This window comes from Thioclava sediminum, assembly GCF_002020355.1.
Lineage (GTDB): Bacteria > Pseudomonadota > Alphaproteobacteria > Rhodobacterales > Rhodobacteraceae > Thioclava > Thioclava sediminum.
The window spans coordinates 839,388-894,408 of record NZ_MPZV01000001.1 but is presented as its reverse complement, the minus strand read 5'-3'; the positions used below and the strand labels follow the sequence as shown (position 1 = coordinate 894,408).

Here is a 55,021-nt window from a genome sequence, read left to right as displayed (position 1 = left end):
CGGCGCTCTCCGTCGGGCATTTCGCAGGCCCCGCAGAGGGGCTCGCGGCGACGCAAGCCGGGGCCTATTTCACGGCCCCCGGCACGCAGCCCGGCTTCGATATCCTCTATGAGCATCGCAATACCGGCAGCGCCGAGGCGCGCGAGGTCTATCACGTTCCCCAGCCCGAAATCGCCTACAGCTGCGACCGGATCATGACCGAGGCCGAGCAGGACGAGTTCGAGGCGCGCAACGCCGCGGATGGTGCGGCGGCCTTCCTGTCTGCGCCGCTGAGTACTGGGTATATCGTGACCTATGAAGGTCTCTGGCACACGATGATCGCCAATTATCTTGCGGCGAGCGGCTTCGATGGGGTGCCCGATCATCGGCTGTTCATCGTGCGCGAGCCGCAAGCCTTCTGGTCTTTCGATGGGACGCTCGACTGGCCGCAGGGGCATTTCGAGCGCAACGCGGTGCATGCACGCGTGGCTGATCGTTGGGGGATCCCGTTGATCGATCTGTGGGGCGAGAGCGGCATCAACCTCGCGACGCGCGGCTGGTATCTCGCGGTCGAGGCGGGGGGCGATCTGCTCATCCATCTCAACGACCGTGGCGGACGCCTCTGCGCGAACCGGGTCGCGACGCGGATGGCGCAGTTTCCGCCGCTTGATCCGGCGGGGGCATCGGATGGCGCGGCTCTGGCGCTGCCCTTGGACGCGTCCGGGCTCGCGCCGTGGCAACCCGACAACACGGTCACGCCGGGCTGAACCCCGACCGATTTATCTCAAATCGCAAGAACTCTCTCGCGCGCGTTAACCCTGCCTTGGGAGACGCGCGCGATGATCGCCCCTGGGTGAAACCGTTTTGGGGCTGATCGGGCGATCGTGCGATGGCGAGTTACGTCTTTCATGGCTATTTCCGATCGGATTTCCTGATCGAGGGCGGCGGCTCGACCGTCGTCACCGGCAGCCGTCTCATGATCGACCCGAGTTGGGATGTCGATACCAGCGGACGTATCTTCACCTTCACCGACGACGGCTCGACTCTCTCCGGCGACACAATTCTCGACGAGATCGGCAACGACCTCACGCAATCCGTCTCGGTGACCGATGCATTTGGCGCGCCGATTGCGTCCGGTCAGGTCTATATCGAGAATGCGTTCACGCTGCTCGCCCCAGACGGCACGACGATCACAATCTATATCCTTGAGATCGGGGGAACGATCGTCGGCGAGGTCGCCGATCAACCGCTGCAGCCCGGCGTCACCTATGAGGTCACATCCGTCAGCGACGTCTCGACCGGTCCCGCCTATACCGAACTATTCAACGCAACCTACGACCCTCACGACGCCAACGCGATCCAGGGCGGCAGTCTGGATGACTCGCTTCAAGGGGGCGCGTTGAGCGATCTGATCGACGGCGGGGCCGGGACCGACACGATCGATGGTGGCGCGGGCGACGACACGATTTACTACGGTACCGGTGGCGGCACATTGGCCGAGGGCGATCTGGTCTATGGCGGCGATGGCGACGATCTGATCGATGATACTTCGGGCACTTTCTACGACTATGACGACACCATCTATGGCGGCGCCGGGAGTGATACGGTCTGGGCCGGGGGCGGCGCGGATTACGTTGAGGGCGGGGACGATGACGACGTCGTCCATGGCGAGACCGGGGATGACACGATCCTTGGTGGCGCGGGGAACGACTATCTCTATGGCGAAGACGGCAACGACTCGATTCTGGGCGAGGCGGGCTCGGATACCATCCTCGGCGGGACGGGGGACGACACGATCTCGGGCGGGGACGGGGCCGATCACCTCGCGGGGGAGGCCGGGAGCGATCTTCTCTACGGCGATGCCGATGCCGACACGTTTTACCTGAGCGACGCGTGGGGCAGCGATACGGTCTTTGGCGGCGAGACTGTCACCTCGGGCAGCGATTTCGACCAGCTCAACTTCACCTATTACACGGCGAGCGGCGTGGCCGTCACCTTCTCCGGATCGGAGAGCGGCACGGCCAGCGCAGGCGGCAACACAGCGAGTTTCAGCGAGATCGAAGGGGTCGTCGGGTCGCAGCAGGGCGACGTGATCGACGCCACAAGTGATGCCAGCGGCGTCTCGATAGACGGTGGCGGCGGCACCGACACCATCACCGGCGGAGCGGGCGCGGACACGCTTTCGGGCGGAGACGGCAACGACACAATCTGGGCGCTGGGCGGCGACGACCTGATCTCGGGCGGGGCGGGCGACGATACGCTACAGGGCGTGGCCGGTAGCGATACGCTGACCGGCGGGGCAGGGGCTGACGAGCTGCATGGCGGCGACGATGCCGACACTTTCCTGCTTTATGACGGGGACGGGGCCGAGACGATCTTCGGCGGCGAAGGCGGCACCGATTGGGACGTGATCGAGCTTGGTCCGGGTGAGGCCGTCGTCCTCTGGACGGGTTGGGAAACCGGCGCGATCAGTTATGACGGCGGCATTACCGTCACCTATTTCTGGGAGGTCGAGGAGGTTCGGGGCTCCGCCGACGCAGAGGCATTCGATGCCTCCGCCGCGGGGAATGCCGTCTCGATCGCAACAGGCGACGGGGCTGATACGCTGACTGGCTCGGCGCTGGGCGATACGCTCGATGCGGGCGCTGGCGATGACGTCATAGATGCCGGTGCAGGGGCCGATACGATCACCACCGGGTTTGGGGCCGATACGCTCAGCTTCAGCGATGGCGACGGGCAGGACATCGTCACCGATTTCGATCTGACGGATGACGGGACGGGCTTCATGCTCGATCAACTCGATGTCTCTGACCTGACCGATGGCACCGGCAATCCGGTCAATGCCTGGGATGTCGCGGTCAGCGACGATGGCGCGGGCAATGCGGTTCTCAGCTTTCCCAATGGTGAGAGCCTGACGCTGACCGGTATCGCGCCCGCGCAGGTGGCGGGGGCGCCGCAGCTCTACGCGATGGGCATCCCCTGTTTCACCGAAGGCACGCGGCTTGCGACGCCGCGCGGGTCGCGCCGGGTCGAAACCCTGAAACCGGGCGATCTGGTCACGACGCTGGATGATGCGCCGCAGCCGGTGCTGTGGCATGCGCGTCGCCGGTTTGGCGCGGCGGCGCTGGCCGCCGATCCGCGGCTTTGCCCGGTGCGACTGCGGCCCGGCGCCTTCGGCAATCGCGCGGCGCTGGTTCTCTCCGGGCAACATTGCATCTGGGTGCCGGAGGGGCAGGGCGCGCTCGCGCGCGCGCGCCACTTAGCGGCAACGGGATGGGGCGGGGCGCGGGTGATGCGGGGCTGCCGGGAGGTGACCTATCACCACCTGCTGCTGCCGCGTCACGCGTTGGTCAATGCCGAGGGCGCCTGGGTCGAAAGTTTCTGGCCCGGACCGCAGGCGCTGCGCGCGCTGACCCCCTCAGATCTGACCGATCTGCTGCGCGCCCACCCCGCCTTGGCGCAGGTCCATTTCCTCGGCGCGGCGCCGGAAGCGGTCTACGGTCCACGAGTTCGTCCACCGCTTACGTGGCGGAAGCTAGATCGTTCCAAATGCAAGTCGTGGTCGCTCCTTGCGCGACAAGCGACGCAAAACGGCAATTTTTCAGGCGAAACCGTGCTGTGATGCGTCGGTGACGTGGGTTTTTGATTTCCGGGTTGAAAAACGCAAATGCCCTTGCTTTAGTCACATGCACGGGAATTGACCAACGACAAAAAACAACGGGGAGCCCGCTTTGAACAACGCAGCTAGCGACGATGGATTCGTCGTATTTGACCGCGTGCAGAAGAGCTATGACGGCGAAACGCTCGTCGTGAAGGATCTCAATCTCTCGATCGGCAAGGGCGAGTTTCTGACGATGCTCGGACCGTCCGGTTCAGGGAAAACCACCTGCCTGATGATGCTTGCAGGTTTCGAAACCGCCACCAACGGCGAGATCCGCCTCGACGGCCAGAACATCAACATGGTGCCTCCGCACAAGCGCGGCATCGGGATGGTGTTCCAGAACTATGCACTCTTTCCACATATGACCGTGGGCGAGAACCTCGCCTTCCCGCTCGAAGTGCGGGGCATGGGCAAGGATGAACGCGAAACCAAGGTCAAGCGCGCACTGGACATGGTGCAGATGGGGAGCTTCATCCATCGCCGTCCGGCGCAGCTTTCGGGCGGTCAGCAACAGCGGATCGCACTGGCCCGCGCGCTGGTCTTCGACCCCGAGCTGGTCCTGATGGACGAACCGCTCGGCGCGCTCGACAAACAGCTTCGCGAACATATGCAGTTCGAGATCAAGCACCTGCACGAAAGCCTCGGGATCACCGTGGTCTACGTGACCCACGATCAGGGTGAGGCGCTGACCATGTCGGACCGCGTGGCGGTGTTCAACGACGGCCGCATTCAGCAACTCGCGCCGCCGGACGAACTGTACGAACGTCCGCAGAACAGCTTCGTCGCGCAGTTCATCGGCGAGAACAACAAGCTTCCGGGTCGGGTGGAGACGCTGAATGGCGACACCTGCACGGTGCGTCTGGAAACCGGCGAGATCATCGACGCGACGGCGGTGAACATCCGCGAGGCGGGGCAGGAGACGCTGGTCTCGATCCGTCCCGAGCGGGTCGAATTCAAGCCCGAGATGATGCCTTCGGGCGCCCATACGATCAATGCCGACGTGCTCGAAGTGATCTATATGGGGGACATCCTGCGCACCCGTATGAAGGTTGCCGGGTCGCCGGAATTCGTCATGAAATCGCGCAATACGCTCGATCAGGTGCGGTTGACGGAAGGCCAGACGGTCAAGATCGGCTGGCACCCGCAGGATGCGCGCGCGCTCGATCTCTAAAGAATGCGGAACGTGCGGTCCAAGCTCCGCACGCTCCGAACTGCCGCAAAAAGCGGCCAAGCGGCGAAAACGTCGCGAAACCACAAAAGCTCAACCAACTGGGAGTAAAACCAAGATGAAAAAAGCAATGATCCTGAGCACCGCGCTCGTCGGCCTCGTGGCCGGTGCGGCGCAGGCCGAGGAAGTCACTGTCCTTTCCTGGGGCGGCGCCTACGAGAAAAGCCAGGTCGAAGCCTATAACAAGCCCTTCGCGGAAGCGACCGGCATCGACGTGAACATGGAAGCCGCCGACAACCCGGCGACCCCGATCAAGGCGCAGGTCGAAGCGAACAACGTGTCGGTCGACGTGGCCGATGTTGAGAAATCTGACGCGATCCGCCTGTGCGACGAAGGTCTGCTCGAGCCGATCGACCCCGACACCGATCTGGCCGCGTCGCCCGACGGCACCCCGGCGAGCGAAGACTTCATCGATGGCTCCTTCACCGATTGCGGTGTGGCGAACATCGTGTGGTCGACCGTGATGTCCTACAACTCGGACAAAGTTGACGGTGAGCCGACCTCGATCGCCGACTTCTTCGACACCGCGAAGTACCCGGGCAAGCGCGGTCTGCGTAAGTCGGCCAAAGGCACGCTGGAATTCGCGCTGATGGGCGCAGGCGTTCCGGCTGCGGACGTCTACAAGGAACTCGGCACCCCCGAGGGCGTCGACAAGGCATTCGCCGAACTCGACAAGATCAAGGGCGACGTCGTCTGGTGGGATGCCGGTGCACAGCCGCCGCAGCTTCTCGCCGATGGGGAAGTCGTGATGTCGACCGCCTATAACGGTCGTATCTTCAACGCTGAAGTCGCCGAGGGTCAGCCCTTCAAGATCGTCTGGGACGGCCAGCTGATGGACTTCGACTTCTTCGTGATCCCGAAGGGCGCGCCCCATATGGAAGCCGCGAAGAAATATCTGAAGTTCGCGACCGAGACCCAGCAGCTCGCCAACCAGGCGAAGTGGATCTCCTACGGTCCGGCGCGTAAGTCCTCGGCTCCGATGGTCGGTATGTATCAGGACGGCAAAACCGAGATGGGCCCGCATATGCCCACCGCGGAAAACAACATGCAGAACGCCCTGGTCAACGACTCGGAGTTCTGGGCTGACCACGACACCGAACTGAGCGAGCGCTTCAACGCTTGGCTCGCTGGCTAAAGCCAATAGGGCCGCGCGGCATTTCCATGTCGCGCGGCTCGACCTGTTCGATGTCAGGAGCCCCGCGGATGTCAGCTTTCCGGTCGTCACTGGCCTGTTTGTGCATCGGTCTATGCCTGTCGTTGCCCGCTGCCTTGCACGCTCAGGCGCAAGACGATGCGGTTGTCGGCTACGAGACCAGCGACACGCAGATGAACGCGGCGATCGGTCAAGCCCGCGCGACCTATGAAAGCGTCTTCATTCCTGCGGTGCGCGCCCGGTCTGGCTCGCAATTCATGCTCAAGGCGGGGATCGACACGCCCGCCGATGGCCTCGAACATATCTGGATCGCGCCGATTTCGATCTCCGCGCAGAAAATCACCGGCACGTTGATGAACGAGCCCGTGCATTTCAAAGCGCATGCCGGAGACGAGATTACTTTCGCGCCGAACCAGATTTCCGACTGGAGCTTTCGCCGCGATGGCAAGCTTCACGGCAACTATACGACGCGGGTGATGCTGCCCGATATTCCCGCCGAGCAAGCCGCGAATTTGCGCGCGCAGCTCGCCCCGCTGCCCTAAGGGGCCAAGGAGACACGATGAGCGACGCAACGATGGATGCGAGCCTGAACGGCCCCGAACCAACACAGTTGAAGACCGCCGACGGGCTGCCGCTGAAGGCCGCCCTTGCGAAATCGCAACTCCGCGCAAAACGCCGCGCCTTCCTTCTGGTCGCGCCGCTGTTCCTCTTCGTTCTGATTACCTTCGTCGTTCCGATCGGGCAGATGCTGCTGCAATCGGTCTATAACGACGGGTTCTCGAAGAACGCGCCGGCGCTGGGGCAATGGTTCAACGAACACCCCCTAGGGTCGCCGATCGACGAGAGCGCCTATACCGCGCTTGCCTCGGACCTCAAGCAGATGAAGGAAAACCGCACGCAGGGCGAGGCGGGCACGCGCATCAACTATGACGTGGCGGGGACGCGCTCGCTGTTCACCTCGACCGCGCGCAAGATCGAACGTCTCGAGCCGCCGTGGAAAGAGTCGATCCTCGGCGTGAACGAGGGGTGGAGCGACCCGAACCTGTGGCGCGCGATGCGCTCCGCGTCGAGCCCCTACACGGTGGATTTCTACCTCGCCGCGACCGACCACACCCGTGACAAGGACAACAATATCGTGCCCGTCGATCCGCAACGCGCGATCTACGGCAAGCTGTTCATCCGCACCGCGATCCTGTCGCTGGTGATCACCGTGCTCTGCATGTTCCTCGCCTTCCCGATCGCGCATCTGCTGGCCTCGCTGCCACTGGCGAAATCGAACCTTCTGATGATCTTCGTGCTGCTGCCCTTCTGGACATCGCTGCTGGTGCGGACGACCTCGTGGATGGTGCTGTTGCAGCAGCAGGGCGTGATCAACGACCTGCTCGTCTGGTCGGGTCTGATCGGTAACGATAACCGGCTGGAGATGATGTATAACCAGACCGGCACGATCGTCGCGATGACACATATCCTGCTGCCCTTCATGGTGCTGCCGCTCTATTCGGTCATGCGGACCATCCCGCCGAGCTATGTCCGCGCGGCCCGCAGCCTTGGCGCGACCTCGTGGACCGCCTTCCGCCGCATCTACCTGCCGCAGACGCTGCCGGGGATCGGGGCAGGGGCGCTTCTCGTGTTCATCCTGTCGGTCGGCTACTACATCACCCCCGCCCTTGTCGGTGGTGCGGACGGTCAGCTGATCTCGAACATGATCGCCTTCCACATGCAGAAATCGCTCAACTGGTCGCTTGCGGCTGCACTCGCCTCGATGCTGCTGGGCGGCGTCATCATCCTCTACTGGCTCTATGACCGGCTGGTGGGCATCGACAACATGAAGCTGGGCTGAGGAGAAACACAGATGGCCGTTCCCGCATATGCAAGCCCGCTCGAGAGAACCTGGCACTACGCCTATCTCGTGATCTGTGGCCTGATCTTCTTCTTCCTGATCGCGCCGATCGTGGTGATCATTCCGCTGTCCTTCAACGCGGAGCCCTATTTCACCTTCACCGAGAAGATGCTCAGCTTCGACCCATCCGGCTATTCGATGCGCTGGTATGACCTGCTGCTGACCTTCGGGATGCAGGAGCCGCAGGTGGAGCGTGGCTGGTCGTGGTGGATGGATGCCTGGCAGCATTCGACCTGGATCGACGTGGCGAAGAACTCGGTGATCATCGGCTTCTTCTCGACGATCCTCGCGACGGTGCTGGGCACGCTGGCCGCTCTTGGCCTGTCGCGCCCCGAGATGCCGTTCCGCCGTGCCATCATGGCGGTGCTGATCTCGCCGATGATCGTGCCGATCATCATCACTGCGACGGGGCTGTTCTTCTTCTACTCGAAAACCGGGCTCGCGCATTCCTATCCGGGCATCATCATGGCCCACGCGACCTTGGGCATTCCCTTCGTGATCATCACCGTGACCGCGACGCTGGTGGGCTTCGATCACTCGCTGACCCGCGCGGCGCAGAACCTGGGCGCGGATCCGCGCACGACCTTCTTCAAGATCGTGATGCCGCTGATCCTGCCGGGCGTGGTCTCGGGCGCGCTGTTCGCTTTCGTCACCTCCTTCGACGAAGTCGTCGTCGTGCTCTTCGTGGCAGGCTATGACCAGCAGACGATCCCGCGCCAGATGTGGAACGGTATCCGCGAGCAGATCAGCCCCGCGATCCTTGCGGTGGCGACGATCCTCGTCTTCGTGTCGATCGCGCTTCTGACCACGGTCGAGCTGCTGCGCCGCCGCTCTGAGCGCCTGCGCGGGATGTCACCGGGCTAAAGCGTCAAGCGTCAGCGGGCAGCGCTCGCCCTCATAAAACGTCTCAAGGAGCCGGGTGAACACCGGCTCCTTTTCCTTTGCGGCGGCCTCGAACAGCGTCGCGCAGGAGCGCAGCTTCAGCGCATCGACCGGCCCCATGATGTCCTCGATGGGCGTGCCCGCATGGGCGAGCACCGCCTCGGAGGCCTCCGCCAACCGGGCCCGCAGCACCGGATCGGCGAGATAAGCCCGCGCCTCCGCCAGATCCGCGATCCCGTATTCCACCGCCCGGGGCGACCGCCCGAGCGAGGCCAGTTGCGGGAAGATCCACCAGATCCAATGGCTGGTCTTACGACCTTGGCGGAGTTCCCGCAGCGCGGTCGGATAGTCGCGGTCTTGGGGGGCGTGGAAGCGTTGGGTCATGGGATGAGCCTAACACGCTCTGGACATCGCGAGGAGGGCCGCGACCGATCCGAGGGTGGGCGCAATCGCGCCCGCCCTGGGGGCGGGTCGGGCGCGGCCCGGCCTAGGGGCCGGGCGGGGGGCGCTAAGGTCTAATTTGACGCGCTTTCATTGGAGCGCTCGCGTAAAAGCCAGCTTCTTAGTGCGACAAGCTCAAATAGAATAAGGTCTGCAGTGGCGATGGCTTCGTTAAGCATCTCTCCAGTGATTGGCTCCACGACCGCGAAGTGCTCACGCTCGCGCCGCGCTCCGCGTTGCAGAAAATGCTCAACCTCAAGGCTATCTAGGTCAGTTCGTTCACGTGAGAATGCTCCGTGAACGACCATGTGACGAAACTCTAGACCTTCCCGGATTTCTTTTGCGAGCCGAGTGATTTCCGAACCGATATGACCGGGAACTTCTTTGGCATTTTCTGCAAAGCGAGCGACGAGCTTCCATGTGCTCTGCTTTAGCTCGACGAAATCTTCCTTAGCCGCCGCCGTGTCGAGGTCTGTATTTTCCATGAGCGCGACGGCGTGAAGCAGTACAAGTTCAATATGTGCTGCCGTTTGAACGAAAGTGCCAATGCGCATGATGTCTTGAGGTTGGAGCATGCTTTCTACCATCGTCTTCATGCGCCATCCTCCTGGTCTGCGAGCGCCCTCGCTTGCGCTCGGGCGTTCGGCACTGAAAACGCTCCACTGGAGCGTTTTCGCCCCGGATTAAAATCCGGGGCCGCGCCTCACCCCCAAACCTCACAAAACTCCCGCCACTCGCCTTTGCTCATGCCCGAGGTCTCCTGCGTGATCTCCTCGCCTGCCAGACGGCGCTTCAGCAGCTCCACGGCCTTGCCCGACAGGTTCACCCCGCCCAGACGGTAATCCTCGAAGGCCGAATAGGCCGCAGGCACCCAATCCTTGACGATGTCGCACATGGTCTCGGCATAGACGCGGATCTCGTATTGCGCGTGGCTGTCGGCGCGCAGGCGCAGGAAGTGGAAGAGGTTGTGCAGGTCCACCTTCCAATACCATTGCGTGTAGATATTGGTGGGCAGGTTCATCCGTGCCAGTTCCCGGGCGAGGCCCTGTTTGCCTGCATCCTCGTCGGGCGTCAGCATGTCCTCGTAATGGTCATAGGCGCGCATCGCGTCGTCGCGCAGGATGTCGAGCACGCGGGCGGCCTCGGCGCCTTCGAGCACCTGACCGCGGCCCTGATGGTTCTGGCTCGATTGCGCGGCGAGCTGGCTGGCCTCGGGGATGTAGAATTCGCGGTCGAGGATCGAGTAGCGCGCGGAGTATTCGTTGACGTTCGCGGTGCGGTGGCGGATCCACTGGCGCGCGACGAAGACCGGAAGTTTGACGTGGAACTTGACCTCGCACATCTCGAACGGGGTCGAATGCCAGTGCCGCATCAGGTAGCGGATCAGGCCCGCGTCGCTGTTCACCGTCTTGGTGCCCCGGCCATAGGAGACCCGCGCCGCCTGCACGATCGCGGAGTCGTCGCCCATATAGTCGATGACCCGGACCACCCCGTGATCGAGCACTTCATGGGCGGTATAGAGGCGCTTCTCCATCCCCGGCGAGACCGCCCGTGCGGTCATTTGCGTCTCGGCGCGCTGTGCGTCGATCTCGGCTTGTTGTTCGGGGGTGAGCGCCATGATGTCCTCCGGATGTCTCGAATCGACCTCCACTATATATGCGATGGGCGGCTCTAGGAACCGCCATATCCTGTGGATAAGCCGGGGTGCTTGCCGCGGCTGCCTCAAGGGCTATCCTCCGGTTAACCGCAATCAGTTCCAAGGAAGCCTGTTCATGAAAATCGAATATCTGCACACGATGGTCCGCGTGCTCGACCTCGAGAAATCGAAAGCCTTCTACGAGCTTCTGGGCCTGAAGGAACGCCGCCGCATCGAAAACGACAAGGGCCGCTTCACGCTGGTCTTCATGTGCCCGCCCGAGCAGGACGACGGCACGGCGGATGTGGAGCTGACCTGGAACTGGGACGGCGATAGCGGGCTGCCCTCGGACAGCCGCCATTTCGGCCACCTCGCTTACCGCGTCGAGAACATCTACGAGATGTGCCAGCACCTGATGGACAATGGCGTAACGATCAACCGCCCGCCGCGCGACGGTCACATGGCCTTCGTGCGCTCGCCCGACAATATCTCGATCGAGCTGCTGCAGATGGGCGAGCCGCTGCCGATCCAGGAGCCGTGGTCGAGCATGGAGAACACCGGCAGCTGGTGATCACTTGCGGAAGTGATCCTTGAGCTTGTCGAAGGGGCTGCGGGTTTCCGTGGCCTCTTTCTTTTGCGGCGCGGGCTGCGGGGAGGCTTGCGGGGCAGGGGCGTCGGCTTTGGCCGGTGCCTTGGTCCCGGTCGAAGAGCGCGGCGGCGCGACCCGTAGGCTCACCGCATTGAGGAATTTCGAGCCGTCGCCCGCCGCCAGCGCAGGCGCCCCGTCCGAGATCCCGCGCAGCAGGTCGTCGAGCATCTCCTGCTCCGCCTTCGGGAAATCGTTGAGCACATAGCCCGCCACGCGGTCCTTGTGCCCCGGATGGCCGATGCCCAGCCGCACCCGCGCATAGTCGGGGCTCATATGCTGATGGATCGAGCGCAGCCCGTTATGCCCCGCATGACCGCCGCCCTGCTTGAGGCGGCACTTGCCGGGGGCGAGGTCCAGCTCGTCATGGAAGACGGTGATGTCGGAGACATCGACCTTGTAGAAATCGGCGGCCGCGCGCACGGATTGGCCGGATAGGTTCATGAAGGTTTCGGGTTTCAGCAGCACAACGCGGGTCGAGCCGAAACGGCCCTCACTCACCTGACCCTGAAACTTGCCGCGCCACGGGGCGAAGCCGTGATCCTCGGCGATCCGGTCGAGCGCCATGAAGCCGATATTGTGACGGTTGTTCGCGTATTTCGCGCCCGGATTGCCCAGGCCCACCCAAAGCTGCATGCGTCTCCCCTTTCGAACGCCGGTGTCGAGGCTCTGCTCACCGAGGGATATGTGAGCGGGCGCGCAGGGGAAAGGGGGCGTCGCGCTTAAGCCGCGCGGTATTCGACATAAGTCGGGCGTCCCGACTCGCCTACTATGATCGGGCGCTCTTGCGGCTCGGGCAGGGCGAACTCATCGAAGAGGCGCTCGCTGGTCTCGTCGATATTGCATTTCGCAATTTCTTCATACCCGTTGCGCGGGAGTCGTCTCGACGCGAAGCGGTAGAACGGGCGCAGGACCGGACGCAGCACGGCATAAACGGCGCGACCAATTGCGCTGAGCATTCTAGGCGGTAGCACCACGAATGCTGCAAGAACGAGTGCGATAAGCTCCAGCATGTGACTAGCCTTTAGGTTGTATTACCTTCGAAGCTATCGCGTTTTGGAAAAAAGGCGAGAAATTTTTTGTTCACATAAATGTGAGCGCGTTTGGCCGGAGGTTTGCCGCGCAGCCGGCAATTGCGGCTTTGGGCAAAGAAAAACGGGGCCCCGAAAGGCCCCGTCTCGAAAATCTCATCGGAAGAAGAATTACTCTTCGGTCGCTTCTTCGCTGGCTTCTTCGCCTTCGTCCTCGTCGGAGGAGCCACCACCGAAGCCTTTCGGCGGAGCGACGTTCGCGATCACGAAGTCACGCTCGATGGTCGGCTTGGCGCCTTTCGGCAGGTCCACGTCGGAGATGTGGATGGTGTCGCCGATCTGCTTGCCTTCGAGGTCGACCACGATCTGCTCGGGGATATCACCGGCGAGAACGTTGAGTTCGACTTCCGGACGCACTGCGACGAGGGTGCCGCCGCGCTTCAGGCCGGGCGCCTTCTCGTGGTTGATGAACTCGACATGCACGAAGAGCGAGATGCGCGAGTTGCGGTGGGTGCGCATGAAGTCGACGTGGGTCGGCAGGTCCTTGACGACGTCTTTCTGAACGCCGCGGCAGATCACGCGGACATCTTCCTGGCCGTCCATCTTCAGGTTGAAGAGGGTGGACATGAAGCGGCCTTTACGCAGGCGGGTGATCAGGCGGTTGTAGTCGAGGTTGATTGCAACCGGGTCCTTGCCGTCGCCGTAGACGATACCGGGCACGAGGCCCTCACGACGCGCTTGCCGAGCGGCCCCCTTGCCCGTCCCCGTACGCGCCACGGCTTCGATCGTTTCGATCTCTTTTGCCATAACTGGTCTCCAATTTGTCAAAGTGATGGGCCGCCTCCAAGGGTGTCGGGCCCATGAAGCCGCGCGGATACTCGGGATTGGCCGTGATGGCAAGGGGAAAGCGACGGCGTGGCGGAATACGGGTTGCTATAGAAGGATATCTGACTAATATCAGAAATAATCTCGGACGCAGGTCAGGTATTCCCATGGACGCACTCGCGCATATACGCCGGTTCAACCGGGCCGTCACCCGGCAGGTGGGCGCGCTGAACTCATCGTTTCTCGATCGTGGGCGGCCGTTGGGCTCTGCGCGGGTGCTCAATGCGATCGGGCGTGGGCAGGGCGATGTCGCCAAGCTGCGTCAGGCTCTGGCGCTCGATTCCGGGCTGATGAGCCGTCTGCTGCGCGGGCTGGAAAGCGAAGGGCTGATCGTCGTGGAGGACGATCCCGAAGACGGGCGGCGCCGCATCGCGCGTCTGACCGAGGCGGGGCAGGCGGAATTCGCGGAATACGAACGGCTCTCTGATGCGCAGGCGGCGGATATCCTCTCGCGCCATCCCGACCAGACCGCGCTCTTGGCGGCGATGGATCTGATCGCGACGGCACTGACCCGCGCCGAGATCGAAATCGTGCCCTGCGATCCGCTCGACCCGCGGGCGCGGGATTGCCTTCAGCACTATTACGCGGAACTTGCCGCCCGGTTTGAAGGTGGCTTCGATGTGAACCTGTCGAAAGATCCCGAGGCCGACGATATGCGCCCGCCCCGTGGCACCTTCCTGCTCGCATTGTCCGACGGAGTGCCGGTGGGCTGCGCGGCGCTGAAGGGCGGGGCGGATTATGCCGAGGTGAAGCGCGTCTGGATCGCGCCTGCCGCGCGTGGCCTCGGGCTGGCGCGGCAGTTGATGGAGGCGATCGAGGCGGCGGCGCGCGACTTGGGCCAGCTGCATCTGCGGCTGGATACAAATTCGGCGCTGCCCGAAGCGGTCGCGATGTATCACCGCTTCGGCTGGGACGAGATCGACCGATTCAACGACGATCCCTATCCCGATCGGTTCTTCGAGAAGCGCCTAAACCCTTAGGAGCCCGCCCTTAGGAATAGGTGTCGAAGAAGCCATTGGGGATCAGCAGATCGTCCCGGCCCAGATTCTCGATCCGACGCTCGCCGCACAGCGCCATCGAGGTGTCGAGCTCCTTCTGGATGACCTCCAGCGCCTTGGTCACGCCCGGCTCGCCCATCGCGCCCAGACCGTAGACATAGGCGCGCCCGATCATCACGCCCTTCGCGCCAAGCGCCAGCGCCTTGAGCACGTCCTGCCCCGAGCGGATGCCGCTATCGAGCCAGACCTCGGTCTTGTCGCCGACCGCATTGACGATCTTCGGCAGCATCCGGATCGAACTGAGCGCCCCGTCGAGCTGACGCCCGCCATGGTTCGAGACCACGATCGCATCGGCCCCGGTCGCGGCGGCCATCTCGGCGTCTTCCTCGCTGAGAATCCCCTTCAGGATCACCTTGCCGCCCCACATATCCATGAGCTGCTTGATCCGGTCCCAGTTCAGCGACTGATCGAACTTCTCCGCGGTCCACGACGACAGCGAGGCGGGATCGGCGGCGCTGTCTACATGGCCCACGATATTGCCGAAGAAGCGTCGCTTGGTCTGCAGCATCTCGATGCCCCAGCGCCATTTTGTCGCCAGATCGGCCAGCACGGCCGGGGTGAATTTCGGCGGCGCGGTCAGCCCGTTCTTCAGGTCTTTGTGGCGCTGGCCCAGCAGCTGCAGATCGACCGTGATCACCAGCGCCGAACAGCCCGCTGCCCGTGCCCGCTCCAGCACCCGCTTGTTATAGTCGTCATCGGTCAGCGTGTAGATCTGGAACCAGAAGGGCTCGCTGACATTCTCGGCCACGTCCTCGATCGAGCAGATCGACATCGTGGACAGCGTGTAGGGCACGCCGAATTTCTCCGCTGCCTTCGCCGCCTTGATCTCGCCATCGGCGCGCTGCATACCCGTCAGCCCCACGGGCGCGAGCGCCACCGGCATCGCGACCTCCTGACCCAGCATCGTCGATTTCGTCGTGCGCCCCGTCATGTCCCGCGCAATCCGCTGGTTGAGGCGGATCTGCGCGAAGTCCTCGGTATTCTCGCGGAAGGTCTGCTCGGTATAGGAGCCGCTCTCCGCGTAATCGTAGAACATCTTCGGCGTGCGGCGCTTATGCAGACGTTTCAGATCGGCGATGGAGGTGATGACGGGCATGGGGGTTCCTCTCTCCGTGGTTAAGTTTCCTTACCAATCCCTCGAAATTTGCGCAATCACCCATCGCAAGGCTTGCAATCATGCGCGATCCGTTCCCATCTCGCCGGGCGAACACGAAAAGGAGAGCGGCGTGAACGAGATTTGGCTCGGCCTTATGGGCGGCATGGTGGCGGGCGTCGCAACGGCTGCCGGGGCGATCCCGGCGCTGCTCGGGCGCTCCATGAGCCAGCGCACAGCCGATACGATGCTGGGCTTCGCGGCGGGCGTGATGCTCTCGGCCTCGTATTTCTCGCTGATCCTGCCGGGCATCGACGTGGCCGAGACCATGTTCGGCTCGGTCTGGGTCGCCGCCGCCATCGCCGCAATCGGCATCGCCATTGGCGCGGGCTTCGTGGCCTGGCTGAACGCGACCCTGCCGCATGAGCATTTCACATCAGGGCGCGAAGGGGCAGATGCGGCGCAACTGGCGCGGATCTGGCTTTTCGTGATCGCGATCACGATCCACAACTTCCCCGAAGGCCTGTCGATCGGCGTCGCTTTCGGCGCGGGCAACGAGAACGGCTTCTCGGTGATGACCGGCATCTCGCTGCAGGACATCCCCGAGGGGCTGGCTGTGGCCGTCGCGCTGATCGGGCAGGGCTATACCCGCCGCAAAGCCTTCTTCGTCACCGCGATGACCGGGGCGGTCGAGCCCGTGGGCGCGCTGGTCGGCGCGGCTGCCGTGTCAGTCTCCGGCGCGCTGCTGCCATGGGGGCTGACCTTCGCGGCGGGCGCCATGCTCTACATCATCAGCCACGAGATCCTGCCCGAAACCCACCGCAACGGGCATCAGAACCGCGCGACCGCGGGGCTGCTTTTCGGGTTGATCCTGATGATGTTCCTCGACGTGACGCTTGGCTAAACCCTCTTTACTTCCGCGCTGCCCCGGCGTAAGCGCAAACGCATGATCGCACGGACCGCATATATCGCCCGTCCCCGACGTCGCCGCTGAAGCGCCTGACGTCCGATCTGCCGTGGCATGCCGCCACACCCTATCCCAAATCGCTGACCTTAGGCCCCTGAATGTTGACAGCCCCCCGGGACTGTTGCACGAATTTGCCTTCTCTTACTGGAGTTTGACCCGATGATCCCCTCCGTTTTGCCGACCTATAATCGCGCACCGCTCGCCTTCGTGAAGGGCGAGGGTTCCTGGCTGGAGACGGCGGACGGGACCCGATATCTCGACATGGGCGCGGGGATCGCGGTGAATGCGCTGGGTCATGCCGCCCCCGAACTGGTCGAGGCGCTGACCGAGCAGGCGAGCAAGCTGTGGCATGTCTCGAACCTCTACCAGATCCCGCAGCAGCAGGCGCTGGCCGATGCGCTGGTCGAGAAGACCTTCGCCGATACGGTCTTCTTCACCAATTCCGGCACCGAGGCCGCTGAACTCGCGATCAAGATGGCGCGGAAATACTGGTCCTCGAAGGGCGAAGATCGAACCGAGATCATCACCTTCGATGGCGCGTTCCATGGCCGCTCCACCGGTGCGATTTCGGCCACGCCGAATTCGGAAAAGATGGTGAAGGGCTTCGGCCCGCTGCTGCCCGGTTTCACCCAGCTTCCCTGGGGCGATCACGAGGCGCTCAAGGCCGCCGTCTCCGACAAGACCGCGGCCATCCTGATCGAGCCGATCCAGGGCGAGGGCGGTATCCGCCCGGTGCCCGATCAGTGCCTGAAAGGACTGCGCGATCTCTGCGACGAGACGGGCGCGCTCCTGATCTTCGACGAGGTGCAATGCGGCGTGGGCCGTTCGGGACGGCTCTTCGCGCATGAATGGGCGGGCATCACCCCTGACATCATGATGGTCGCGAAAGGCATCGGCGGGGGCTTCCCGCTGGGCGCGGTGCTGGCGACTGAGGAGGCCGCCTCCGGCATGGTCGCGGGCACGCATGGCTCGACCTATGGCGGCAACCCGCTGGGCTGCGCGGTCGGCGCCAAGGTGATGGAGATCGTCTCCGAGCCAGCCTTCCTCGATCAGGTCAACGCGCGCGCTGGCTTCCTGCGCCAGAAGCTCGAAGGGTTGATCGCCGCGCATCCCGACACGTTCGAGAGCGTGCGCGGCACCGGTCTGATGCTCGGGCTCAAATGCAAGCGCGCGCCGACCGACTTGGTCGCCGCCGCCTATGATCAGCACCTGCTGACCGTGCCCGCTGCCGATAATGTGCTGCGCCTTCTGCCCGCGCTGAACATTTCCGAGGCCGATCTGGCCGAGGCGGTGACCCGTCTCGATGCCGCCGCGTCGCAACTCGAAAAGGCCGCCTGACTTCCTCTTGGCGTAAATATCCTCGGGGGCTGCGCGGGAGCGCAGCGGGGCGGACAGCCCCTCAGGCCCCTCCACGAAAGACAAACCGATGAACCATTTCCTCGATATCCACAAAACCGACCCCGCAGCGCTGCGGTCCATGATCGACCAAGGCATCGCGATGAAGCAGGCCCGCAACGGTCGCCCGAAAGGCGCGCCCGATGACGAGCAGCCGCTCGCCGGTCACATGGTTGCGCTGATCTTCGAGAAGCCCTCGACCCGGACCCGCGTCAGCTTCGATGTCGGCGTGCGCCAGATGGGCGGTCAGTCGATGGTGCTCTCGGGCGCGGATATGCAGCTGGGCCATGGCGAGACCATCGCTGACACCGCCCGCGTTCTGTCGCGCTATGTCGATCTGATCATGATCCGGACCTTCGAAGAGGAAACCCTGCTAGAGATGGCCGAATATGCCTCGGTGCCGGTGATCAACGGTCTCACCGACCGCACCCACCCGTGCCAGATCATGGCCGATGTGATGACCTATGAAGAGCAGCGCGGGCCGATCGCGGGCAAGAAGGTGGTCTGGTCGGGCGACGGCAACAACGTCTTCGCGAGCTTCGCCCATGCGGCGGCGCAGTTCGGCTTCGATCTGACCTTCACGGGTCCGGAAACGCTCGATCCCGAGCGCGCCTGGCTCGACGTGGCCGAGAAGGCCGGCCACCCGATCACCATCGAGCGGGATCCGGTCAAGGCCGTCGAGGGCGCCGATCTGATTGTCACCGATACCTGGGTGTCGATGCACGACCCGGAATCCGCGAAAGAGCGTCGCCACAACCAGCTGCGGCCCTATCAGGTCAACGAGGAGCTGATGAGCCACGCCAAGCCCGACGCGCTTTTCATGCATTGCCTGCCCGCGCACCGGAATGACGAAGCGACGAGCGGCGTCATGGACGGCCCGGCCTCGGTGATCTTCGACGAGGCCGAGAACCGTCTGCACGCGCAAAAGGCGGTGATGCGCTACTGCCTCGGTAAATAACGACAGCAGCCGGGCAGGGGGTTACTCCAGCCCGGCGATGATCGCGCGCAGCGTCTCGATCCCTTCGCCCTTCTCGGACGAGGTCAGCACGATCTCGGGGAAGGCGGCCGGGTGCTTCGTCAGCGCCTTGCGCACCTGATCCAGCACCTTCTCGCAATCCTTTGCGCTGACCTTGTCCGCCTTCGTCATCACGACCTGGAAGGGGACGGCAGCGCGGTCGAGCAGCGTCAGGATTTCCTCGTCCACCGCTTTCACGCCGTGACGCGTGTCGATCAGCACGAAGGCGCGGCGCAGCGTGGCGCGGCCCGACAGATAATCCTTCAGCAGCGCCTGCCATTTCGCGACGACCGCGACGGGGGCCTGCGCGAACCCGTAGCCGGGAAGGTCGACCAGATAGGGACCGTCCTGCGTGGTGAAATAATTGATCTCCTGCGTCCGGCCCGGCGTGTTCGACGCCCGCGCAAGATTGCGGCGGTTCGTCAGCGCGTTGATCAGGCTCGACTTGCCAACATTGGAGCGGCCCGCGAAGCAGACCTCGATCCGGTCGGCAGGCGGCAGCCCTTTCATCGCGACGACGCCCTTGAGGAACTCGACGGGAGCGGCGAAGAGCTTGCGACCGCGCTCACGCGAAAAATCGTCGGGGGCCTCGGCTAGCGGGAAATTCAACTCCATCAGAGTACCTCGATCTTGTCGCCGCGCGCGATGCGGCCCGGTTTGGTGACGAGGCAGAACACGCCAAGGTCGGTATGCCCGTAGTGGCGTTCCAGCTCTTCCAGCATGTCGATATCGCGTTCGCCCGTCTCGATATTGGCGTCCGTCGCACGGCAACGCCCGATACAGGCGCGCAGTTGCAGTTCCGCCTCGCCAACGCGCACCGTCTTGCCGATCAGGTCCATCTCCGCGAAAGGCTCCCAGCCCTCGACCCAGAGATTGGCGCGGAAGCGGCGGCGGTCGATCTGCTTGCCCACTCGTGCCGAGAGATCGTCGAGCGAGGCCTGCCCGATCAACGAGACATAGGGCAGGGGATCGTCCGTGAAGGCCCGGTCGGGGCCGCGCACCAGCGCAGTCGGGCGCGGTGCACTGTCCGGCCAGAAGGTGCGCAGCCATTCGAATAGCTTGCGCTGGTCGGCTTCGCGCTCGGGGTCGATCTCGAGATGCCACTGCTCGGGATGCTCCAGCAGGATGTGCCCGTTATCGAGCATCCGAGAGGTGACCCCCATCAGCCCCGGCGCGGAGCGCCCGATCACGAAGTTGATCTTCTGGCCCCAGCTATCGGCACGTCCCTCCGCGCCGACGCCCACCTTGGAGCGCTCGTGCAGCACCGCCCACTCCCGGTCGCAAGGCAAGACGCGCCCCTCTTCAAGGGACGCGTCCTTCAGTTCCTCTACCCCGATCGACTTGATCGGATGTCGGTAGATGCGAGAGAGCGTTGCGCTCATTTCTTCTCTTCGGCGGGTTTCTTCCGCTGGAAGCTCTCTTTAATATTGCCGAACAGATCCGGGCGTTTCCCGTGCATCGACATGATCGTGTACTGCTGCAGGAACGTGATCGTGTTGTTCGTGATCCAGTACAGCACGAGGCCCGAGGCGAAGCTGCCCAGCATGAACATGAAGACCCACGGCATCCACGCGAAGATCATCGCCTGAGTCTTATCCGTCGGCGCCGGGTTCAGACGCTGCTGGAACCACATCGACACACCCAGCAGGATCGGCAGGATACCGAGCGACAGGATGAAGAGCGGCGAGCCCGGATCGGGCGCTGCGAAGGGCAGCAGGCCGAACAGGTTCAGGATCGAGGTCGGATCGGGAGCCGAAAGGTCATGGATCCAGCCGATCCACGGCGCGTGATACAGTTCGATCGTGACGTAGATCACCTTATAGAGCGAGAAGAAGATCGGGATCTGGATCAGAAGCGGCAGACAGCCCGCGGCGGGGTTCACCTTGTGCTTCTTGTACAGCTCCATCATGCCCTGCTGCATCTTCTGGCGGTCGTCGCCGGCAGCTTCCTTCATCTTCTCCATCTCGGGCTGCAGCTCTTTCATGCGCGCCATCGAGATGTAGGACTTCCGTGCCAGCGGGAAGACGATCAGCTTGATGATGAAGGTCAGTGCGATGATCGCCCAGCCCATGTTGCCGATCGCGCCATGCAGGAAGTGCAGCAGGCGGAACATCGGCTTGGTGAGGAAGTAGAACCAGCCCCAGTCGAGCGAGTCGACGAATTTCGGGATCGGGACATTGTCCTGATAGTCGCGCAGGGTTTCCCATTCCTTCGCACCGGCGAAGAGGTGGGTTTGCGCGTCGCCCTTGGCGCCCGGCGCGACGTCGATCACCGGCAGGCGGGTCTCGGTCTGGTAGATGTCGGACTTCTCGCCCGAATATTTCACGACCGAGGTGAAGGGGCCCGAGATCGGCGCCAGAACGGTCTGCCAGTATTTGTCGGTGAAGCCAGTCCAGCCGGCGTCCTGCACCTGCTTGATCTCGGCCTGACCCTCGGCGCCCTTGTTGTCGAGCTTGGTGACGTTCTTGTATTTGATCTCTTCGAGATTGCCGTCATCCATCGCCACGAGGCCTTCGTGGAGCACGTAGACGCGGCGCTCCTGCGGGATGCCGTGACGCGCGATGATGCCGTAGGGGGCAAGCTTCACCGCAGCGTCGGTGCCGTTCTGCACCGACTGCTTGATCGTGAAGAGATACTTGTCGTCGACCGAGATCTCGCGCTGGAAGGTCAGGCCGTGGCCATTGTCCCATTGCAGCGTAACCGGGGTGTCGGGCGTGAGCTTGCCGTTGCCGACCTGCGTCCAGACCGTGTTCGGACCGGGCACCTGATCGCCGGGCAGACCGCCTGCGGGCAGCCAGCCATAGACGACGTAATAGGGCAGGGTCGAATTGCTGGTATCGCCGCCGATCGGCGACAGAAGCCGCACGTCGGGCGAATCCTCAGCCAGCGTTTCCTTGTATTTCTTGAGCGACAGGTCGTCGAAACGCCCGCCGAGAGTCGAGATCGAGCCCTCGACCGCGGGGGTGTCGATCTCGATGCGCGCGGCGCTCTGGGATTGGGCGCTCGCGGCTTGGGACATCGTCGCCGTATCGACCGGCGCGCCTGTGGAGTCGGCGGCGGTCTTCGGTGCGATATCAGTGGCTTCGGGCGAAGCGCTCTGCTCTGCGACCGGTTGGCTCGGTGCCGTTGTCGTGTCTTCCGTGGGCGGGAAGAAGTAGGTCCAGACGCCCAGCACGAGCGCGGAAAGCACCACCGCGAGAATGAGATTCTTGTTTTGGTTGTCCATGAAGCCCTAATTCCACAAGCCTGTCGAAAACTTGCATGGGTTCAACAGAAGGGGCAGCCAAAGGTCAAGCCATTTTCCCTTGAAACAGTGGATCGGGCATGGTTTGCCATCACGCTTTCGGCCCGGATCCGGGGTCCGCAGTGGCAAAGCCCGGTCTGCGACTCGGTTTGCGGCCCGGGCTTTGGGGTGGTTCAACGCCTGCCGATTTGCGGCGTCGCGTCGAGCTTGGTGCGATGGCGTTCCGCCCATTCGAGGAATTCGCTGATCGGCATCGGCGCGGCAATCGCCGGGCCCTGCACCGCCGAGCAGCCCAACTGGCACAGCATCGCGTGTTCGGCGATCCCCGGCACCCCTTCGGCGAGTGTCTCCAGTCCAAGACCTTCGGCCATCGACACGATCGCGGCGGTCAGGCGCTGGTGTTCGGTGTTGTGGTCGATCTCCGCCGTGAGCGAGCGATGGATGCGCAGCCGCTGCGGCCCGATCTGGCGGATCGTCTCCGCCGAGACGGGTCCGGAGCCGAAACCCGCCAGTTCGATCAGGCAGCCGAGGCGCTTGATCGCGTGCAGCGTATGGCTGCAGACCGGATCGTCGAGCCGCGCCACCATCGCCTGCGGGACGATCAGCCGCAGCCGGGTCGGGGCGACCTCGAAGCGATCGAATTCCCAGGCTAGCCGCTCGGCCAGCTTCGGGTCGCTCATCTGCCCGGGCAGGAAGGGAAGCGAGGCCGGGCCGAAGTCGCTGCCGTCGCGGGCGATGTCGCGCAGCGCGCCGAAGGTCGCGTAGAGCATGACCTCGGAGAAGCGCGCGCCAAGCCCTGCAGCCTCGATCGCGGGAAGTATCTCGCGTTCGGTCATAATGCCGCGTTGCGCATGAAGCCAGCGCGGAATCGCCTGGAATCCGCTGATATAGCCTGTGTCGGTGGAAATCTGCGGCAGGAAAAACGCCTTGATATGGCCCGCTTCGAGCGCCTCTCCGACACTGGCGGACAGCGGATGCGGGCCCGGCTCTTTCGTGGCGATCTTGTCCGAGCGGGAGGAACGGATCGCCCCCGGGCCGGACTGCATCGCGCGGTTGGCCGCAGTCTCGGCGCGCGAGAGCGCCGCCTCCGCCTCTGTGTTGGCGCGCGCGTCAGCCTTGGCCTGCGTGGCCGCGTCGTCGCGATAGGCCGGGGTCGCAGCACTTCGACCCACGAGGTGAAACCCGATATGCATGGTGATCTCCTGCGCCTGCTCGGCGATCACGTAAGGCTCGCTCACCGCTTCCTGAAGGCGGCCGCAAAGCTGGATCATCCCTTCGAGGCCAAGCCGCGGCGTCGGGCGCAGCAGCACCGCGAACCGCGCGCCGTCCCAGCGCGTGACCACATCGCCGCTGCGCAACTGCGCCTGTAGCCGTTCGCCAATCCGGCGCAGCAGAAGGTCGAATTCCTTCGGGTGCAGTCGCCGCAGAACCTGATCGGGTGTGTCGAGCCCGAGGATCAGGCATCCGGTCGGGCGGTTGCGCTGCTGTGCGTCCTGCAAGGAGGCGGCCATCTCGGAAATCGCGGCATGCGGCGGCAGCAGGCCGGTCGCGGGGTCGCATCCTTCCTCGTCGATCTCGGGCGGAACGGGCAGGGGGCGTGTCATCCAGCCCACCAGAATCGCGGTCAGACCGATCAGCACCATCGCCTCCGGCCCGACCCAAAGCAGGGCGAGCCCGCAGGCCGGCAAAAAGGCGATCATCTCGCGTCGGAGCAGAACCGGACCCGGCTTGCCGTTATACCTGGCGCGCAGCTCTGATTTGCGGGCGGCGCGCTTGCCCCCGTCATTACCCATGATACCTACCCCCGTGGCACATGCGGGCCCCTCAAGGCCCCCCTTCGCCAGTAAGGCTAGACGTCATTTGTGATCAGCCGGTTAATCGCGCTCGCGCAAATCCGGGACGTTTTCGTTAAAATCCGCTTCACCCTCCGCGCGGCGCTCGAGCCCCGCGAAATCGAAGATCGAGGGGTCGCACAGATGCGAGGGGCGTGCGTTCATCAGCGCCTTGAACATCTTGTTCCGGCGGCCGGGGGCGTTCTTCTCCCAGCCGTCGAGCATCATCTTCACCTGCTGGCGCTGCAGCCCGTCCTGAGAGCCGCAGAGGTCGCAGGGGATGATCGGATAGTCCATCGCGCGGGCGAATTTCTCGCAATCAGCCTCGGAGACGAAGGCCAGCGGGCGATAGACGAAGAGATCGCCTTCCTCGTTCAACAGCTTCGGCGGCATCGTCGCAAGGCGCGAGCCGTGGAACAGGTTCATGAAGAAGGTTTCCAAGATGTCATCGCGGTGATGGCCCAGCACGACCGCCGAGCACCCTTCCTCGCGCGCGATCCGATAGAGGTTGCCGCGCCGCAGCCGCGAGCACAGCGCGCAATAGGTGCGGCCCTGCGGGACCTTGTCCATTACGATCGAATAGGTGTCCTGATATTCGATCCGATGCGGCACGCCCATCTTCTCGAGGAATTCCGGCAGCACGGTTGCAGGGAACCCCGGCTGGCCCTGATCGAGATTGCAGGCCAGCAGCTCCACCGGCAGCAGCCCGCGCCACTGCAGGTCGTGCAGCACGGCCAGAAGCGTATAGCTGTCCTTGCCGCCCGAGAGGCAGACCAGCCACCGCTGCCCGCGTTCGATCATCCCGTATTTCTCGATCGCCTCGCGTGTCTCGCGCACGATGCGCTTGCGCAGCTTCTTGAACTCGGTCGTCGAGGGCGCGCCTGCGAAAAGCGGATGGATCGGGCTGTCTTCGTCATCAAGCATCTGGAGTGTCCTTCGCGTCATGCGCATGGGCGCAACGATGGGCGGCGTCAAATTCGGGATCGGCGCCGGGCACCGGGTCATAGCCATGCCCGCCCCAGGGGTGGCAGCTCAGGAGCCGCTTCCCGGCCAACCATCCACCCTTCACCGCACCATGCCGTTCGAGCGCTTCGAGCGCATAGGACGAACAGGTCGGCTGGTAGCGGCATCCATGCCCCATCCAGGGGCTCAGCAGTAAGCGATAGGCGTGAACCGGCAGGGCGAGGATTCGGGCGAGGGGGCTCATTTGCGTTTGCTCCCCTTGGGTTTGCGCGGCCGCGGCGGGGAGATCGGCAAATCGTGAATGATCGTGAGCACAGTCTCGAATTCGGCCAGCATGGCGGCGAAGTCGCGGGTGGCGGTCGCTTCGGGGCGCCCGACCAGAACATAGTCCCAGCCCGGCCGACCCGCCTTGGGCAGAACCTGCCGTGCGATCTCGCGCAGGCGGCGTTTGGCGCGATTGCGCGCCACCGCGTTGCCGAGCTTCTTCGAGCAGGTGAAGCCCACGCGGATCAGATCGGGGGCGACGGGCTCGCCCTCGCGGCGCTTGCGCGCCTGCAGCAGAAAGCCGGGCATTCCCTTACGCTGCGCCGAGGCCGCTTTCAGGAAATCCGCCCGCTGCCGCAAAACCGCGGTCGGACGAGTCGGATCATCTGAGCGTATGGCGGCCATCAGGCGACCTCCGGCGAATAAACGACGCGCAAAATAGCGAAGCCGCCGGTCTTTTCACCGATCCGACCCGAGGGCCCGACCTGCGAAAAGCATCCGGCGGCGTCAAAAGCCAGTCGCGGCTGTAACGGCCTTAAGCCGACAGACGCTTACGGCCCTTCGCGCGACGGGCGTTGAGAACCCGGCGTCCACCCTTCGTGGCCATGCGGCTGCGGAAGCCGTGGCGACGGGCGCGAACGAGGTTCGACGGCTGGAACGTGCGTTTCATCGTTTTCACTCCGGTTCGGGCCCAGAAACAGGATTCGAGGGCCAGATAGCATTTCGAAGCCGCTCTTTAGTGACCTCTCCCCTCCAAGTCAATTCGCCAAAGCGGGTTTTTCCGGCTTTTCCGGTCGCTTCGCACGGATCGTGACCGCTCACGGGGTTTTGCCTTCTGCGCGAGCCGCCTATCTTGTGCGCAAAGCGCGGCTGACGCAGGGGACGGTATCCTTGCATCCTGACCGGCGGTGCATCAAGAGTGACATTGAAGGGGACGGGCCGACCCTGTTGGGCGGCCTTGCGTTTGATAGGCGATGAAAGTGAACACTCTTTCAGGACGTTTTCTGATCCTGACCACGGTTTTCGTGGTGCTCGCCGAGGCGTTGATCCTTTTGCCGGGTTTGGCGAATTTTCGCGAAGACTATCTTTTGACGCGACTTGAGCGCGCGCAGATCGCCTCGCTTGCGCTTCTGACCACCGACACCACCATCGCGCCCGATCTGGAAAAAGAGCTTCTGTCCAATGCGGGCGTCTTCAACGTGGTGCTGCGCAGAGACGCGGCGCGGCAGCTGGTGCTGTCCTCGCCGATTCCCTCTCCGGTGACCGAAACATACGACCTGCGCGATTCGACGGAATGGACGCGGATTCGCGATGCGGTCCACGCGCTCTTCGATTCCGGGGATCGTGTGATCCGGGTGCTGGGCCAGCCGGTGCAGAAGGGCGGTATCGTGATCGAGGTGACGCTCGCGACCGAACCGATGCGGATCGCGATGGTCGAATACGGGCTGCGGCTCTTGTCGATCTCGGCGGTCTTCTCGGTGATCACCGCCGTTTTGCTGTTCCTCCTCGTGCGCCGGCTGATGGTCGTGCCGATCAAGCGGCTGGTCGCGCATATGTCTTCTTATGCGGACGCGCCCGAGGATGCGCGGCGCATCATAACCCCGCAGGCCAGCGTCGAGGAACTGCGCGTGGCTGAAGAGGCGCTGGCCTCGATGCAGCAGCAGCTCACCGCGTCGCTGCGCCAGAAGGAGCGTCTCGCGCAGCTGGGCCAAGCGGTCGCCAAGATCAGCCACGATCTGCGCAACATCCTGACGACGGCGCAGCTCTTCGCCGATCGGATGGAAAGCTCCGACGATCCCGGCGTGAAGCGCGCCGCCCCGAAGCTGACCGGCTCGATCGAGCGCGCGATCAACCTGTGTGAAACGACGCTCGCCTTCGGCAAGGCAAAGGAGCCGCCGCCGACGCTGTCGCGCTTCATGTTCGGAGAACTGGCGCAGGAAGTTCTGGAGAACGAAGAGCACCCGAGCGAGGGCCCGCTCGTCGATTTCGTCACCGACATGCCGCCGAATTTGGTGATCCGCGCCGACCGCGAGCAGCTCTATCGCGTGCTCAACAACCTCGTGCGCAACGCCCGACAGGCGATCGAGGCGACCGGCCAGAACGGCACGGTGGAGATCGGCGCAGGTGAGAATGCCGATGGCTGGTGGATTCGCGTGCAAGATAGCGGCCCCGGCCTGCCGGAGACTGCGCGCGAACACCTTTTCAAGCCCTTCACCGGCGGGACCCGCGCGGGCGGCACGGGGCTGGGCCTGGCCATCGCGGCCGAGTTGATTCGTGGCCATGGCGGGCGTCTGGACTTGGTGCGGACCGACGGCAACGGCACCGAGTTCCGCATCTTCCTGCCCTCGGATATCGCGCTGGATTGCGCCTCCGAGAAGGGCGCGGGCGCAATTTCCTGAGCCTGCGCGGGGTTACGTTCCGGGAGGTGCGTGCCGATCTTCAGGGCTTCCGCGAGGGCATCCAAGAATTTTGACGGTTTTCCAAAATTGCCTCGAATTTGCTCTTGCATCGCTCCGACGTGGCCGTTACATCGCCCCACATAAGCGGACCCGTAGCTCAGCTGGATAGAGCACTTGACTACGAATCAAGGGGTCGGGCGTTCGAATCGTCCCGGGTCCGCCATTTCCCCCTCCTGCTGAAAACCAATGCCTTGCAGGCCATGCCTGTCGTTCGCGCCGTTGTCTGCTGCGGTCTGCGCGCTCTGTCGGTCGTGCATGTTGCGCCGTGGGCCCTCGGTCGTTCTTAGAGTTGCCTCGTCCGACAAGCTCTCGCTGCGCTGCGAGAGGAGCTCCGGGTCGCGCATGGGTGTGGGGTGCCGCGGAGATGTTTGAAGGGTGGCTATGGGCGCTGATCGACGCTCTGCGCCCTCTCCCGGGCGGGGTCCAAAGGCAAGACGCTTGGAGGTCCTCTCGAGGCTCTCTCAGGCGTCTGTCGGGAGCGCCGTGATGCTCAGCTGCTTTCAGAAAACAAAACCCTCGGAAACGCGAAACCCCGCCACGAAGGGCGGGGTTTTCGGCGTATCGAAGTTTGTTTGGTGGAGCCAAGGGGAGTCGAACCCCTGACCTCTTGAATGCCATTCAAGCGCTCTCCCAACTGAGCTATGGCCCCACCGGAGGTCCAGCGGGTAGCCCCGCTGTGTGGGGAGGCGTATAGGCAAAGCGCCGCGGCGGCGCAAGAGGAATTTCGCCCCGAACCGCGCGAAAATTTCGTCACTCTTACCTTCCCGAACGTCAGCCTTCATCCGCACCCGGAAACGGTGCGCGAGGCTGCGTGCCCGGGCCCGGCGCGGCACCAAAGAAAAAGGCGCCACGGTTTCCCGTCGCGCCTTGATCAATGGTCCCGAGCGGCCCAGCCGATCAGTTGTCTTCCTTATCCTCGGTGCTGACATCCGCGATGTCATCGAGCGAGACATTGTCGTCATCGTCGTCGTCGTCGAGCAGATCGTCGTCGAGATCCACGTCACCGTCATCGGTGTCGAGATCGTCATCTCCGAGACTGACGTCATCGTCTTTCTGAGACGACGTCTTGTCGGTCGTAAGCGTACGACCGCTGCCCGAGGTCAGAGCCTCGAGGGTAAAGGTGTTGTTGCAGACCGGGCAGGTCATCGGGTCGTTATTCAGGTCGTAAAACCGGCTCGCGCAATGCGGGCACAGACGCTTGACGCCCCATTCCTCTTTCGGCATGGAATTCTCCTGCGCACTTAATCCAGCAGAGTCGCAGCCACCTGCCACATGCCGGGCAGGGTGTCAAAGCCTTTTCGTGCCTTTTCTGGCCGGGCTGCGATCCGTGGGCCGCCTCATGCTGTCGAACCTTTCGGAGAAAACTTCTGTCCCGCACGCCCCCCATTCCGGAACTGCCTGAGGTGGAGTTGGTTCTGCGCCGCTCCGGGCGTGCGCGCAGGTTCTCGTTGCGGGTGTCGCGGGTGGACGGCCGGGTGGCGCTCACGATCCCGCGGGGTGCGTCCGAGCGCGAGGCTTTGGCCTTCGCGCGCTCGCAAACCGAATGGCTGCGCAAGACCCTCGGTGCGATTCCGCCCGCGCAGGCGGTACGATTCGGGCAAGGTATCCCCTTCGAGGGGCAGATGCTGACATTGGAGCCCGCACGATTGCGCAGCCCGAAGATCGACGGCGCGCGGCTCTTGGTGCCCGAAGACCCAGCGCGTCTGGGCGTGCGGGTCGAGACCTTTTTCAAACACGCGGCCCGGATGCGGCTCCATGCGGCCAGCGCGCGCTATGCCTCCGAGATCGGGCGCGACTTCGCCAAGATCACGATTCGCGATACGCGCTCGCGCTGGGGCTCGTGCAGCTCCACCGGGGCGCTCTCCTATAGCTGGCGCCTGATCATGGCGCCGCCGGAGGTGCTCGACTACGTCGCGGCCCATGAGGTCGCGCATCTCGAGGAGATGAATCACTCGCCCGCCTTCTGGCGCGTCGTCGAAGCCCTGCGTCCGAGCTTCAAGACAGAGCGCGCCTGGCTCAAGCGTGAAGGGTCCGCGCTGCATGCGATCCGGTTTCGAGATTGACCCCGGCCGCTAACGTGATCACAAAAAGCGCATGACCACGATTTCCACACGCCCCATCGAGACCGCAGCGCATGATCGGCTCTACCGCGCCTTGCGTCAGCAGATCATGGTGGGGGAGTTGCTGCCGGGCACCGCGTTGACGCTGCGGGGCTTGGGCAAGCAATACGGTGTCTCCATGACCCCCGCGCGCGAGGCGCTGCGGCGGCTGGTCGCTGAAGGGGCGCTGACGCTGTCGAGTTCGGGCCGCGTCGCCACGCCGGAACTGTCGAACGAGCGGATCGAGGAACTGGCGGCGCTGCGCGCACTGATCGAGCCGGAGCTGTCGGCCCGCGCCCTGCCGCGGGCGCACCTCGCGCTGATCGACCGTCTCGGCGCGATCAACGTCGCCAATGCGGAGGCCGTCGCGAAGCAGGATGCGGTCGGCTACATCCGCACGAACCTCGAATTCCACCGCACGCTCTATCTGCGCGCGCAGGCGCCCGCGATGCTCGCGGTGATCGAAACCGTCTGGCTGCAGCTGGGGCCGACGATGCGCGCCGTCTACACCAAGCTGCAGCGCAACGAGCCGCCGCGGCACCACCGGATGATTCTCTCGGCTCTGCGTGCGGGCGACGAACCGGCGCTTCGATTGGCCGTGCGCACCGATGTGACCCAGGGTTTGCGTCACCTGGCCCAGCGTGGCTGGTAAAACCGCCCCTTAAGCGATGCGTGAGGGGCATAAAAACGGCTTGGGCGACTTGACGCGAGACGCCATTGCCCGTATTCCGCGCCAACAGATTTTCGGGCGCTGCCATGCGGCGCCTTCTCATGTTGGGGCCGGGCGCGCGATTCGCGTAACTTCGGCCAGGTAAGAAACGAAGGAAGAATGCCATGTCGCGCGTTTGCGAACTGACCGGCAAGGGCCCCACGACGGGCAACAAAGTGAGCCACGCGAACAACAAGTCGCGTCGTCGCTTCCTGCCGAACCTGAACGATGTCTCCCTGATCTCGGACACCCTGGGCCAGAGCTTCAAGCTGCGCGTTTCCGCAGCCGGCCTGCGCTCGGTTGACCATCGCGGCGGTCTCGACGCGTTCCTCGCCAAGGCGAAGGATGCAGAGCTGTCGGTGAATGCTCTGAAGATCAAGAAAGCGATCGCGAAAGCTCAGGCAGCCGCCTGATCCTTTCCGGATGCACGGTTACGAAAACCCCGCGCTTCGGCGCGGGGTTTTTGCTTATGCGGCGTTATCTGCCGTATTTCCCTCCCTGCGTCGTCACGCTAGTGTGAGCGCCATGTGGAGGACGCGCTTCAAGTTGCCAATCGGGATCGCCGCGGCGCTCATGCTGGCCATGACCAGCATGACGATGGCGGTCGCACGCGGTCAGGCGCGCGTCGCGGGCGAGGTGGTGCTCTGCACCGGCTACGGCGTGACCACGGTCAGCGTCGATGCCGAGGGCAACCCGACCGGCCCCGCCCATATCTGCCCCGACATGGTGCTGACGATGATGGCCGCCGTCGCGCTCGCGCCGGCTCTGCCGACACCGCCCCAGGGCGAGGGGCGCAGCGTCGAGACGGTCGAGCCCGAGACCGCGCAGGCGCAGGCCGTCGTGGTGCCGCGCGCCCGCGGACCGCCCGTGCCCGTCTGATCCCAAGCTTTCAGACGAACACACCCACAGGAGACGCAAATGATCCGCAAATACCTGATGAGCGCGGCCCTGATCGCCGCAGCTCTCCCCGCCTTCGCCGCCGAACCGATCCAGATCCTCGACCCTTACGTCCGGGTCTCCACCCCGATGTCGAAATCGGCGGCGGCCTTCATGGAGATCAAGAACATCTCCGATCTCGACGATCGCCTTCTCTCGGTCAGCTCGAACGTCGCCGCGCGCGTCGAGCTACACACCCATAAGCAAGGCCCGAATGGCGAGATGCAGATGCTTGAGGTCAAGGAGGGCTTCGAAATCCCCGCCAAGGGCGAACATGTCCTGCAGCGTGGCGGCGATCACGTCATGTTCATGGGGCTGAACCAGCCGCTCCATCAAGGCGACATGGTCACGCTCAACCTGCGCTTCGAGAAGACGGGTCTGATGGTCGTGGACATCCCGGTCGATCTCAACCGCGATCAGCCTGCCGCACCGTCGCAGGAGACCGCGCCGGTCGCCGATCCGCAGATTTCACATGAAGACATGACCCACGGGGAGCCGGAACATACCGAGCCCACGATGGACAAGAAAGAAAGCGATATGTGATCGGGGCAGGGCGGCGCTCAGCCGCCCAACTGCTCCAGCATCTCGGCTGCGGCCGCAGAGGCCGCGCTCTCGCCGCTGGCCACGGCATCGCCCAGCTCGCGCATCTTTGCCCGGATCTCCGGGTCCTGACGCAGTCTTGCAAGAAGCCCTTCGCGGACCTCTGCTTCGAACCAGTGCCGCGCCTGCTCAGCCCGGCGCTGATCGAAATGCCCGTTCGCGCGCCGCCACTCGGCCAGCGCGGTCATCTCGTCCCAAGCCTTCTCCAGCCCGTTCGCTTCCATCGCCGAGACCGGCAGCGCCTTGGGGAACCCTTCGGGGTCCTGAGGCCGCTTGCGCAGCAGCCGCAGCGCGCCCGCGTAATCCGAGACTGTCCGCATCGCGGCCGGTTTCAGATCGCCATCCGCCTTGTTCACCAAGATCAGGTCGGCCATCTCCATGATGCCGCGCTTGACGCCCTGCAACTCGTCGCCGCCAGCTGGGGCCATCAGCAGCACGAACAGATCCACCATCTCGGCCACGAGCGTCTCGGACTGGCCGACGCCCACGGTCTCGATCAGCACCACGTCGAAGCCCGCCGCCTCGCACAGAGACACCGCCTCGCGGGTACGCCGAGCGACGCCGCCGAGATGCGCTTGGCTAGGCGAGGGACGGATGAAAGCATTGGGATCGCGCGACAGGCGCTCCATCCGGGTCTTGTCGCCCAAGATCGAGCCGCCCGAGCGGGCCGAGGAGGGATCGACCGCCAGCACGGCGACCTTCAGCCCCTTCGCGGTCAGCATCATCCCGAAGGCTTCGATGAAGGTGGATTTGCCCACGCCCGGCGTGCCCGAAAGCCCAATGCGCAGCGCCTGACGCCCTTCGCCTGCCAACGTATCCAAGAGTTCGACCGCCTGCGCGCGATGCTCCGCCCGGCCCGATTCCACCAGCGTGATCGCGCGGGCCAAGGCGCGGCGATCGGAGGCCAGAATGCGCGGAGCGAGGTCGGCGGGGCTTTGTTTGGTCATCGGCAGGCTTTCGCTGATTTTGGGTATTCGTGTCAAAAATGACATCAGACGTGAAGACTTATCGGTTACTTGCCTGCACCCTGCGACCTATGTCCAGACCCAATGGGAAATTCCTGACACGAGGATGCCAATGACATCTCTTTCGAACCGTTTGCCCCGCGCCTTGACCGCTGCGCTGACAGCGGCGCTGGTGATCGCGCCCCTTGGCGCAGCGCCCGCACGCGCCGAGCAAAGCGACAAGATCGTCTTCGACGTGGTGCTCAAAGGCATCCGCGCGGGCGAGCTGGCGATCAACGGCAAGATCACCGACGGGGCATATGGCGCGAACGGTGTGCTGCAGACGGCGGGCCTCGTGGGGCTGCTGCGCAAGATCAAGTTCTCGGCCAGCGTCTCGGGGCTTCATGACGGCCAGAAATTCACCCCGCTCAAGTATTCGGAGGTGGACGACGCGCCGGGGCGCAAGTCGAAGCACCAGATCGTCTACAACAACGGCACGCCCGTTTCCGTCAGCCAGCAGCCGCCGCGCAAGCCCAAGCCCCGCGATGTCGATCCCGCGAAACAGGGCGGCACGGTCGATCCGCTGACCGCGCTCTATGCGGTGCTGCGCGATGTGCCGCGCGACGAGGCCTGCAAGCTCGACGTGAAGATGTATGACGGTGCGCGGCGCTCTCAGGTGCGCCTCTTCGATCCGAAACCGGACGGCAAAGATCTCGTCTGTTCGGGGGAATATCGCAGGCTCGAAGGGTTCTCGGAAAAAGACATGAAGGAAAAGAGCCGCTTCGCCTTCACCCTCTATTACGAGCCGAGCCCGAAGGGCGGTTTGCAGGTCGACAAGATCGAGACCGACACGCTCTATGGAAAAGGCCGCCTCACTCGGCAATAAGGGGCGGGTGAATACAGACCGCCTCTCTCTTCCGATCGACGTGGTGCTGCCCGATCTGCGGGCGGCGCTGTCTGCGCATGGCCGCGCGGTGCTGATGGCGCCGCCGGGCGCGGGCAAGACGACCCGCGTGCCCCTCGCGCTGCTCGACCAGATCGAGGGCCGGATCGTCATGCTGGAGCCGCGCCGTCTGGCCGCGCGCGCCGCCGCCGAGCGCATGGCGGACACTTTGGGCGAAAAGGTCGGCGAGACGGTCGGCTACCGCATCCGGGGCGAGGCGAAGGTCTCGAAAGCCACCCGTATCGAGGTGGTGACCGAAGGCATCCTGACCCGCGTGCTGCAATCCGACCCGGAACTGACCGGCATCGGCTGCGTGATCTTCGACGAATTCCACGAACGCTCGCTCAATGCCGATCTGGGGCTGGCGCTGGCATGGGAGGTGCGCGGCGCGCTGCGCCCCGATCTGGCGCTGGTGGTGATGTCGGCCACGCTCGATGCCGAGCCGGTGGCGGCGCTTCTAGAGGATGCGCCGATCGCGGTGTCCGAGGGACGGGCCTATCCGGTGGAGACGCGCTGGCTGGACCGGCCGGTCGACAGTTCGATGCGGTTCGAGGCCGCGATGGCTGGACTTATCACGGAGGCCGCCGAGGCCACCGACGGTAGTCTCCTGGCCTTTCTGCCGGGCGAGGGCGAGATTCGCCGCGTCGAAGCTCTGCTGAAGGGCCGCCTGCCACCCGATATCGCGATCCGCCCGCTGTTCGGCGCGATGGAATTCGCAGCCCAACGCGCTGCCATCGCGCCCGCGCCCTCGGGCCGCAAGCTGGTGCTGGCCACCGCCATAGCGGAAACCTCGCTGACCATCGAAGACATCCGCGTCGTCATCGACGGCGGCCGGGCCCGCCGCGCGCGCTTCGATCCAAGCTCCGGCATGGCGCGATTGGTGACAGAGCCCGTCTCCCGCGCCGAGGCCGAGCAGCGCCGGGGCCGCGCGGGCCGCGTGGCGGAAGGCATCTGCTACCGGTTCTGGACCAAGGGCGCGGAAGGCGCGCTGCCCGCCTTCGCCCCGCCCGAGATCGAGGTGGCCGACCTCACCGGCCTCGCGCTGGAGCTCGCGGTCTGGGGCACCGATGGCGGCGATCTGGCTTTCCTGACCCCGCCGCCCGCGCACGCGATGGCGGAGGCGCGCGCTTTGCTGGAAGAGCTCGGCGCGCTTAAATCGGGGCTGATCACCGAACACGGCCGCAGGCTCGCCAAACTGCCGCTGCATCCGCGCCTCGGGCATATGCTGTTGACCGCTGGCCCCGAGGCCGCGCCTCTCGCTGCCCTATTGGCCGAGCGCGATCCCCTGCGCGGCGCGCCCGCCGATCTGACTCTGCGCCTCAGCGCCATCCGCGACCCGAAGCGTTTCGAGGCGAACCATCCCTACACGCCCCATCGCGGCACGATCGAGCGTATCCGCTCCGAGGCGAAGCGGCTGGCCCGCCTCGCCCCCGAGACGCCCGAGACCTATTCGCCCGCCGAACAACTCGCGCTCGCCTATCCCGACCGCGTCGGTCTGCGCCGCAAGGGCGATGCGCCGCGCTACGTGCTGTCAGGCGGCAAGGGCGCGGTGGTGGCCGAGGGCGATCCGCTGGGCGCACAACGCCTGATCGTGGTGAGCGATCTCGACGGCGATCCGCGCGAGGCGAAAGTGCGCCAAGGCATCGCGATCTCCGAGGCCGAGGTTCGCCGCCTCTTCGCCGATCAAATCGCGTGGCACGATGTCTGCGACTGGTCCAGGCGCGAGGGCCGGGTGATTGCGCGCAAGCACGAACGGTTCGGCGCGCTGGTGCTGGACGATCGCGTCTGGAAAGACGCTCCGCGCGAGGCGTTGGCGCGCGGCGCATTGGCCGGGCTGCGCCAGATCGGGCTGCCGATGACGCCCGCCGCACGCCGCCTTCAGGCGCGGGTGGAGCTACTGCGCGGGCAGGGGGCCGATCTGCCGGATTTCTCGGATGAGGGGCTGTTGGAGAGGGCGGAGAACTGGCTTCTGCCCTATCTGGGCAAGGCCCGGACCGAGGCTGATTTGCGCAAGCTGGACCTCACCGATCCGCTGCGCGCCGCCCTCGACTGGGAGCAGATGCAGCTCGTGGATCGTTTGGCTCCTGCGCATTTCGAGACCCCTCTGGGCCGTCGCGTGCCGATCGACTACGCGGGAGAGGCGCCGGGGATCGAGATCCGCCTGCAGGAGATGTTCGGCGTCACCGCCCATCCCACGGTCGGCCCGAAACGCCTGCCGCTCAGGATCACGCTTCTGTCGCCCGGCCACAAACCCATTCAGGTGACGATGGACCTGCCGGGTTTCTGGGAAGGCTCCTACGCCGATGTGCGCAAGGATATGCGCGGGCGCTACCCCAAGCACCCGTGGCCCGAAGACCCGCGCGAGGCCGATCCGACCTTGCGGGCCAAGCCGCGCAAGTAAGCTATGCGCACCGTGCGGATTGACCCGACGGGAGGCTTTCGCGCATATGGCCCGGGGCAACGAGGAAAAAACATGACCGAAACGCTGAGCTTCGAGGACCGCAAGCGCCTCGTGATGACCGTGCTGATGACGCCCGATCAGGCGAATTTCTCCGGCAAGGTGCATGGCGGCGCGCTGCTGAACTGGCTCGACCGGGTCGCGTTCTCGCTCGCCTCGCGCTACTCGCAGCGCTACGCGGTGACGCTGTCGGTCGATCAGGTGACCTTCCAGCAGCCGATCAACGTGGGCGAGCTGGTGACGTTCCGCGCCAGCGTGAACCACACGGGCCGCACCTCGATGGAGATCGGCATCCGCGTCGAGGCCGAGAACATCACCGCAGGCACGCGGCGGCACACCAATAGCTGCTATTTCACCATGGTCGCGGTGGACGAGGACGGCAAACCCGCCGCGGTGCCGAAACTGGAGGCGGAGACCGCAGAGGAGCGCCACCGCTGGCGCGCCGCCGAACTGCGCCGCGAACTGCGCCGGGAATTCGCCGCCAAGATGGACGCGGCGGCGGATCACGGCGAGGGGTAGGCCTCACGCAACGGTGAAAGACGGAAACGGGTGGTCCGATGCGTTGAACCTGCGAAAGGAATTCACGCATGAGACAAACCTCCCCCAATCTTTCCCGACGAAACCTTCTGCGCGCGCTCGCGGCCTCTCCGGTCGCTGCTGGTGCTGCGACGTTTCCGCTGGCCGCGCGCGCCGAAGCCAGTTCTGCCGCAACGGCCGCCGGGTTGATTACGCCCAATGTCTGTCTGGTGATGCCGGAAGTCACCGAAGGCCCCTATTATATCGACCCAAATCTGGTGCGCGCCGACATTACCGAGGACCGGACGGGCATTCCGCTGGTATTGCAGATGCAGGTCGTCAATTCCGATTGCACCCCGATCGAAGGCGCGCGCGTCGATGTTTGGCATTGCGACGCCGAGGGCAATTATTCAGGCTATGCGAACCAAGGCTCCGAGGCCACGCTCGACACCACCGGCCAAACCTTCCTGCGCGGCACGCAGATGACGGAAGCGGGCGGGCTTGTGCAATTCCAGACGATCTATCCGGGCTGGTATCGCGGGCGCACGACTCACATCCATTACAAGGTCTTCCTCGACGAGGTGACCGTGCTGACCTCGCAAATCTTTTTCCCCGATGCGCTGAGCCAGTATCTCTATGACAATATCGCGCCCTATACGCGCGAAAGCACCCGCGACACGATCAACGCAAGTGACGGGATCGCGCATCAGGCAGGCGATGGCGCCTATGCAGCGCTGCGCGAGCAGAGCGAGGGGTATGTGGCGCAGCTCGTGGTGGGCGTGAACCCGGATGCGGTGAGCGAGGCAGGCAATGGTGGTCCGGGCGGCGCAGGCGGCCCGAACGGAGCCCCTCCCGGCCCGCCGCCGGGCGATGCGGGTGGCATGGGCCCCTCCGGGTCTGGCGATTGGACGCCGGACGATCTGGTGCCCGAGAAGGACAGCTGAGCCTTTCGACGGCCAAAAAAAGGGCGCCCCGCGGGGCGCCCTTTCGCATTTCTCACGACCCTTGGCCTATCAGGCGTGGATCGCGCCGTCGCCGCAGGCGAGCGCGGCTTCGCGCACGGCTTCGGAGAAGGTCGGGTGGGCGTGGCAGGTCAGCGCCACGTCTTGCGCCGAGGCGCCGAACTCCATCGCCACGCAGATCTCGTGGATCAGGTCGCCCGCGCCGGGACCGATGATGTGGCAACCGAGGATGCGGTCGGTTTCCTTATCCGCGATCAGCTTCACGAAGCCGTCCGACTGGAACACCGCCTTGGCGCGGCCATTGCCCATGAAGGAGAACTTGCCGACCTTGTAGGCGCGGCCGTCCTGCTTGAGCGCCTCTTCGGTCTGGCCCACCGAGGCGACTTCCGGGGTGGTGTAGATCACGCTCGGGATCACGTCGTAGTTCACGTGGCCATGCTTGCCCGCGATGACTTCGGCGACGGCCATGCCTTCGTCCTCGGCCTTGTGGGCGAGCATCGGACCGGTGACCGCGTCGCCGATCGCGTAAATGCCCTTCGCGGAGGTCTGCCAATGCGCGTCGGTTTTCACCTGACCGCGCGGCAGCATCTCGACGCCGACGCCCTCAAGGCCCAGACCATCGGTATAGGGCTTGCGGCCGGTCGCGACGAGAACGGTTTCGGCTTCGATCGAAGCCTCGCTCTCATCCTTGCGCAGCTGGTAGTTCACCGTGGCCTTGCCGTTCTTCACGTCGACGCTCTGGACGGCGGCGCCCATGACGAATTTCAGGCCCTGCTTGGACAGGATCTTCTGGAAGTTCTTGGAAACCTCGCCGTCCATGCCGGGGGTGATCGCGTCGAGATATTCCACGACGGTTACATCCGCGCCGAGACGGGCATAGACCGAGCCCATTTCCAGACCGATGACGCCCGCACCGATGACGACCATCGACTTCGGGATCTTGTTGAGCGACAGCGCGCCGGTCGAGGTCACGACGGTCTTCTCGTCGATCTCGATGCCCGGCAGCGAAGAGGGTTCGGAGCCGGTGGCGATCACGATGCTCTTGGCGTTATGGACGTCCTCGCCCACTTTCACCTTGCCGGCTTCCGGGATCGAGCCCCAGCCCTTGAGCCAGTCGATCTTGTTCTTCTTGAACAGGAACTCGATGCCCTTGGTGTTGCCGTCGATGACTTCCTGCTTGTAGGTCAGCATCTGCTTCCAATCGACCGAAGGCGATTTGCCCTTCAGGCCCATCTTGGCGAAGTTATGCTCGGCTTCGTGCAGCTGATGCGTGGCATGCAGCAGCGCCTTGGAGGGGATGCAGCCCACGTTGAGGCAGGTGCCGCCGAGGCTGTCGCGGCCTTCGACACAGGCGGTTTTCAGGCCCAGCTGGGCGCAGCGGATGGCGCAGACATAGCCGCCCGGGCCGCCGCCGATCACGATCACATCATAGTCAGCCATTGTTCTTGCTCCTTGGATTGGGGCGCGAGGGGGCCTCGCGCCGGGAGGTCAGATCAGCGCGGCAACTGCCAGCGCCAGAATTGCGAAGAAGGAAAAGCCCCAGATGAGCGAGCGCCACGGCACCCAGCCCAGCAGATAGGACGGAATGTAGAGAACCCGCGCGATCAGGAAGATCCAGGCGAAGGCCGCAGTGGCGGCGCTCGACTGCCCGGTCAGGCCGATGACCAGCGCGACGGGGGCGAAGAGGATAAGCCCCTCGAAGGAGTTGTTCATCGCGCGCTGAATCCGACCGAGCAGGGTCGAGATCGGCGGCGGCGTCCTGTCGCGCGGAGAGACGGGGTATTTCGTGCCGAGCTCGGTATTCGCTTTGACCGAATAGGCGACCATCAGCCCCAGATGGAGCAGGATCGCGAGGATGAGCACGGTGAGTTCGGGGGTCATGGGTCGCTCCCGGTGGAGAGGGCGGACCGGAGGGCTGTCTGCCCCCCGGACCCCCCGAGGATATTTGGCAAGAGCGAAGGAGGCGGGGGCCGCCGCCTTCGTCCCAAGTCGCTTACCTTACAGGTCCATAAGCAGGCGGCGCGGATCTTCCAGCGCTTCCTTGACGCGCACGAGGAAGGTCACGGCGCCTTTGCCGTCGACGATACGGTGGTCGTAGCTCAGCGCGAGATACATCATCGGCTTGATGACGATCTGGCCGTTCTCGACCATCGGACGTTCCTGGATCTTGTGCATGCCGAGGATACCCGATTGCGGCGGGTTGAGGATCGGCGAGGACATCAGCGAGCCGTAGACGCCGCCGTTCGAGATGGTGAACGAACCGCCCTGCATTTCGGCCATCGAGAGCTTGCCGTCACGGGCGCGGGTGCCCATCTCGGCGATCGTCTTCTCGATCGAGGCGAAGCTCATCTGGTCGGCATCGCGCACGACCGGCACGACGAGCCCGTTCGGGGTGCCCACGGCCACGCCCATGTGGACGTAGTTCTTGTAGACGACCTCGTTGCCGTCGATCTCGGCGTTGACTTCCGGGACCTCTTTGAGCGCGTGGCAGCAGGCCTTCACGAAGAAAGACATGAAGCCGAGCTTCACGCCGTGCTTCTTGTTGAACAGGTCCTTGTACTCGTTGCGCAGGTTCATGACGCCCGACATGTCCACCTCGTTATAGGTGGTCAGCATCGCGGCGGTGTTCTGCGAGTCCTTGAGGCGCTTGGCGATGGTCGCACGCAGGCGGGTCATCTTCACGCGCTCTTCGCGCGACGCGTCATCGGCATTGACCGGGCCGCGCGGCGCTTGCGAGGGCGTCGAGGCGACGTTGACCGACGCCTGCTTCGGCGCGTTTTCGGCCTTGGCCACGTCTTCCTTCATGATCCGGCCGTCTTTGCCAGACCCCTGAACGGAGGCCGGGTCGATACCCTTCTCGGCCATCAGCTTCTTGGCCGAAGGTGCATCCTCGACATCCTTGCCGCCCTTGCTGCTGGCAGCGGGGGCTTCGGATTTGGCCTCTTCCTTCGCGGGGGCACTGTCGGAGGCGCCACCGGATTCGCCTTCGGCGATCACGGCAAGCTTGGCCGAGGCATCGACGGTCGTGCCTTCTTCGGCGACGATCTCCTTGAGAACGCCAGCCGCGGGAGACGGCACTTCGACGGACACCTTGTCGGTTTCCAGCTCGCAGAGCATCTCGTCGGCCGCGACCGTGTCGCCGACCTTCTTGAACCACGTCGACACAGTTGCCTCGGTGACCGATTCACCAAGGCTGGGCACCATAACGTCGGTCATTTTTCCCTCGTTCGATTGGGGCTGTTGGGCGGGTTTTTCCGCCGGTTTGTCTTCTGTCTTCTTCGGCGCGGGGCTGGCGCCGGCCTCTTCGATCGTCGCGAGAAGCGCATCGACGCCGACGGTCTCGCCCTCAGCGGCCACGATCTCGCCAAGCGTACCGGCCGCGGGGCTCGGCACTTCGACGGTCACCTTGTCGGTTTCGAGTTCGCAGAGCATCTCATCGGCGGCCACCGTGTCGCCGGGCTTCTTGAACCAGGTGGCGACGGTGGCTTCCGTGACGCTCTCTCCGAGCGTGGGAACGCGGACTTCAGTGGACATCTATTCAACCCTCCAGTGCATCGTTGACGAGCGCGTCCTGCTCGGCCTTGTGGCGGCTTGCCAGACCCGTCGCGGGCGAGGCGGAAGCTGCACGGCCTGCATAGCGCGCACGGGCATGTTTCGCGTCGATCTTGGCGAGGACCCATTCGATATAGGGCTCGACGAAGAACCAAGCGCCTTGGTTCTTCGGCTCCTCTTGGCACCAGACGATCTCGGCATTCTTGAAGCGGGTCAGCTCTTTGGTGACCGCCTGCGCGGGGAACGGGTAGAACTGTTCCAGACGCAGCAGGTAGACATCGTCCAGCCCGCGTTCGTCGCGCTGTGCCAGCAGGTCGTAATAGACCTTGCCCGAGCACATCACGACGCGCTTGATCTTGTCGTCGGACTTCAGCTCCAGATCCGAATTGCCCTGTTGGGCGTCGTCCCACAGCACGCGGTGGAAGCTGGACCCGGTGGTGAAGTCTTCCGTGGTCGAGACCGCCTTGGGGTGACGCAGAAGCGATTTCGGCGTCATCAGGATCAGCGGCTTGCGGAAGTCGCGGTGGATCTGGCGGCGCAGAATGTGGAAGTAGTTCGCCGGCGTCGTGCAGTTCGCGACGATCCAGTTATCTTCCGCCGACAGCTGCAGGAAACGCTCCAGACGGGCCGAGCTGTGCTCGGGGCCCTGACCTTCGAAACCGTGCGGCAGCAGGCAGACGAGACCCGACATGCGCAGCCATTTCCGCTCGCCCGAGTTGATGAACTGGTCGAACATGATCTGCGCGCCGTTGGCGAAATCGCCGAACTGCGCTTCCCAGAGCGTCAGCGCCTTCGGTTCCGCCAGCGAGTAGCCGTATTCGAACCCGAGCACCGCGTATTCGCTGAGCATCGAGTCGATCACCTCGTAGCGGGCCTGACCTTCACGGATGTTGTTCAGCGGGTAGTAGCGGTCTTCGTTGTCCTGATTGACCAGCGCCGAGTGGCGCTGCGAGAAGGTGCCGCGCGTAGCATCCTGACCCGAGAGACGGACCGGATAGCCCTCGGTCAGAAGCGAGCCGAAGGCCAGTGCCTCGGCGGTCGCCCAATCGAAGCCCTTGCCGGTCTCGAACATCTGCTTCTTGTTCTCGAGCAGACGCCCGACCGTCTTATGCAGCGCGAATTTCTCGGGCGCGGTCACGAGCGCCTTGCCGACCTCTTCGAAGGTCTCGGGCGCGATCGCGGTGGTGCCACGCTCGTATTCGCTCTTTTCCTGCTCCATCCCGGACCAGCGACCGTCGAGCCAGTCGGCCTTGTTCGGCTTGAAGACCTTACCGGCTTCGAACTCCTCGTTGAGATGCGACTGGAACGAGGCTTTCATATCCTCGATCTCGCCCTCGGGGATCAGGCCGTCAGCCACGAGACGCTCGGTGTAGAGCTGCAGCGTGGTCTTGTGGGTCTTGATCGACTTGTACATCACCGGGTTGGTGAACATCGGCTCGTCGCCTTCGTTGTGACCGAAGCGGCGGTAGCAGAAGATGTCGATGACCACGTCCTTGTGGAACTTCTGGCGGAACTCGGTCGCGACGCGGGCTGCGTGCACGACGGCCTCCGGATCGTCGCCGTTCACGTGGAAGATCGGAGCTTCCACCATCAGCGCGAGATCGGTCGGATAGGGCGAGGTGCGCGAGAAGTGCGGCGCGGTCGTGAAGCCGATCTGGTTGTTCACGACGAGGTGGATCGTGCCGCCCGTGCGGTGGCCGCGAATGCCCGAGAGCTGGAAGCACTCGGCCACGACGCCCTGACCGGCGAAGGCCGCATCCCCGTGCAGCAGCACCGAGACAACCTTGGAGCGGTCCGAACGGTCAGCCAGCTGATCCTGCTTGGCACGGACCTTGCCGAGCGCGACCGGGTTCACCGCCTCGAGGTGCGAGGGGTTCGCGGTCAGCGACAGGTGGACCTTGTTGCCGTCGAACTCACGGTCGGCGGAAGCGCCGAGGTGGTATTTCACGTCGCCGGAGCCGTCCACGTCCTCGGGCTTGAACGAGCCGCCCTGGAATTCGTGGAAGATCGCGCGATAGGGCTTTTGCAGCACGTTGGCGAGGACCGAGAGGCGACCGCGGTGGGGCATGCCGACCACGACCTCTTGCAGGCCGAGCTGACCGCCCCGCTTGATGATCTGCTCCATCGCGGGGATCAGCGCTTCGCCACCATCAAGGCCGAACCGCTTCGTGCCCATGTATTTGACGTGCAGGAACTTCTCGAACCCTTCCGCCTCGACGAGCTTGTTGAGGATCGCGCGGCGGCCGGTCTTGGTGAAGGTGATCTCCTTGCCGTAGCCTTCGATGCGCTCTTTCAGCCAGGCCGATTGCTCGGGATCGGAGATGTGCATGTATTGCAGCGCGAAGGTGCCGCAATAGGTGCGCTTCACGATATCCATGATCTGGCGCATCGAGGCGATCTCGAGGCCGAGCACGTTGTCGATGAAGATTGGGCGATCCATGTCGGCATCGGTGAAGCCGTAGCTCTTCGGATCGAGCTCCGGATGCTGACCGGTTTCGCGCATGTTCAGCGGGTCGAGATCGGCGGCGAGGTGGCCGCGGATACGGTAGGCGCGGATAATCATCAGCGCGCGGATCGAGTCCAGCACGGCGCGTTTGACTGCGGCTTCATCGACCGGAACGCCAGCCTCGGCGGCCTTCTTCTTGATCTTGTCGCCAGCGGCCTTTCCCTCGGCAGGGGCGGCGGGCCATTCGCCGGTCAGCGCGGCGGTCAGGTCGTCGGCGACTACCGGCGGCCAGTCGCGACGCTCCCAGCTTGCGCCTTCGGCGGATTTCTTCACGTCCTGATCGGGATCACCGAGCGAGGCGAAGAAGGCAGCCCAGGCGGTATCGACCGAAGACGGATCTTCGGCGAACTTGGCATAGAGCTGCTCGACATATTCGGCATTCGCGCCTTGCAGGAACTGCGAGGCATTGAACTGGTCGTTGGGGGATTGGTCGGTCATTTTCCTCACCTTCGGTCGGTGAAACAGGGATCTGTGGAACTCGAACGTCTATCAGCGGCCCATTGAACGGTTGGTTAAACGCTGGGCGCGTGTGGTGGCGGGGTCGCGCGGCGCGCGAACGCCCTCGCGACGGATACAAGGGTGGAACGGGACATGATGTAGGGTCCTTTCCTTCGCGCGCGGGGCCATCACGGATACTCCGAAACCGGCACCTGTCGTCCCGGGCATATTGCCTTCTGGGTCAATGATGTAGGTGCTGATGTCAGGACTTCCATGCAGGGCAGGGATGCGCGCAGTCTGAACTGCGACCGGTGAGCGGACGCCCGCGACCGGAGCGAGGACGCCAAGGGCGGGCTTTCCGGTGCGTTTGGCGACGCGCTCCGTCGCAGAAGAAGACCGGTCCCCTTCGCTGCTTTCAAGCAGGGCGCATGCGACCGTCCCCGAAACGGGGAGGGAGGCGCGCCGTGCGATCCGCAGCGACATGGGTCCGGTCCTTTCCTTGGTCAGGATGCAGGGCCGCGTGCGCCGCGACCCCGCCTGTCTCAATAGGGCTTATTCGCCCTTGATCGCTTTCATCACGGCTTCGCCCAGCGTAGCGGGGCTGTCTGCGACGACGATACCGGCCGATTTCATGGCTTCGATCTTCGATTCCGCGTCGCCCTTGCCGCCCGCGACGATCGCGCCGGCGTGGCCCATGCGGCGGCCGGGAGGGGCCGTGCGGCCAGCGATGAAGCCAGCGGTCGGCTTCCAGCGACCTTTCTTCTTCTGCTCGGCGAGGAATTCCGCGGCTTCTTCTTCCGCCGAACCACCGATCTCACCGATCATGATGATCGATTCCGTTTCCGGATCGTCGAGGAACATGTCGAGCACGTCGATATGCTCGGTGCCCTTGATCGGGTCACCGCCGATGCCGACGGCCGAGGACTGGCCCAGACCCATATCGGTGGTCTGCTTGACCGCCTCATAGGTCAGCGTGCCCGAACGCGACACGACGCCGACCGAACCACGCTTGTGGATGTGGCCGGGCATGATGCCGATCTTGCAGGCGTCGGGCGTGATGACACCGGGGCAGTTCGGGCCGATCAGGCGCGATTTGCTGTCGATCAGCGCGCGCTTGACCTTCATCATGTCGAGGACCGGGATCCCTTCGGTGATGCAGACGATCAGCTCCATTTCCGCGTCGATCGCTTCGAGGATCGAGTCAGCCGCGAAGGGCGGCGGAACGTAGATCACCGAGGCGTTCGCTTCGGTCTTGGCTTTCGCCTCGTGGACCGAGTTGAAGACCGGCAGGCCGAGATGCTCTTGGCCGCCTTTGCCGGGCGTCACGCCGCCGACCATCTTGGTGCCGTACGCGATTGCTTGCTCGGAGTGGAAGGTGCCCTGCGAGCCGGTGAAGCCCTGGCAGATGACCTTGGTGTTTTCGTTGACGAGAACTGCCATGATTCTTAGCCTTTCACCGCTTTGACGATTTTTTCTGCGCCATCCGACAGGTTGTCGGCGGCGATGACGTTCAGGCCGGAATTCGCGATGATTTCCTTGCCTTTTTCGACGTTGGTGCCCTCGAGGCGGACAACCAGCGGCACTTCGAGGCCGACTTCCTTCACCGCAGCGATCACGCCTTCGGCGATGATGTCGCAGCGCATGATGCCGCCGAAGATGTTCACGAGGATCCCTTTGACGTTCTTGTCCGAGGTAATGATCTTGAACGCTTCGGTCACTTTCTCTTTCGTGGCGCCACCGCCAACGTCGAGGAAGTTCGCGGGCTCGGCGCCGTAGAGCTTGATGATGTCCATCGTGGCCATTGCCAGGCCAGCGCCGTTCACCATGCAGCCGATCTCACCGTCGAGCGCGATGTAGTTGAGGTCGTATTTCGACGCTTCGAGCTCTTTGCTGTCTTCCTCGGTTTCGTCGCGCAGGGCGGCGATGTCCGAGTGACGGTAGACGGCGTTGCCGTCGAAGCCGAGCTTGGCGTCGAGAACCTTGAGGTTACCGTCGGTCATGACGATCAGCGGGTTGATCTCAAGCATCTCCATGTCCTTCTCGACGAAGGCTTGGTAGAGCTTGCCGAGAAGGCCGACCATCTGCTTCACCTGCGGGCCTTCGAGGCCGAGCGAGAAGGCGACGCGGCGACCGTGGAACGGCTGGTAGCCGGTTGCCGGGTCGATCGAGAAGCTGAGGATTTTCTCGGGCGTGTTCGCCGCGACTTCCTCGATGTCCATGCCGCCTTCGGTCGAGGAGACGATCGAGACACGCGAGGTCACACGGTCGACGAGCAGAGCGAGATACAGTTCGCGCTCGATGTCGGAACCGTCTTCGATATAGATGCGGTTGACCTGCTTGCCCGCCGGGCCGGTCTGGTGCGTCACGAGCGTCTTGCCGAGCATCTGCTTGGCGAGCGTTTCAGCCTCTTCGACCGATTTGGCGAGGCGGACACCGCCCTTTTCGCCGGCTTCGGCTTCCTTGAAGTGGCCCTTGCCGCGGCCACCTGCGTGGATCTGCGCCTTGACGACCCAGAGCGGACCATCGAGTTCGCTGGCTGCGGTCTTCGCTTCTTCGGCCTTGAGGACGACGCGGCCGTCCGAGACCGGTGCGCCATAGCTCTTGAGAAGCTGTTTGGCCTGATATTCGTGGATATTCATCCTTGGATACCCCATGCTGGTGCGATTTGAGGGGGTTCTAGGCTGTTAAGCGGGGCGGACAAACCGAAATCGCGACATTCTGCCCCACTCGCCCGGAAAAAGCGACATACGTGATCACAGCGCGGAAGGGTGTGATCACAAATCGGAAAATGCTGCGCTGTGGCATGGGAGCACTGGCACGACTCGGTTAATTGAACCTATCTGCGCTGAGGGCATTGGCAGGGATCGAATTTAGATGACGCAAGGGCAAGATATGCCGCGCTGGGGCGTGGTGGCGACGGTGGACGAGCCCGCGGCGCTGGTGGCCGCCTATGTCGCGCATCATCTGAGCATCGGCGCGAGCGAGGTCCATGTCTTTTTTGATCGCCCGAACCCCGAAGCCGAGGCGCTGCTCGCCCCGGTCGACGGCGCGTGCATTCACCATTCCGGCGATGACGACTGGGCGCGCAGCTGGCGGAAGAAACGGCCCGCGCGCCATCAGGGCCGCCAGAAATACAATGCGACCCGCGCGCTGAACGAGACCAACCTGGATTGGATGATCCATTGCGACGCGGACGAGTTCGTGAGCCTCGCGCGCCCGCTCGAATGGGAGCTGGCGAAGACGGGCGAGCAGAAAGCGTGGCTGCGTCTCGAAGTGGACGAACGCTGCTATCTCGACCGCAACCCCGGCCCGGACATCTTTAGCGGTGTCTTTAGGCGGCGCTGGGACGGGTTTCAGGAGGACGGGCTGATGTTCTACGGTCTCCGGTCGCGCTTTCTAAAGAAGGGCCTCGCGGGTCATGTCGCCGGAAAACCTGTCGTGCGGGCTGGGCGCAGCTATGCGATCGGGGTGCATTACCCGCTGAAAGACTGGGACAGCAAGGAAAACGATCTGCCTTATCGGCCCAGCTATAATGGTCGGCTGATGCATTTCGACGGGCTGACGCCGTTGCACTTCATCCTCAAGATGCTGCGCCGCGCGACGACCAAGGTGAAGGGACAGCCCGTTCCCTATGTCGGGTCCCGCAAGGCGCAATTCGCAGAGGCCGCCGAGCGCGCCGCCGATCCCGCCGAGCTGATGAGCCTCTGGTGGGAGGTGCAGGGGATGCGCGATTACGAGGCCGACGAGCTGGAATCCCACGAGCTGCTGATCCGGCCCGAAGTGAAGATCGCGACTGAGACCCGCGCGTTGTTCGGCGACGAGGTCGATCTTTCGCCCGCCGCCTTCGATCGCGCGCTGCTTCTCCATGAGGCCGAGTTGATCGGGCGGCTGCGCGAGGAATTCGGTTTCGACCCGGAGCCGCTCGTCAGTTCAGCGTGAACATCATCATGCCGGTGCGTCCGCCAACCAACCGCGAAAAGCGCGTCCAGTTCTCGGGCGTCAGCATCGGCGTGTCGGTGAAATAGGGATCGAGGGCCCAACCCTGAACCACTCCGGTCAGCGGCAGCGGCGCGGGATTTTCCAGCCACGCGCCCAGATCGACCCCGACCGGCACACGCCAGAAGGGGAAGGACTTCTCGCTCGTCAGCAGCGCCTCGCCATCGCTCAGCACGCCCCGCCATGTTTCTCCCAGACCGTCGGGAAATTCCACGCCAAGCGCCTGATCCTGCGCGTCGCTCGGAATCCATTCCGCCTGATTGTCGGTCTCGGCCTCAGCCAGATCCCAGAACTGCCGGTTATCCGCAATCATCGCCAGCCAATGATCCCGCGCGGCACGGGTGCGCGTCGGATCGGGCTGCTGGTGGAGCATATCGAGCACCGCCGCCGCCGGGTCGATGAAGCTGAACATCATCAGACCGTCCAGCGACGTGGCTTGCCCGGTCCCCATCGCCTTGTCGCGCGCGTCCACGAGTTTCGCATAGGTGGCCATCACGCGGGCGATGGCCGGTTCAGGGTCGAAGGCCAAGATTAGCTCGCCCACGCCCGAGACCAGATGCGTATAGGCCGAAAGCCAGGCCGCATCCGCATTGTCGAAGCGCACGATCCGCGAAGCACCGGCTTCGGCCTCCGGTGCGCGGGGCATGAAGGCGCCGCGCAACAGCGTCACCGCGTCCTCGCCGTCGTCACGCGTGCCATTGCCGTTCAGGTCAAACCAGAGATCGTTCAGGTCGATCGCAAGACCGAACTCCGGTCCATCGGCCAGCCCGTCGAGCGCGGTCTTGGCGCGATCCATGCCGGCGATCAGCGCCTCGCTTTCGCGCGGGACCGCGTCGGCGGTGAAGGTTTCGCGCGGCGCGTCGCGCCTGCCGGGAAGGTTGCCCACGAAGGGCATCAGCACACGGGCTCCGCCTGCTTCCAGCTGCCAGCGCATCGTCGCCTCGAGGCTCGCGAGGAATTCCAGCCCGCCGAGCGCGAAACGATCCTTCGGGTCAAGCGCGTCCTGCGATTGCAGGTCGGCCAGCACCGGCGCGATCCCCTCCGCCCCGATCCGCGCCGAGATTGGATCGGCGGCAGGTGCCTCGCTTCGCGCGATCTTGGCGGTCACCGGCCCGTCTTGCGCATGCGTGGTGACCGGTGAAAGGGCGAGAAGAACGGCAAGACACGGGGCGAGACGGGCGGAACACATGGCACTCTCCAAAACAAAGGGCGCGCCTACGAAGGCGCGCCCCAAGATTGGATCAGTCCTAGCTTTCGATCAAGCGAGCGTGCTGTCGATGCCCTTGCAGGCGTCCACGAGGCCTTTGACGGCGTCGACGGACTTGTCGAACATCGCCTGCTCGTCCTTGTTGAGCTTGATGTCGATGACCTTCTCGATGCCTTTGGCGCCGATCACGGTCGGCACGCCGACATAAAGACCGTCGAGGCCGAGCGCGCCTTTGACGTAGGCGGCGCAGGGCAGAACGCGCTTTTGGTCTTTCAGGTAGGCTTCCGCCATCTCGATCGCCGAGGTGGCCGGAGCGTAGAAGGCCGAACCGGTCTTCAGCAGGCCCACGATCTCTGCGCCACCGTCACGGGTGCGCTGGATGATCGCGTCGAGCTTCTCCTGCGTGGTCCAGCCCATCTGCACGAGGTCGGGCAGCGGGATGCCACCGACGGTTGAGTAGCGTGCGAGCGGCACCATGGTGTCGCCGTGGCCGCCGAGCACGAAGGCGTTCACGTCGCGCATCGAGACGCCGAATTCCAGCGACAGGAAGTGACGGAAGCGGGCCGAGTCAAGAACGCCAGCCATGCCGACGACTTTCTCTGCCGGCAGGCCGGAGAATTGCTGCAGCGCCCAGACCATCGCGTCGAGCGGGTTGGTGATGCAGATGACGAAAGCGTCCGGCGCGTGGGCAGCGATGCCTTCGCCGACCGATTTCATGACCTTGAGGTTGATGCCCAGCAGATCGTCGCGGCTCATGCCCGGCTTGCGCGGAACGCCAGCCGTCACGATGCAGACATCCGCGCCCGCGATACCGGCGTAATCGTTGGTCCCCTTGAAGGAGCCGTCGAAGCCCTCGGACGGGCCCGATTCCGCGATGTCGAGCGCTTTGCCCTGCGGCGTACCTTCGGCGATATCGAACAGAACGACGTCACCGAGTTCCTTGATGGCGGCGAGATGGGCGAGCGTGCCGCCGATCTGGCCGGCGCCGATAAGGGCGATCTTGGGTCTGGCCATTTGGTCCTCCGGGTGGATGGATTGGAAAATAGATCGCAGGTGGAGTAGCCCTTTGGCTCGCAAAGGGCAAGGGCGCTGCGCTGCGGCGACACTGTTTGTATGCACTCGTATGCCGAAACTGGTTCCGCACACTGACGTGCGGTTCCGTTTCGTCACGCGCCGTGTCAGCAAGGGGGCAAGACGGGGCGGAGCGATTCTGTGACCCGCAGGGAAGGGAGCATCCGAATGGAGTTGAGCCTGCTCGGTTGGGCGCTGGCGCTGCTCGCCGCGGTGATGGTGGGGCTGTCGAAAGGCGGTATCCCGATGGCGGCCTCGATCTCGGTCCCGGTCCTGACGATCGTGATGGACCCGGTCGCGGCGGCGGGGCTGTTGCTGCCGGTCTATATTGTTGCCGACATGTTCGGTCTCTGGGCCTATCGCAAGCATTTCGACAAGCGGGTGCTCGCGATCATGATCCCCGCCACGACGATCGGGATCGGCATTGGTTGGGCCACAGCCGAGGTCGTGTCAGAACGGTGGGTGACGCTGATGGTCGGGGTGATCGGGGCGCTTTTCGCGCTGAACGCGCTGTTCCGGCATCGGCATGGCGCACGGCAGGAGGCGAAAGTCGCACCGGGCCTGTTCTGGGGCACCATCGCGGGGTTCACCAGCTTCGTCAGCCATTCGGGCGCGCCGCCCTTTCAGGCCTACACAATCCCGCTGAACCTGCCGAAACAGGTCTTTGCGGGCACGGCGACGGTTCTCTTTACCTATGTGAACCTTGCGAAACTCGGCCCCTTCATCGCGCTGGGCGAGGTGAACTGGGACAGCCTCGGCACCGCGTTGATCCTGGCGGTTCCTGCCTCGGCCTCGGTATTCCTTGGTGTCTGGCTTGTGAAGCGCATGCCCACGGAGATCTTCTTCAAGGTGGTGATCTGGGCACTTCTGCTGATCTCGCTGAAGCTGATCCAGCAAGCGATCACCGGGTGAGGGCGGCGCCTAGAGCGCCGCGTCCTTTTCCTTGAGCGTCCCGTCGAGCTCCTCGAACGCCTCGCCCGAGGCGATCAGGCAACTCACGCCATCCGCCGGTGTGACGATGATCGTCCAGTTGCCCGCCTCGGCTGCGAAGATCTCCAGCACGGAGTTATTCGCGGAGAGCGCCACCATGCGGCGGCTCTCGTGATATTTCGCTTCGAGATTGGCCACGATCTCATCTCGCTTGCCGCAGGCGCGCGACGGATCAGACGGGGCCCGTGTCTCTCCGTAAGAAGCCTGTGCGAAGCCGATCGCTGCGGCCAGGCCGAGCGTTAGCACATAAGTTTTGTTCAGCATTTTGATCCCTCTGAGGTCATCATCAAAGAGTGACGGCCTAGCTGTCAAGAAAGCTTTACGTCGCGACCCCGTATCGTCGGACCCTGTGATTTTTCTGCGTTGCGGCAAATCGGGGCTTGCCGATTCTGTCTCATTCGTGCGATTTGGCGAAAGAAAATTGCGAGATGGAGAATCAAATGGCCCGCCCGACCCGTTCCGTGCTCTACATTCCCGGCTCGAAAGAGCGTGCGCTGGAGAAGGCCACCGGGCTTGCCTGTGACGCGATCATCTTCGATCTCGAGGACGCCGTGGCGATCGACGAGAAGGCCAATGCGCGCGCGCTGCTCGCGAAGACGCTGACCGAGGTCGATTACGGTCCGCGCATGAAGATCGTGCGGATTAACGGGCTCGACACCGAATGGGGGCGCGAGGATGTGTTGGCCTTCGCCGACGCGATCCGTAACGGCGCCAAGGTCGACGCGATCCTGATCCCGAAAGTCTCCACCCCCGCCGATCTCGTCGAGGTGGCCGATCTCATTCAGGGCGTGCCGCTCTGGGCGATGATGGAGACCGCGCTGGGGATGCTCAACGCGGGCGATATCGCTGCCTATCCGCGGCTCGAAGGCATGGTGATGGGCACGAACGACCTCGCGAAGGAGTTGGGCAGTCGTTTCCGCGCCGACCGACTGCCGATGCTGCCGGGGCTGGGCCTGTGCCTGCTGGCCGCGAAAGCGCATGGCAAAATTATCGTCGACGGCGTCTATAATGCCTTCAAGGATGACGAAGGTCTTAAGGCCGAATGTGAACAGGGCCGCGACATGGGCTTCGACGGCAAGACCCTGATCCACCCGGCGCAACTCGAGGTCTGCAATGCGGCCTTTGCGCCCTCGGAGGCCGAGATCGATCTCGCCCGACGTCAGATCGCTGCCTTCGAGGAAGCCGAGAAAGCGGGGCAGGGTGTCGCGGTCGTGGATGGAAAGATCGTCGAAAATCTGCATATCGTCACGGCGCGGCAAGTCCTCGCCAAGGCGGAGGCGATTGCCGCGCTTGGCAGCTAAGAGGCAATCGCAATGGCACTACTCATCCTCGGCGTCCTGATCTGGTCGCTCGCACATCTGGCAAAACGGATCTTTCCGGGCTTCCGGCGCGCGCTCAAAGGGGCCGAGCGTCCGATGGTCGCCGCGCTCCTCCTGATCAGCCTCGTTCTGATGTTCGTCGGCTGGCGCGCTGCCGATCCGGTCTTCTACCTCTGGACGCCGAACGCGGCGCTCAAGGGGATCAATAACCTGCTGATGATCTTCGCGGTCTATCTGTTCGCGGTCTCGGGCATGAAGCTCTGGCTCAGCGGCAAGATTCGTCACCCGCAGCTGACCGGCGTGAAGACTTGGGCCTTCGCGCACCTTCTGGTCAATCCGACCCTGCCGGGGATCATCCTGTTCGGCGGTCTGCTCGCCTGGGCGGTGGTCGAGGTCATCCTGATCAACAAGAAGTCGAAGCCCGCAAAGGTCACCCCCGAGGTGAAGATGGGCAAGGAGATCGGCGGGATCGTCGGGACGCTGGTCCTCTACGGCCTGATCGCCTCGATCCACATCTGGTTCGGCCACAACCCGTTCGGAGCCTGATATGCAGATCTACCGCCTTCTGACCGAGGAAGACACCTCGGCCTTCTGTCACAAGGTCAGCCTCGCGCTGTCCAAGGGCTGGGTGCTCTATGGCGATCCGCAATATGCCTACGATCAGGCGAATGGCGTGATGCGCTGTGCCCAGGCCGTGACCAAAGAGATCGAGGGAGAGTATCACCCCGACATGAAGCTGGGAGAGCAATGATGGGCAAGACCAATCCGGGCCGTTTCTTCGAGGACTACAAGCTGGGCGACGTGATCCGTCACGCCATCCCGCGCACTGTGGCGGAAGGGGAGCGTGCGCTGTATCACGCGCTCTACCCGGCGCGCCATGCGCTCTATTCATCGGACGAATTCGCCGCGGCTTGCGGATTGGATGGCTCGCCCCTCGACGATCTGATCGCGTTCCACGTCGTGTTCGGCAAGACGGTCCCGGATGTCTCGCTGAACGCGGTCGCCAATCTTGGCTATGCGGAAGGGCGCTGGCTGAAGCCGGTCTATCCCGGCGACACGCTGCGCTCGGAATCCGAGGTGATCGGGGTCAAGCAGAACTCCAACGGCAAGTCCGGCGTGGTCTATGTCCGCACCCGCGGGCTGAACCAGGTGGGCGAGACCGTGCTGGAATATGTCCGCTGGGTGATGGTGCGCAAAGGCGACCTGGATGCGCCTGCGCCTGAGACCGTGCTGCCCGATCTGGCATCTGTCGTGGCGCCTGCGGATCTGATGATCCCGGAGGGGCTGAGCTTCGAGGGCTACGATTTCGATCTGGCAGGCGAGCCGCATCGCTGGGGCGATTACGAGATCGGCGAGAAGATCGACCATGTGGACGGCGTCACCATCGAGGAAGCCGAGCACATGATCGCCACGCGCCTGTGGCAGAACACCGCCAAGGTGCATTTCGACGCGACATTCCGCGAGGACGGCCAGCGTCTGATCTATGGCGGTCATGTGATCTCGATGGCGCGGGCGCTGTCGTTCAATGGCTTGGCCAATGCCCAGATGATCGTGGCGCTCAATGGCGGGGCGCATGCCAATCCCTGCTTCTCGGGCGATACGGTGAAGGCATGGTCGGAAGTACTCGACAAGGCCGAGACCGGCGCGCCCGGCGTGGGGGCGATCCGTCTGCGTCTGGTGGCCGTGAAGCAGGGTGCGCCCGAGTTCGCCTATAAGGGAGAAGACGGCAAATACCTGCCCGAGGTGCTGCTCGATCTCGACTACTGGGCACTGATGCCGATCTGATCGCGCCCCGAGAGACTCACTCGCGGGGGCAGGGCGCCCGCGAGCGTTAACATGTGATCACGCACAGAATTTATGTGATCACAAAGCGAATTTTTCGCCGCTCTTTATGCGTAAATGACAGGTTTTCAAGCTTGCCCCCCGTGACTTGGGAGAAATTTACGCTACTAAAAGAGCCAATTCCGGCCAGCTCCGCGCCAGCGCGTGCCTCCGATAGAGGCCGACGAGAGCGCCGAGCCCAGCGAAAAGGGACCGATCATG

Annotated in this window: 55 protein-coding genes and 2 tRNA genes (2 of these 57 only partly in view); 30 read left to right on the top strand and 27 right to left on the bottom strand. The window is 64.0% G+C overall.

Annotated features, from left to right (window positions below):
• The 7 genes from BMI91_RS20000 to BMI91_RS03875 form a co-directional block, all read left to right on the top strand.
• Window positions 1-746 carry the 3' end of a hypothetical protein gene (locus BMI91_RS20000; protein ID WP_078604007.1) on the top strand. 1,819 nt of this gene lie to the left of the window's left edge, so only the last 746 of its 2,565 coding nucleotides appear in the window; the start codon falls outside the window, past its left edge; its stop codon occupies window positions 744-746.
• Window positions 747-868: 122 nt separating this feature from the next.
• A complete protein-coding gene (locus BMI91_RS03900) occupies window positions 869-3,601 on the top strand; it encodes a Hint domain-containing protein (protein ID WP_078604006.1) in 2,733 nt (910 codons plus the stop codon).
• A 109-nt stretch (window positions 3,602-3,710) separates the two neighbouring features.
• Window positions 3,711-4,811, top strand: coding sequence for an ABC transporter ATP-binding protein (locus tag BMI91_RS03895; RefSeq protein ID WP_078519761.1), 1,101 nt, complete (start codon window positions 3,711-3,713; stop codon window positions 4,809-4,811).
• A gap of 115 nt (window positions 4,812-4,926) precedes the next feature.
• A complete protein-coding gene (locus BMI91_RS03890) occupies window positions 4,927-6,003 on the top strand; it encodes an ABC transporter substrate-binding protein (protein ID WP_078599532.1) in 1,077 nt (358 codons plus the stop codon).
• Between the two features lie 68 nt (window positions 6,004-6,071).
• Window positions 6,072-6,563 carry a YegJ family protein gene (locus BMI91_RS03885; protein WP_158522078.1) on the top strand — a complete coding sequence of 164 codons (492 nt, stop codon included), beginning with the start codon at window positions 6,072-6,074 and terminating at the stop codon, window positions 6,561-6,563.
• Between the two features lie 17 nt (window positions 6,564-6,580).
• Window positions 6,581-7,861, top strand: coding sequence for an ABC transporter permease (locus BMI91_RS03880; protein WP_078519758.1), 1,281 nt, complete (start codon window positions 6,581-6,583; stop codon window positions 7,859-7,861).
• Between the two features lie 12 nt (window positions 7,862-7,873).
• On the top strand, window positions 7,874-8,785 hold the full coding sequence (locus BMI91_RS03875) for an ABC transporter permease (RefSeq protein ID WP_078539814.1): 912 nt from the start codon (window positions 7,874-7,876) through the stop codon (window positions 8,783-8,785).
• Here the strand turns inward: BMI91_RS03875 and BMI91_RS03870 are convergent.
• The 3 genes from BMI91_RS03870 to thyX all read right to left on the bottom strand — a co-directional run bounded on the left by BMI91_RS03870 (window position 8,774) and on the right by thyX (window position 10,862).
• Complete coding sequence (locus tag BMI91_RS03870) at window positions 8,774-9,187, bottom strand: DUF1810 domain-containing protein (protein ID WP_078604004.1); 414 nt, start codon at window positions 9,185-9,187, stop codon at window positions 8,774-8,776. The genes BMI91_RS03875 and BMI91_RS03870 overlap by 12 nt on opposite strands.
• A 131-nt stretch (window positions 9,188-9,318) precedes the next feature.
• Window positions 9,319-9,840: a hypothetical protein gene (locus BMI91_RS03865; protein ID WP_078604003.1), complete on the bottom strand. Its 522-nt coding sequence runs from the start codon at window positions 9,838-9,840 to the stop codon at window positions 9,319-9,321.
• Window positions 9,841-9,947: 107 nt separating this feature from the next.
• Window positions 9,948-10,862 (bottom strand): FAD-dependent thymidylate synthase, encoded by a 915-nt coding sequence (thyX, locus tag BMI91_RS03860; RefSeq protein WP_078539811.1) that lies wholly within the window; start codon window positions 10,860-10,862, stop codon window positions 9,948-9,950.
• 154 nt (window positions 10,863-11,016) lie between these two features.
• Between thyX and BMI91_RS03855 the strand changes: the two genes are divergently transcribed.
• Window positions 11,017-11,451 (top strand): VOC family protein, encoded by a 435-nt coding sequence (locus BMI91_RS03855; RefSeq protein WP_078519753.1) that lies wholly within the window; start codon window positions 11,017-11,019, stop codon window positions 11,449-11,451.
• Here the strand turns inward: BMI91_RS03855 and pth are convergent, their stop codons facing one another.
• The 3 genes from pth to BMI91_RS03840 all read right to left on the bottom strand — a co-directional run bounded on the left by pth (window position 11,452) and on the right by BMI91_RS03840 (window position 13,364).
• Window positions 11,452-12,162, bottom strand: coding sequence for an aminoacyl-tRNA hydrolase (gene pth, locus BMI91_RS03850; RefSeq protein WP_078604002.1), 711 nt, complete (start codon window positions 12,160-12,162; stop codon window positions 11,452-11,454).
• 86 nt (window positions 12,163-12,248) lie between these two features.
• Window positions 12,249-12,539 (bottom strand): hypothetical protein, encoded by a 291-nt coding sequence (locus BMI91_RS03845; protein WP_078604001.1) that lies wholly within the window; start codon window positions 12,537-12,539, stop codon window positions 12,249-12,251.
• 189 nt (window positions 12,540-12,728) lie between these two features.
• On the bottom strand, window positions 12,729-13,364 hold the full coding sequence (locus BMI91_RS03840) for a 50S ribosomal protein L25/general stress protein Ctc (RefSeq protein WP_078569525.1): 636 nt from the start codon (window positions 13,362-13,364) through the stop codon (window positions 12,729-12,731).
• A gap of 185 nt (window positions 13,365-13,549) precedes the next feature.
• Between BMI91_RS03840 and BMI91_RS03835 the strand changes: the two genes are divergently transcribed.
• Window positions 13,550-14,422 carry a bifunctional helix-turn-helix transcriptional regulator/GNAT family N-acetyltransferase gene (locus tag BMI91_RS03835; protein WP_078604000.1) on the top strand — a complete coding sequence of 291 codons (873 nt, stop codon included), beginning with the start codon at window positions 13,550-13,552 and terminating at the stop codon, window positions 14,420-14,422.
• Between the two features lie 10 nt (window positions 14,423-14,432).
• Here BMI91_RS03835 and BMI91_RS03830 read toward each other — a convergent pair whose 3' ends face one another.
• Window positions 14,433-15,596: an alpha-hydroxy acid oxidase gene (locus BMI91_RS03830; RefSeq protein ID WP_078603999.1), complete on the bottom strand. Its 1,164-nt coding sequence runs from the start codon at window positions 15,594-15,596 to the stop codon at window positions 14,433-14,435.
• Between the two features lie 154 nt (window positions 15,597-15,750).
• On the opposite strand from BMI91_RS03830, the gene BMI91_RS03825 reads away from it, so the two are divergent.
• The 3 genes from BMI91_RS03825 to argF all read left to right on the top strand — a co-directional run bounded on the left by BMI91_RS03825 (window position 15,751) and on the right by argF (window position 18,913).
• Window positions 15,751-16,497: a ZIP family metal transporter gene (locus BMI91_RS03825; RefSeq protein WP_078520030.1), complete on the top strand. Its 747-nt coding sequence runs from the start codon at window positions 15,751-15,753 to the stop codon at window positions 16,495-16,497.
• 222 nt (window positions 16,498-16,719) lie between these two features.
• Window positions 16,720-17,898, top strand: a complete 1,179-nt coding sequence (locus BMI91_RS03820; RefSeq protein WP_078603998.1) for an aspartate aminotransferase family protein — start codon at window positions 16,720-16,722, stop codon at window positions 17,896-17,898.
• Window positions 17,899-17,986: 88 nt separating this feature from the next.
• The gene (argF, locus tag BMI91_RS03815; protein ID WP_078519747.1) at window positions 17,987-18,913 is read left to right on the top strand and encodes an ornithine carbamoyltransferase; all 927 of its coding nucleotides are present in this window, start codon (window positions 17,987-17,989) and stop codon (window positions 18,911-18,913) included.
• 21 nt (window positions 18,914-18,934) lie between these two features.
• Here argF and yihA read toward each other — a convergent pair whose 3' ends face one another.
• The 8 genes from yihA to rpmH all read right to left on the bottom strand — a co-directional run bounded on the left by yihA (window position 18,935) and on the right by rpmH (window position 25,943).
• Window positions 18,935-19,585 carry a ribosome biogenesis GTP-binding protein YihA/YsxC gene (yihA, locus tag BMI91_RS03810; RefSeq protein ID WP_078599522.1) on the bottom strand — a complete coding sequence of 217 codons (651 nt, stop codon included), beginning with the start codon at window positions 19,583-19,585 and terminating at the stop codon, window positions 18,935-18,937.
• Window positions 19,585-20,352: an MOSC domain-containing protein gene (locus BMI91_RS03805; RefSeq protein ID WP_078603997.1), complete on the bottom strand. Its 768-nt coding sequence runs from the start codon at window positions 20,350-20,352 to the stop codon at window positions 19,585-19,587. Before BMI91_RS03805 ends, yihA begins: the two co-directional genes overlap by 1 nt.
• The gene (gene yidC, locus BMI91_RS03800) at window positions 20,349-22,196 is read right to left on the bottom strand and encodes a membrane protein insertase YidC (protein WP_078603996.1); all 1,848 of its coding nucleotides are present in this window, start codon (window positions 22,194-22,196) and stop codon (window positions 20,349-20,351) included. Before yidC ends, BMI91_RS03805 begins: the two co-directional genes overlap by 4 nt.
• A 191-nt stretch (window positions 22,197-22,387) precedes the next feature.
• Window positions 22,388-24,007 carry an EAL domain-containing protein gene (locus BMI91_RS03795; protein ID WP_078603995.1) on the bottom strand — a complete coding sequence of 540 codons (1,620 nt, stop codon included), beginning with the start codon at window positions 24,005-24,007 and terminating at the stop codon, window positions 22,388-22,390.
• Between the two features lie 81 nt (window positions 24,008-24,088).
• The gene (gene ttcA / locus BMI91_RS03790) at window positions 24,089-24,970 is read right to left on the bottom strand and encodes a tRNA 2-thiocytidine(32) synthetase TtcA (RefSeq protein WP_078603994.1); all 882 of its coding nucleotides are present in this window, start codon (window positions 24,968-24,970) and stop codon (window positions 24,089-24,091) included.
• Window positions 24,963-25,253 (bottom strand): membrane protein insertion efficiency factor YidD, encoded by a 291-nt coding sequence (yidD, locus tag BMI91_RS03785; protein WP_078519741.1) that lies wholly within the window; start codon window positions 25,251-25,253, stop codon window positions 24,963-24,965. Before yidD ends, ttcA begins: the two co-directional genes overlap by 8 nt.
• Window positions 25,250-25,678, bottom strand: a complete 429-nt coding sequence (rnpA, locus tag BMI91_RS03780; RefSeq protein ID WP_078519740.1) for a ribonuclease P protein component — start codon at window positions 25,676-25,678, stop codon at window positions 25,250-25,252. The genes yidD and rnpA overlap by 4 nt, the downstream gene beginning before the upstream one ends.
• A 130-nt stretch (window positions 25,679-25,808) precedes the next feature.
• On the bottom strand, window positions 25,809-25,943 hold the full coding sequence (gene rpmH / locus BMI91_RS03775; protein WP_075776231.1) for a 50S ribosomal protein L34: 135 nt from the start codon (window positions 25,941-25,943) through the stop codon (window positions 25,809-25,811).
• A 304-nt stretch (window positions 25,944-26,247) separates the two neighbouring features.
• Between rpmH and BMI91_RS03770 the strand changes: the two genes are divergently transcribed.
• Window positions 26,248-27,672, top strand: a complete 1,425-nt coding sequence (locus BMI91_RS03770; protein ID WP_078539797.1) for a sensor histidine kinase — start codon at window positions 26,248-26,250, stop codon at window positions 27,670-27,672.
• Between the two features lie 146 nt (window positions 27,673-27,818).
• Window positions 27,819-27,895 (top strand) — tRNA-Arg (locus BMI91_RS03765).
• A 410-nt stretch (window positions 27,896-28,305) separates the two neighbouring features.
• On the opposite strand, the gene BMI91_RS03755 is transcribed toward BMI91_RS03765, so the two are convergent.
• Both BMI91_RS03755 and BMI91_RS03750 read right to left on the bottom strand, forming a co-directional pair.
• Window positions 28,306-28,381: transfer RNA gene (locus BMI91_RS03755), tRNA-Ala, on the bottom strand.
• Window positions 28,382-28,629: 248 nt separating this feature from the next.
• Complete coding sequence (locus tag BMI91_RS03750; protein WP_078519738.1) at window positions 28,630-28,956, bottom strand: TIGR02300 family protein; 327 nt, start codon at window positions 28,954-28,956, stop codon at window positions 28,630-28,632.
• 179 nt (window positions 28,957-29,135) lie between these two features.
• Between BMI91_RS03750 and BMI91_RS03745 the strand changes: the two genes are divergently transcribed.
• The 5 genes from BMI91_RS03745 (at window position 29,136) to BMI91_RS03725 (ending at window position 32,019) form a co-directional block, all read left to right on the top strand.
• On the top strand, window positions 29,136-29,795 hold the full coding sequence (locus tag BMI91_RS03745) for a M48 family metallopeptidase (RefSeq protein WP_244176546.1): 660 nt from the start codon (window positions 29,136-29,138) through the stop codon (window positions 29,793-29,795).
• A gap of 31 nt (window positions 29,796-29,826) precedes the next feature.
• Window positions 29,827-30,483 carry a GntR family transcriptional regulator gene (locus BMI91_RS03740; RefSeq protein ID WP_078519736.1) on the top strand — a complete coding sequence of 219 codons (657 nt, stop codon included), beginning with the start codon at window positions 29,827-29,829 and terminating at the stop codon, window positions 30,481-30,483.
• A gap of 182 nt (window positions 30,484-30,665) precedes the next feature.
• On the top strand, window positions 30,666-30,953 hold the full coding sequence (gene rpmB, locus BMI91_RS03735; RefSeq protein ID WP_078519735.1) for a 50S ribosomal protein L28: 288 nt from the start codon (window positions 30,666-30,668) through the stop codon (window positions 30,951-30,953).
• 169 nt (window positions 30,954-31,122) lie between these two features.
• Entirely contained in the window at window positions 31,123-31,419 is a 297-nt protein-coding gene (locus tag BMI91_RS03730; RefSeq protein ID WP_146684005.1) for a hypothetical protein, read from the top strand.
• Window positions 31,420-31,458: 39 nt separating this feature from the next.
• Window positions 31,459-32,019 (top strand): copper chaperone PCu(A)C, encoded by a 561-nt coding sequence (locus BMI91_RS03725; protein WP_078546104.1) that lies wholly within the window; start codon window positions 31,459-31,461, stop codon window positions 32,017-32,019.
• A gap of 17 nt (window positions 32,020-32,036) precedes the next feature.
• On the opposite strand, the gene meaB is transcribed toward BMI91_RS03725, so the two are convergent.
• The gene (gene meaB, locus BMI91_RS03720; protein WP_078603991.1) at window positions 32,037-33,023 is read right to left on the bottom strand and encodes a methylmalonyl Co-A mutase-associated GTPase MeaB; all 987 of its coding nucleotides are present in this window, start codon (window positions 33,021-33,023) and stop codon (window positions 32,037-32,039) included.
• A gap of 130 nt (window positions 33,024-33,153) precedes the next feature.
• Between meaB and BMI91_RS03715 the strand changes: the two genes are divergently transcribed.
• The 4 genes from BMI91_RS03715 to BMI91_RS03700 all read left to right on the top strand — a co-directional run bounded on the left by BMI91_RS03715 (window position 33,154) and on the right by BMI91_RS03700 (window position 37,881).
• The gene (locus tag BMI91_RS03715) at window positions 33,154-33,906 is read left to right on the top strand and encodes a DUF3108 domain-containing protein (RefSeq protein WP_078603990.1); all 753 of its coding nucleotides are present in this window, start codon (window positions 33,154-33,156) and stop codon (window positions 33,904-33,906) included.
• Window positions 33,878-36,364, top strand: a complete 2,487-nt coding sequence (gene hrpB / locus BMI91_RS03710; RefSeq protein WP_078603989.1) for an ATP-dependent helicase HrpB — start codon at window positions 33,878-33,880, stop codon at window positions 36,362-36,364. Before BMI91_RS03715 ends, hrpB begins: the two co-directional genes overlap by 29 nt.
• A 72-nt stretch (window positions 36,365-36,436) precedes the next feature.
• The gene (locus tag BMI91_RS03705) at window positions 36,437-36,940 is read left to right on the top strand and encodes an acyl-CoA thioesterase (RefSeq protein WP_078519729.1); all 504 of its coding nucleotides are present in this window, start codon (window positions 36,437-36,439) and stop codon (window positions 36,938-36,940) included.
• Between the two features lie 68 nt (window positions 36,941-37,008).
• A complete protein-coding gene (locus BMI91_RS03700) occupies window positions 37,009-37,881 on the top strand; it encodes an intradiol ring-cleavage dioxygenase (protein WP_078603988.1) in 873 nt (290 codons plus the stop codon).
• A 69-nt stretch (window positions 37,882-37,950) separates the two neighbouring features.
• Here BMI91_RS03700 and lpdA read toward each other — a convergent pair whose 3' ends face one another.
• The 6 genes from lpdA to sucC form a co-directional block, all read right to left on the bottom strand.
• The gene (lpdA, locus tag BMI91_RS03695) at window positions 37,951-39,339 is read right to left on the bottom strand and encodes a dihydrolipoyl dehydrogenase (protein ID WP_078603987.1); all 1,389 of its coding nucleotides are present in this window, start codon (window positions 39,337-39,339) and stop codon (window positions 37,951-37,953) included.
• A 48-nt stretch (window positions 39,340-39,387) separates the two neighbouring features.
• A complete protein-coding gene (locus BMI91_RS03690; RefSeq protein ID WP_078603986.1) occupies window positions 39,388-39,780 on the bottom strand; it encodes an MAPEG family protein in 393 nt (130 codons plus the stop codon).
• 117 nt (window positions 39,781-39,897) lie between these two features.
• A complete protein-coding gene (gene odhB, locus BMI91_RS03685; protein ID WP_078603985.1) occupies window positions 39,898-41,433 on the bottom strand; it encodes a 2-oxoglutarate dehydrogenase complex dihydrolipoyllysine-residue succinyltransferase in 1,536 nt (511 codons plus the stop codon).
• A 4-nt stretch (window positions 41,434-41,437) separates the two neighbouring features.
• On the bottom strand, window positions 41,438-44,395 hold the full coding sequence (locus tag BMI91_RS03680; RefSeq protein WP_078603984.1) for a 2-oxoglutarate dehydrogenase E1 component: 2,958 nt from the start codon (window positions 44,393-44,395) through the stop codon (window positions 41,438-41,440).
• A gap of 552 nt (window positions 44,396-44,947) precedes the next feature.
• On the bottom strand, window positions 44,948-45,835 hold the full coding sequence (sucD, locus tag BMI91_RS03675; RefSeq protein WP_075776193.1) for a succinate--CoA ligase subunit alpha: 888 nt from the start codon (window positions 45,833-45,835) through the stop codon (window positions 44,948-44,950).
• Window positions 45,836-45,840: 5 nt separating this feature from the next.
• Window positions 45,841-47,034, bottom strand: a complete 1,194-nt coding sequence (sucC, locus tag BMI91_RS03670) for an ADP-forming succinate--CoA ligase subunit beta (RefSeq protein ID WP_078519722.1) — start codon at window positions 47,032-47,034, stop codon at window positions 45,841-45,843.
• Between the two features lie 235 nt (window positions 47,035-47,269).
• On the opposite strand from sucC, the gene BMI91_RS03665 reads away from it, so the two are divergent.
• Window positions 47,270-48,334 carry a glycosyltransferase family 2 protein gene (locus BMI91_RS03665; RefSeq protein ID WP_078603983.1) on the top strand — a complete coding sequence of 355 codons (1,065 nt, stop codon included), beginning with the start codon at window positions 47,270-47,272 and terminating at the stop codon, window positions 48,332-48,334.
• Here the strand turns inward: BMI91_RS03665 and BMI91_RS03660 are convergent.
• Together BMI91_RS03660 and mdh are read right to left on the bottom strand one after the other, a co-directional pair.
• Complete coding sequence (locus tag BMI91_RS03660) at window positions 48,321-49,580, bottom strand: hypothetical protein (RefSeq protein ID WP_078603982.1); 1,260 nt, start codon at window positions 49,578-49,580, stop codon at window positions 48,321-48,323. The two genes, BMI91_RS03665 and BMI91_RS03660, sit on opposite strands and share 14 nt — an antisense overlap.
• Window positions 49,581-49,649: 69 nt before the next feature.
• A complete protein-coding gene (gene mdh, locus BMI91_RS03655; RefSeq protein WP_078603981.1) occupies window positions 49,650-50,612 on the bottom strand; it encodes a malate dehydrogenase in 963 nt (320 codons plus the stop codon).
• Window positions 50,613-50,837: 225 nt separating this feature from the next.
• On the opposite strand from mdh, the gene BMI91_RS03650 reads away from it, so the two are divergent.
• Window positions 50,838-51,581 carry a sulfite exporter TauE/SafE family protein gene (locus BMI91_RS03650; RefSeq protein WP_078546121.1) on the top strand — a complete coding sequence of 248 codons (744 nt, stop codon included), beginning with the start codon at window positions 50,838-50,840 and terminating at the stop codon, window positions 51,579-51,581.
• 9 nt (window positions 51,582-51,590) lie between these two features.
• Here BMI91_RS03650 and BMI91_RS03645 read toward each other — a convergent pair whose 3' ends face one another.
• Entirely contained in the window at window positions 51,591-51,923 is a 333-nt protein-coding gene (locus BMI91_RS03645) for a hypothetical protein (protein ID WP_244176545.1), read from the bottom strand.
• A gap of 176 nt (window positions 51,924-52,099) precedes the next feature.
• Between BMI91_RS03645 and BMI91_RS03640 the strand changes: the two genes are divergently transcribed.
• From BMI91_RS03640 to sdhC, 5 genes are all read left to right on the top strand, one after another.
• Window positions 52,100-52,960: an HpcH/HpaI aldolase/citrate lyase family protein gene (locus BMI91_RS03640; protein ID WP_078569760.1), complete on the top strand. Its 861-nt coding sequence runs from the start codon at window positions 52,100-52,102 to the stop codon at window positions 52,958-52,960.
• A gap of 12 nt (window positions 52,961-52,972) precedes the next feature.
• Entirely contained in the window at window positions 52,973-53,524 is a 552-nt protein-coding gene (locus BMI91_RS03635) for an NnrU family protein (protein ID WP_078546135.1), read from the top strand.
• A 1-nt stretch (window position 53,525) separates the two neighbouring features.
• Window positions 53,526-53,729, top strand: a complete 204-nt coding sequence (locus BMI91_RS03630; RefSeq protein WP_078546137.1) for a DUF1737 domain-containing protein — start codon at window positions 53,526-53,528, stop codon at window positions 53,727-53,729.
• Entirely contained in the window at window positions 53,729-54,763 is a 1,035-nt protein-coding gene (locus tag BMI91_RS03625) for a MaoC family dehydratase (RefSeq protein WP_078603980.1), read from the top strand. Before BMI91_RS03630 ends, BMI91_RS03625 begins: the two co-directional genes overlap by 1 nt.
• A 255-nt stretch (window positions 54,764-55,018) precedes the next feature.
• Window positions 55,019-55,021, top strand: the beginning of a protein-coding gene (gene sdhC / locus BMI91_RS03620; protein ID WP_075776227.1) for a succinate dehydrogenase, cytochrome b556 subunit. 387 nt of this gene lie beyond the right edge of the window; 3 of the gene's 390 nt are visible here — the first part of the coding sequence; the start codon lies at window positions 55,019-55,021; the stop codon falls past the right edge of the window.

What these genes read in the sequence shown, in the direction of transcription:
- hrpB (WP_078603989.1), top strand. Translation starts at nt 33,878, where the DNA reads ATGGAAAAGGCCGCCTCACTCGGCAATAAGGGGCGGGTGAATACAGAC.
- BMI91_RS03665 (WP_078603983.1), top strand. Translation starts at nt 47,270, where the DNA reads ATGACGCAAGGGCAAGATATGCCGCGCTGGGGCGTGGTGGCGACGGTG.
- BMI91_RS03875 (WP_078539814.1), top strand. Translation starts at nt 7,874, where the DNA reads ATGGCCGTTCCCGCATATGCAAGCCCGCTCGAGAGAACCTGGCACTAC.
- BMI91_RS03770 (WP_078539797.1), top strand. Translation starts at nt 26,248, where the DNA reads ATGAAAGTGAACACTCTTTCAGGACGTTTTCTGATCCTGACCACGGTT.
- BMI91_RS03795 (WP_078603995.1), bottom strand. Translation starts at nt 24,007, where the DNA reads ATGGGTAATGACGGGGGCAAGCGCGCCGCCCGCAAATCAGAGCTGCGC.
- BMI91_RS03885 (WP_158522078.1), top strand. Translation starts at nt 6,072, where the DNA reads ATGTCAGCTTTCCGGTCGTCACTGGCCTGTTTGTGCATCGGTCTATGC.
- BMI91_RS03640 (WP_078569760.1), top strand. Translation starts at nt 52,100, where the DNA reads ATGGCCCGCCCGACCCGTTCCGTGCTCTACATTCCCGGCTCGAAAGAG.
- BMI91_RS03825 (WP_078520030.1), top strand. Translation starts at nt 15,751, where the DNA reads ATGGGCGGCATGGTGGCGGGCGTCGCAACGGCTGCCGGGGCGATCCCG.
- argF (WP_078519747.1), top strand. Translation starts at nt 17,987, where the DNA reads ATGAACCATTTCCTCGATATCCACAAAACCGACCCCGCAGCGCTGCGG.
- BMI91_RS03690 (WP_078603986.1), bottom strand. Translation starts at nt 39,780, where the DNA reads ATGACCCCCGAACTCACCGTGCTCATCCTCGCGATCCTGCTCCATCTG.
- yidC (WP_078603996.1), bottom strand. Translation starts at nt 22,196, where the DNA reads ATGGACAACCAAAACAAGAATCTCATTCTCGCGGTGGTGCTTTCCGCG.
- mdh (WP_078603981.1), bottom strand. Translation starts at nt 50,612, where the DNA reads ATGGCCAGACCCAAGATCGCCCTTATCGGCGCCGGCCAGATCGGCGGC.
- BMI91_RS03820 (WP_078603998.1), top strand. Translation starts at nt 16,720, where the DNA reads ATGATCCCCTCCGTTTTGCCGACCTATAATCGCGCACCGCTCGCCTTC.
- BMI91_RS03625 (WP_078603980.1), top strand. Translation starts at nt 53,729, where the DNA reads ATGGGCAAGACCAATCCGGGCCGTTTCTTCGAGGACTACAAGCTGGGC.
- BMI91_RS03845 (WP_078604001.1), bottom strand. Translation starts at nt 12,539, where the DNA reads ATGCTGGAGCTTATCGCACTCGTTCTTGCAGCATTCGTGGTGCTACCG.
- BMI91_RS03870 (WP_078604004.1), bottom strand. Translation starts at nt 9,187, where the DNA reads ATGACCCAACGCTTCCACGCCCCCCAAGACCGCGACTATCCGACCGCG.
- BMI91_RS03700 (WP_078603988.1), top strand. Translation starts at nt 37,009, where the DNA reads ATGAGACAAACCTCCCCCAATCTTTCCCGACGAAACCTTCTGCGCGCG.
- BMI91_RS03725 (WP_078546104.1), top strand. Translation starts at nt 31,459, where the DNA reads ATGATCCGCAAATACCTGATGAGCGCGGCCCTGATCGCCGCAGCTCTC.
- sucC (WP_078519722.1), bottom strand. Translation starts at nt 47,034, where the DNA reads ATGAATATCCACGAATATCAGGCCAAACAGCTTCTCAAGAGCTATGGC.
- lpdA (WP_078603987.1), bottom strand. Translation starts at nt 39,339, where the DNA reads ATGGCTGACTATGATGTGATCGTGATCGGCGGCGGCCCGGGCGGCTAT.
- BMI91_RS03740 (WP_078519736.1), top strand. Translation starts at nt 29,827, where the DNA reads ATGACCACGATTTCCACACGCCCCATCGAGACCGCAGCGCATGATCGG.
- BMI91_RS03805 (WP_078603997.1), bottom strand. Translation starts at nt 20,352, where the DNA reads ATGAGCGCAACGCTCTCTCGCATCTACCGACATCCGATCAAGTCGATC.
- BMI91_RS03830 (WP_078603999.1), bottom strand. Translation starts at nt 15,596, where the DNA reads ATGCCCGTCATCACCTCCATCGCCGATCTGAAACGTCTGCATAAGCGC.
- BMI91_RS03890 (WP_078599532.1), top strand. Translation starts at nt 4,927, where the DNA reads ATGAAAAAAGCAATGATCCTGAGCACCGCGCTCGTCGGCCTCGTGGCC.
- BMI91_RS03730 (WP_146684005.1), top strand. Translation starts at nt 31,123, where the DNA reads ATGACCAGCATGACGATGGCGGTCGCACGCGGTCAGGCGCGCGTCGCG.
- meaB (WP_078603991.1), bottom strand. Translation starts at nt 33,023, where the DNA reads ATGACCAAACAAAGCCCCGCCGACCTCGCTCCGCGCATTCTGGCCTCC.
- BMI91_RS03680 (WP_078603984.1), bottom strand. Translation starts at nt 44,395, where the DNA reads ATGACCGACCAATCCCCCAACGACCAGTTCAATGCCTCGCAGTTCCTG.
- BMI91_RS03645 (WP_244176545.1), bottom strand. Translation starts at nt 51,923, where the DNA reads ATGCTGAACAAAACTTATGTGCTAACGCTCGGCCTGGCCGCAGCGATC.
- BMI91_RS03650 (WP_078546121.1), top strand. Translation starts at nt 50,838, where the DNA reads ATGGAGTTGAGCCTGCTCGGTTGGGCGCTGGCGCTGCTCGCCGCGGTG.
- BMI91_RS03705 (WP_078519729.1), top strand. Translation starts at nt 36,437, where the DNA reads ATGACCGAAACGCTGAGCTTCGAGGACCGCAAGCGCCTCGTGATGACC.
- rnpA (WP_078519740.1), bottom strand. Translation starts at nt 25,678, where the DNA reads ATGGCCGCCATACGCTCAGATGATCCGACTCGTCCGACCGCGGTTTTG.
- BMI91_RS03750 (WP_078519738.1), bottom strand. Translation starts at nt 28,956, where the DNA reads ATGCCGAAAGAGGAATGGGGCGTCAAGCGTCTGTGCCCGCATTGCGCG.
- BMI91_RS03635 (WP_078546135.1), top strand. Translation starts at nt 52,973, where the DNA reads ATGGCACTACTCATCCTCGGCGTCCTGATCTGGTCGCTCGCACATCTG.
- yihA (WP_078599522.1), bottom strand. Translation starts at nt 19,585, where the DNA reads ATGGAGTTGAATTTCCCGCTAGCCGAGGCCCCCGACGATTTTTCGCGT.
- BMI91_RS03880 (WP_078519758.1), top strand. Translation starts at nt 6,581, where the DNA reads ATGAGCGACGCAACGATGGATGCGAGCCTGAACGGCCCCGAACCAACA.
- rpmH (WP_075776231.1), bottom strand. Translation starts at nt 25,943, where the DNA reads ATGAAACGCACGTTCCAGCCGTCGAACCTCGTTCGCGCCCGTCGCCAC.
- BMI91_RS03840 (WP_078569525.1), bottom strand. Translation starts at nt 13,364, where the DNA reads ATGGCAAAAGAGATCGAAACGATCGAAGCCGTGGCGCGTACGGGGACG.
- sucD (WP_075776193.1), bottom strand. Translation starts at nt 45,835, where the DNA reads ATGGCAGTTCTCGTCAACGAAAACACCAAGGTCATCTGCCAGGGCTTC.
- BMI91_RS03900 (WP_078604006.1), top strand. Translation starts at nt 869, where the DNA reads ATGGCGAGTTACGTCTTTCATGGCTATTTCCGATCGGATTTCCTGATC.
- pth (WP_078604002.1), bottom strand. Translation starts at nt 12,162, where the DNA reads ATGCAGCTTTGGGTGGGCCTGGGCAATCCGGGCGCGAAATACGCGAAC.
- odhB (WP_078603985.1), bottom strand. Translation starts at nt 41,433, where the DNA reads ATGTCCACTGAAGTCCGCGTTCCCACGCTCGGAGAGAGCGTCACGGAA.
- BMI91_RS03660 (WP_078603982.1), bottom strand. Translation starts at nt 49,580, where the DNA reads ATGTGTTCCGCCCGTCTCGCCCCGTGTCTTGCCGTTCTTCTCGCCCTT.
- rpmB (WP_078519735.1), top strand. Translation starts at nt 30,666, where the DNA reads ATGTCGCGCGTTTGCGAACTGACCGGCAAGGGCCCCACGACGGGCAAC.
- BMI91_RS03630 (WP_078546137.1), top strand. Translation starts at nt 53,526, where the DNA reads ATGCAGATCTACCGCCTTCTGACCGAGGAAGACACCTCGGCCTTCTGT.
- BMI91_RS03865 (WP_078604003.1), bottom strand. Translation starts at nt 9,840, where the DNA reads ATGAAGACGATGGTAGAAAGCATGCTCCAACCTCAAGACATCATGCGC.
- BMI91_RS03715 (WP_078603990.1), top strand. Translation starts at nt 33,154, where the DNA reads ATGACATCTCTTTCGAACCGTTTGCCCCGCGCCTTGACCGCTGCGCTG.
- BMI91_RS03835 (WP_078604000.1), top strand. Translation starts at nt 13,550, where the DNA reads ATGGACGCACTCGCGCATATACGCCGGTTCAACCGGGCCGTCACCCGG.
- yidD (WP_078519741.1), bottom strand. Translation starts at nt 25,253, where the DNA reads ATGAGCCCCCTCGCCCGAATCCTCGCCCTGCCGGTTCACGCCTATCGC.
- ttcA (WP_078603994.1), bottom strand. Translation starts at nt 24,970, where the DNA reads ATGCTTGATGACGAAGACAGCCCGATCCATCCGCTTTTCGCAGGCGCG.
- BMI91_RS03855 (WP_078519753.1), top strand. Translation starts at nt 11,017, where the DNA reads ATGAAAATCGAATATCTGCACACGATGGTCCGCGTGCTCGACCTCGAG.
- thyX (WP_078539811.1), bottom strand. Translation starts at nt 10,862, where the DNA reads ATGGCGCTCACCCCCGAACAACAAGCCGAGATCGACGCACAGCGCGCC.